Source organism: Variovorax sp. KBS0712 (assembly GCF_006323185.2).
In the GTDB taxonomy this organism is placed as follows: domain Bacteria; phylum Pseudomonadota; class Gammaproteobacteria; order Burkholderiales; family Burkholderiaceae_C; genus Variovorax; species Variovorax boronicumulans.
The window spans coordinates 3,317,752-3,373,470 of the sequence record NZ_VCCD02000001.1 but is presented as its reverse complement, the minus strand read 5'-3'; the positions used below and the strand labels follow the sequence as shown (position 1 = coordinate 3,373,470).

Genomic DNA, 55,719 nt, shown 5'->3' with positions numbered 1-55,719 from the left:
GGGCAGCGCGACCAAGCCCGGCTCGCCCGGCTGGTACAACACCGCCGCCTTCCACCGCGCCGCCACGGCCGAGGGGCGCTACGCCAAGACGATCAACGGCGACGGCTTTTCCGACGCGGTGAAGCAGCAGGCCATCGAGACCATCCGCGCCGACCTCGGCCAGGTCGACCTCGTGGTCTACAGCCTGGCCGCGCCGCGCCGCACGCACCCCAAGACGGGCCAGGTCTTCAACTCCGTGCTCAAGCCCATCGGCAAGGCCGTGACGCTGCGCGGCCTGGACACCGACAGCGGGACCGTGAAGGAATCGGTGCTCGAGCCCGCCACGCAGGAAGAGATCGACAACACCGTCGCCGTCATGGGCGGCGAAGACTGGCAGATGTGGATCGACGCGCTGCAGCAGGCCGGCGTGCTGGCCGACGGCGCCAAGACCACGGCCTTCACCTACCTGGGCGAGCAGATCACGCACGACATCTACTGGAACGGCTCCATCGGCGCCGCCAAGAAGGATCTGGACGAGAAGGTGCTGGACATCCGCGCGCAGCTGGCCGCCAAGGGCGGCGACGCGCGCGTGTCGGTGCTGAAGGCGGTGGTCACGCAGGCCAGCTCGGCCATTCCGATGATGCCGCTGTACCTGTCGCTGCTGTTCAAGGTGATGAAGGCCGAAGGCACGCACGAGGGCTGCATCGAGCAGGTGCACGGCCTGTACGCCGACAGCCTGTACGGCGCCACGCCGCACCTGGACGACGAAGGCCGCCTGCGCGCCGACTACAAGGAACTGGCGCCGCAGGTGCAGGCGCGCGTGCAGGAACTCTGGCCGCAGGTCACCGACGCCAACCTCGATGAGCTGACCGATTTCGCGGGCTACAAGACCGAGTTCCTGCGCCTGTTCGGCTTCGCCGTCGAGGGCGTGGACTACACGGCCGACGTGAGCACCGATGTGGGCATTCCCGATCTGATCCAACTCTAGAGTGCCCCCGAAGGGATACTCGCTTTCATGCAGATTCAAGACAAACCGCCCGCCGGCACGCCCTTCGAGTGGATCGGCGGCGAGCCGAAGGTGGAGGCGCTGGTCGAGCGCTTCTACGACCTGATGGACCTCGAGCCGGCCTACGCGCAACTGCGCGCCGTGCACGGCACCGACCTGGACAACGCGCGCCAGCGCCTCTTCTGGTTCCTGTGCGGCTGGCTCGGCGGGCCCGCCCACTACACCGACCGCTTCGGCCACCCCATGCTGCGCGCGCGGCACCTGCCGCAGGCCATCGGCGGCCACACCATCGGCATCAAGGAGCGCGACCAGTGGCTGGCCTGCATGGACCAGGCGATGGGCGAGACCGGCGTGCCTGAAGACTTGCGCGCACGCCTGCGCGACTCTTTCTTCAAAACCGCCGACTGGATGCGCAACCGCGGCGAGTGACCCGACAACGATTCCCGAAAGACTGTTCTCCATGAATTCCATCGTCATCATCGGCGGCGGCCACGCCGCGGCCCAGCTCTGCGCGGGCCTGGCGGAAGCCGGGCAGGGCGCGCGCGTGCACCTGGTCTGCGAAGAGGCCTGCGAGCCGTACCACCGCCCGCCGCTGTCGAAGGCCTTCCTCAAGAGCGCCGAAGAAACCACGCAGCCGCACAAGGCCGCCGACTGGTACCGCGAAGCGGGCATCACGCTGCACCTGGGCGACGCGGCCGTGGCCATCGACCGCGAGGCGCACACCGTCACGCTGCGCTCGGGCGCGGTGCTGCCATGGGAGCGCCTGGTGCTGGCCACCGGCACGCGCGCGCGCCAGATGCCCGGCCTGCCGCAAGGCCTGGAAAACGTGGCGAGCCTGCGCGCCGCCGACGAAGCACATCGCCTGCGCACGCGGCTGGCGGATGCACAGCAGGTCACGGTGCTGGGCGGCGGCTTCATCGGCCTCGAAGTGGCGGCCACCGCGCAGGCGTTGGGCAAGCGCGTGCAGGTGATCGAGTGCGCGCCGCGCCTGCTGGGCCGCGCCGTGTCTCCCGAGCTGTCGGCACACGTGCTGGCCACGCACCGCGCGGCCGGCATCGACATCGTGCTGGGCGCGCAGACCGGCGCCTTCGAAGTCGTGGGCGACCGGCTCGTGTCGGTCGAGGTCAACGGCGTGAAGCAGCCGATCGACCTGCTGCTGCTGGGCATCGGCGCGGTGCCCGAGACCGCGCTCGCGCAGGCCGCGGGCCTCGAGTGCGCCGACGGCATCGTGGTCGACGGCCACATGCAGACCAGCGCGGCCGACGTGCTCGCGGTGGGCGACTGCACGCGCTTCCCCGACCGCCGCGCGGGCCGCGCGCTGCGGCTCGAATCGGTGCAGAACGCGAACGACCAGGCGCGCACCGCCGTGGCCACGCTGACCGGCGCCGCGCGCGATCACGACGCGGTCGCGTGGTTCTGGTCCGACCAGGGCGGCCTGCGGTTGCAGATGGCGGGCCTGATGCCGGCCGAAGGCACGCCGGGCCTGGTGAGCGTGCGCCGCGCGGGGCCGAAGCCCGAGGCGTTCTCGCTGTTCCACTACGTCGACGGCCAGCTCGTGTGCGTCGAATCGGTGAACGCGCCGGTCGATCACATGATGAGCCGCAAGCTGCTCGAAGCGGGCCGCAGCCCCGCGCCCGAGGCGGTGGCGGACGCGGCGGTACCACTAAAGAATCACCTGACGTAACCGCTGTCGCAACGGCGCTGCACGACAGGCCCGGATTCACCGGTCTGTCACCCGGCTTTCGGAGACTGGCCTTCCTCATATCCGCAGGGAGACCTTTCGATGAACAACGCAGTGGCCGCGTCGCTGGCGCGCCTCGCCCCCATGTCCACCTGTGCCGCCGTCCTGGCCGCCGTGCTCACCGCCTGTGGCGGTGGCAACGGAGGCGGCACCACGTTTCCCCCGATCGTTCCGCCTCCTGCGCCCGCGCCGGCCCCGGCGCCCGTGGCCGCCGGCACGCGCACCACGGTCGCGCTGCTCGAAACGACCGACCTGCACTTCAACGTGCGCAGCTACGACTACTTCAAGCTCGCCGAAGACAAGTCGTACGGCTACGAGCGCACCGCGACGCTCATCAACGCCGCGCGCAAGGAGTTCGCGAACACGATGCTGTTCGACAACGGCGACACCATCCAGGGCACGGCGCTGGCCGACTACGAAGCGCTGGTCAGCCGTATCCCGTGCACGCAGCCGCTGTCGATGTACAAGGTGATGAACGCCACCGGCTACGACGCCGGCACGCTGGGCAACCACGAGTTCAACTACGGCCTGGACTTCCTCAACCAGGTGCTCGGCGGCGGCCTCGATGTCGAGGGCGTGGACGGCAGCAAGAAGTGCGCGGGCCCGAGCTTCCCGATGGTGGTGGCCAACGTGCACAGCCTCAAGAGCGGCAAGCCGCTCGTCGCGCCCTACACCATCGTCACGAAGCAGTTCACGGCCACCGCGCCGGACGGCAAGAGCGTGACGGTGCCGGTGAAGGTCGGCGTGATCGGCTTCACCACGCCCGGCATCATGAACTGGGACAAGCGCTTTCTCGAAGGCAAGCTGCGCACCGAAGGCGCGGTCGAAGCCGCCAAGCGCTATGTGCCCGAGCTGCGCGAGAAGGGCGCCGACATCGTCGTGGCGCTGCAGCACGGCGGCCTCGACGCCTCGCCGTACTCGCCGACGATGGAAAGCCCGGGCCTGTACCTGTCGAAGGTGCCCGGCATCGACGTGCTGATGATGGGCCACCAGCACGGCCTGTTCCCCGACCGTGGCGCCAAGCCGGGCTACACGCAGGCGGGTGTCGACAACGCCGCCGGCACCGTCAACGGCGTGCCGGCCGTGATGCCCAGTTCGTGGGGCAAGGCGCTGGGCCTCGTGAAGCTCGAGCTCGTGTGGGACGGCAAGGCCTGGGGCGTGGACAAGAGCAAGACGCTGGTCGAGGCGCGCTCCACGCAAACCGGCAAGGACGGCGCGGGCAAGGCCGTGTACGTCGACGCCGACCCGAGCGTGGCGCCGCTGGTCGACACCCAGCACCAGGCCGCGATCGACTACGTGAAGACGCCGATCGGCACCACCGACTTCCGCATGAACACCTTCTTTGCCGACGTGGGCGACCCGGGCGCGATCCAGATCGTGAACCAGGCCCAGGCCGACTACGTGAAGACATACATCCAGGCCAGCCTGCCGCAGTACGCGGGCCTGCCGGTGCTGTCGGTGAGCGCACCTTTCAAGTCGGGCTTCGAGGGCGGGCGCGACTACACCGACGTGGCCGTGGGCAACCTCGCGATCTTCAGCGCCGCCGACCTGTATCTGTACCCGAACACGGTGTACGCGGTGAAGGTGACGGGCGCCGAGATCAAGGGCTGGCTCGAGGCCGCGGCCAAGCGCTTCAACAAGATCGACCCGGCGCTCACGACCGACCAGTCGCTGATCAGCACCTTCCCGGGCTACAACTTCGACATGTTCACCACGCCCGACATGCAGTACGAGATCGACGTGACGCAGGCCGTGGGCAGCCGCATCAAGAACCTCATGTACCTGGGCGCGCCCATCGACCCGGCGAAGGAGTTCGTCATTGCGACGAACAACTACCGCGCGACCAGCGGTGCGAGCTTCATCCCGGCGCTGGACGGGCGCGCAACGATCTACGCCTCGCCCGATGCGAACCGCGACGTGCTGATCGCGTACATCAAGGCGAAGAAGACGATCACGCGCGCGGCCGACGGCGCGGCGCGCAGCTGGCGCTTCACGAAGGTGACGACCGCGGGCAACGTGACGATCACGTCGGGCCAGGGGCAATTGAGCGCGGCCACGGACGCGGGGTTGACGAACATCTCGCTGCTGACCGCGGATGACGGCAACGGCAAGGGCCGCTCGGTCTACAAGGTCGATCTGAGCAAGTAAGGGCAGGGCCCGTGCGGCGCTGTGTCAGCGCCGCACGGGCGCCAGCAGCACCACCAGCGCCCCGGCCCCGCCTTCGGCCGGCTTGGCCTGCACGAAGGCGATCACTTCGTTCTTCTGGATCAGCCAGCGCTGCGTCTTGGTCTTGAGCACCGGCTGCTTGCCGGGCGAGCCCAGGCCCTTGCCGTGCACCACGCGCACGCAGCGCAGCCCCTGCTTGTGGGCGTTGCGGATGAAGCCACCCAGCGCCTCGCGCGCCTCGTCGCTGCGCAGGCCGTGCAGGTCGACCTGCCCCTGGATCGCCCAGTCGCCCTTGCGCAGCCGCGCCGTGATGTCGGTGCCGATGCCGGGGCGGCGAAAGCTCATGGCGTCGTCGACGTCGAGCAGCGTGGTCACGTCGAACTCGTCGGACAGCGACTCGCGCAGCACGCGCTGCTCGTCGAGCTGGTGCTGAAACGGAATGGGCGCGGGCGGCTCGGGCGCGAGCGCCACCGCGGCCTTGCGGCGCAGCGGCTCGGTGGCGCCGATGGCGCGCGTGAACAGGTCTTTCTCGGCGGCGCGCTTGCGCTCGGCCGCGGCGCGCGCGGCGGCCTCGGCGGCTTCGCGCTCGCGGGTTTCGGCGAGCACGCGCTGCACCTGCTTGAGGTCGGCCAGGTTCTTCAGGGCCGGGGGACGCGAAGAAGACGACGCCATCAGAGCAGCCCCCGTTCCGCCATCGAGAAGCTCTGGCCCGGGCTCACGATGACGTGGTCGAGCACGCGCACGTCGACCAGCGCCAGCGCGGCGCGCAAGGTTTGCGTGAGCGATTCGTCGGCGCGCGAGGGCTCGATGCTGCCGCTGGGGTGGTTGTGGGCCAGCACCACGGCCGCAGCCTGGTGGTGCAGGGCGCGGGTGACGACCTCGCGCGGGTAGACGCTGGTCTGCGTGAGCGTGCCGCGAAACAGCTCCTCGAGCGTGAGCAGGCGGTGCTGCACGTCGAGAAACAGCACCGCGAACACCTCGTGCGGGCGCGAGCCGATGTGCATCTGCAGGTACTGCTTGACCGCCTCGGGCGAGTCGAACACCGTGCGCTCCTTCAGGCGCTCGCCCATGGCGCGGCGCGCCAGTTCGAGCACGGCCGTGAGTTCGGAGCGCTTGGCGCTGCCGCCCATGCCCTTGACCGCCTTGAGGTCATCGGGCGCGGTGTGCAGCAGCCCCGACAGCCCGCCGAAACGTTCGAGCAGTTGCTGGGCCAGCTGGAGCACGTTCTTGCCGGCCACGCCGGTGCGCAGCAGCAGCGCCAGCAGCTCGGCGTCGGCCAGCGCGGCGGCGCCCCGCGCGATGAGCTTTTCGCGCGGCCGGGCGTCGAGAGGGAGATCCTTGAATGCCATGAAACCCTGCAGAAACCTGGGCCGGGGCGAGATGTTGCCCCGATCCTTAAAATGAGGGCCAGTTTATCGGGACACCTCCCTCGTCTTTGCCCACCTTCGCTGCACCCATGTCCCAAGTTGTGACTTCCGGCTCCTTCCTGACCCTGCACTACCGGCTGGCCGGTCCGGCGGGCGACATCATCAACACCTTCGCCGACAAGCCCGCCACGCTGTCGCTGGGCACCGGCGAGCTCTCGCCGGCCATGGAGCAGCGCCTGATGGGCATGGAAGAGGGCGCGCACGCCACCTTCGAGCTGCCCGCCGGCGAGGCTTTCGGCGAGCGCAACCCCGACATGCAGCAATGGGTGGCGCGCAAGCTGCTGGCCCAGATGGGCGACCCCGACGAGCAGTACGCCGTCGGCGACGTGGTGCAGTTCCCCACGCCCGACGGCTCGGGCAGCTACGCGGGCGCGGTCGTCGAGTCGAACGAGACCGGCGTGCGCTTCGACTTCAACCACCCGCTCGCGGGGCAACCGGTCACCTTCGAAGTGAAGCTGATCGGCGTGCTATGAACCCGAACATCGAAGAAGTCCTCCTGGCCGAGCCGCGCGGCTTCTGCGCCGGCGTGGACCGCGCCATCGAGATCGTCGAGCGCGCCCTCGCCAAGTTCGGCGCGCCGATCTACGTGCGCCACGAGATCGTGCACAACACCTACGTGGTGAACGAGCTCAAGGCCAAGGGCGCGATCTTCATCGAGGAGCTCTCCGACGTGCCGCCCGGCTCCACGCTGGTGTTCAGCGCGCACGGCGTGAGCAAGGCCGTGGAGCAGGAGGCGCGCGACCGCGGCTTCTCGATCTTCGACGCCACCTGCCCGCTCGTGACCAAGGTGCACGTCGAGGTGGCCAAGCTCGCCAAAGAGGGCTACGAATTCATCATGATCGGCCACAAGGGGCACCCCGAGGTCGAAGGCACGATGGGGCAGCTGTCGAGCGGCATCCACCTCGTGGAAGACGTGGCCGACGTGGCCAATGCGTCGCCCCAGCAGACCGAGAAGCTCGCCGTGGTCACGCAGACCACGCTCAGCGTGGACGACGCCGCCGAGATCGCCGCCGCCGTGCGCGCGCGCTTCCCGAACGTGCGCGAGCCCAAGCAGCAGGACATCTGCTACGCCACCCAGAACCGCCAGGACGCGGTGAAGATCATGAGCCCTCAGGTCGACCTCGTGATCGTGGTCGGCAGCCCCACCAGCTCCAACAGCAACCGCCTGCGCGAACTGGCGCAGCGCCTGGGCACCGAGAGCTACATGGTCGATTCGGCCGACGAACTCAAGCCCGAATGGTTCGAGGGCAAGTCGCGCATCGGCCTCACCGCCGGCGCCTCGGCGCCCGAGGTGCTGGTGCACGAGGTGATCGAGCGCGTGCGCGCCTTCGGCGCCGTGTCGGTGCGCAAGATGGACGGCATCGAGGAAACCATCAAGTTCCCGCTTCCCAAGGGCCTCAAGCTCGACGACATCCCGCCCCCTGGGCACATCTCCTGAACATCATGACAAACACCGATTGGCGCTCCGACATCGAGAGCGCCTCCCGCAGGCTGGGCGAACGCGCCGGCCATTTCCTGCGTGAAACGCCGCTGTGGAAGCTGCCGGCCGCCGCCCTGGGCGTGGCCGCGCCGGGTGCCGAAGTCTGGCTCAAGCTGGAGCACATGCAGGTCAGCGGCAGCTTCAAGGCCCGCGGCATGATGAACCGCCTGCTGGCCAACGACATCCCCGCCGCGGGCGTGATCGTCGCCTCGGGCGGCAACGCCGGCATTGCCACGGCGGCCGCCGCCAAGGCGCTGGGCGTGCCCTGCCAGGTGTTCCTGCCGGGCGTGTCGCCCGAAGCCAAGCGCGCGCGCCTGCGGGCGCTGGGCGCCGAAGTGGTCGTGGTCGGCGAGCTGTACCCCGACGCGCTGGCCGCCTGCCTGGCGCGCCAGAAGGAAACGGGTGCCTTGCTCACCCACGCCTACGACCAGCCCGAAGTGGTGGCCGGCGCCGGCACGCTCGGCCGCGAGATCGAGGCGCAGGGCGGCCTGCCCGACGCCGTGCTGGTGAGCGTGGGCGGCGGCGGCCTGATCGGCGGCCTGGCCTGCTGGTTCGAGCAACGCGCCCGCGTGGTGGCGCTCGAGCCCGAAAAGGCCCCGACGCTGTTCCGCGCCCGCGAGGCCGGCGAGCCGGTCGACGTGGACGTCGGCGGCATCGCGGCCGATTCGCTCGGCGCGCGCCGCATCGGCGCCATCGCCTGGGAGATCACGCAGCAGCAGGTGCGCGACGCGCTGCTGCTGTCCGACGACGCCATCCGCGCCGCCCAGCAGTGGTTGTGGAAGGAGCTGAAGCTCGCCGTGGAACCGGCCGCCGCGCTGCCGCTGGCGGCGCTGCAGACCGGCGCCTACGTGCCACGCGAGGGCGAGAAGGTGTGCCTGATCATCTGCGGGGCGAACGTCGATCCGGCCACGGTCGCCTGAGTCGTCGCAGGCGTGCGAGCGGGGAGGGCGGGCGCGGGCCGGGCGCCCACCTAAAATCTCCCCATGCTCGACATCACCCTGCTCCGCAAAGACCTGGCCTCCGCTGTGGCCGGCCTCGAAAAACGCAAGAAGAACCAGCCCTACCTCGACGTCTCGGCGTTCACCGCGCTCGAGGCCGAGCGCAAGACGCTGCAGACCCGCACCGAGGAAATCCAGGCGCGCCGCAACACGCTGAACAAGCAGATCGGACCGCTGAAGGCCAAGGGCGAGTCGGTCGACGCGCTCATGGCCGAGGTCAACGCGCTCAAGGCCGAGCAGGAATCGCAGTCCAAGCGCCTCGAGGAAATCCAGCCCGAACTGCACGCGCTGCTGCTGGCCGTGCCCAACCTGCCGCACGCCAGCGTGCCGCTGGGCGAGGACGAGGCCGGCAACGTCGAGATGCGCCGCTGGGCGCCCCAGGGCGGCGCCGGCGCCAACGCCACGCCGCTGGCCTTCGCGCCCAAGGACCACGTCGACCTCGGCGCCCCGCTGGGGCTCGATTTCGAGATGGGCGCCAAGCTCTCGGGCTCGCGCTTCACCGTCATGAAGGGCCCGATCGCCCGCCTGCACCGCGCGCTGGCGCAGTTCATGGTCGACCTGCAGACCGAACAGCACGGCTACACCGAGTGCTACGTGCCCTACGTGGTCAATGCCGCCACGCTCAGCGGCACCGGCCAGCTGCCCAAGTTCGAAGGCGACCTGTTCGCCGCGAAGAAGGGCGGCCAGGACGGCGAGCCCGCGCCTGACCACTCGGCGCTGTACCTCATCCCGACCAGCGAAGTGCCGCTGACCAACTTCGTGCGCGACGAGGTCGTGCCCGAGGCGCAACTGCCCATCAAGCTCACGGCCCACACGCCGTGCTTCCGTTCCGAGGCCGGCAGCGCCGGGCGCGACACGCGCGGCATGATCCGCCAGCACCAGTTCGACAAGGTCGAGATGGTGCAGATCGTGCACCCCGAGAAGAGCTACGACGCGCTCGAGCAGATGACCGGTCACGCCGAAGCCGTGCTGCAGGCGCTGGAGCTGCCGTACCGCGTGGTGCTGCTGTGCACCGGCGACATGGGTTTCGGTTCCACCAAGACCTACGACCTCGAGGTGTGGCTGCCCGCGCAGAACACTTATCGCGAGATCAGCTCGGTGTCGAACTGCGAAGCCTTCCAGGCGCGCCGCCTGCAGGCCCGTTTCAAGAACGCGCAGGGCAAGAACGAGCTGGTGCACACCCTCAACGGCTCCGGCCTGGCCGTGGGCCGCGCGCTGGTTGCCGTGCTGGAAAACCACCAGAACGAAGACGGCTCGATCCACGTGCCGGCGGCGTTGCGTCCGTACCTCGGCGGTCTCGAAGTTTTGCGCGGTTGAAGCGCGGGGCGTCAAAAGTCAGATTTTTCTGGCTATAATCTGAGGCTCGACAGCACCGGAGAGGTGGCAGAGTGGTCGAATGTACCTGACTCGAAATCAGGCGTACTAGCGATAGTACCGAGGGTTCGAATCCCTCCCTCTCCTCCAGATTCAAGCCCCTGTAGCAGCCCTGCTACAGGGGTTTTTTCTTTGGGCCGTCCCCCCGATCCGGGTCCACGCGTGCACCACGCACCATGCATCCCGTCGTGCGATCGAAGGCATGTCTCGATACCCTCGTGCACATCGCCGTTTCGATTCCCGCATCGATCCGCGCGAGTCCGGTCCTCCCGGGCGAGTGGCCATTCACATGCGCCAGCGTCCTCGTTCCGCCACCGCGCGCGTCGGCTGCGGAGCGTGTCTCGGTGTTTTCCCTTGAGCCTTGATCCGTGTCGCGCGGGCGACCCCGAGCGGTTCGGCGAGGCACGAAAAATCCGCATGCGGGACGCCGATTCCGCATCGATCGACAAGACAAACAAGACAAGAGGGAGACGGACAAATGAACATGAACGGCACCAAGGCCCTGGCCTTCACTGCGATCTGCGTTGCCATGAGCAGCGGCCTCTCGGCCTGCGGCGGTGGAGGCGGAGGTGGCAGCAACGGATTCATCGCACCTGGCATCACACTCGACCCCGCCCCGGCACCCGCGCCTGCGCCGGCGCCCGCACCGGCGCCAGCACCAGCACCAGCACCCGACACGCGCGTACCCATCCAGTCGGTCACCGTCTTCGGTGACAGCCTGAGCGATGTCGGCACCTACAAGGTCGCGACGGGCGACGCGGCCAATCCCGGCAAGTTCACGGTCAACCCCGGCAAGGTCTGGGTCGAGGGCATCGCGGATTTCTACGGTTTCGCCCTGAGCCCGAACCGCTCGCTCACGCTCGACAAGAACGCCAGCGGCGTCGCCACGGCTGGCGTGGGAACCGCCACCGTCCTGGGCGGCAACGGGTATGCGGAAGGGGGCGCACGCGTCGATGCCTTCCCGAGCCAGAGCAGCGTCGGCAACAACCAGCTCGTGGCGCCGGTGACGCAGCAGATCACGCGCTATCTCGCCAGCCATGCGCGGTTCCCGGCCAGCGAACTGGTCGTGATCGATGGCGGCGGCAACGACACCTATGCGCAGTTCAGCTCGGTGTGCTGGGGCACCGACGACAACGGCCCGGGCACGGGCGGCGGCACCGCCACCCTCGCGGGCGCCACCGCGCAGGTCGCGTCGGCCGCGTACGCGCAGGTCGCCAACATCAAGCGCATCCACGACAACGGCGCGCCGGTGGTGTTGGTTGCGGCCGCGCTCGACTGGAGCGGCAATCCCTTCGGCCAGTACTACCTGAGCGACGCCTACCTGAGCGCCGGGTGCTACACCAAGGTGCCGGCGTCCCAAGTGAGCGCGTGGACGATCCAGTTCAACCAGATCCTCCAGAGCGGCATCGCAGGCATGCCGAACGTGGTTTACATGGACGCCGGCCCCGATTTCGCGGATGCCGTGGCCCACCCGGCGAAGTACGGGCTGCTCAACACCACCGCGCCAGCCTGTACGAACACCGCGCCCAACAACAGCGCCGCCTTCTGCACGGCGGCCACCCTTGCGGCACCGGATGCGGCGCAGACCTGGCTGTGGTCCGACGCGTTCCATCCGACACCGCGCGGGCACCAGATCCTCTCGGATGCGGCGCTGCAACTGCTGAAGGCGACGACGAAGAAGGCCCCCTGAAGGCCTCCAGACTCAAGCCCTTGCTGTCTCATGGCGCCCGCTGCGGCTCCCCACACCCCCTGCGCTGCAGCACCGGCAGCAACTGCGGCCCCAGCGACTTCAGCAGCTGGGTCGGCAGCGCGCTCGTGAACCGATAGCGAGCGGCATGGGGTTCGCGCACATACGCCAGGATGGTGCCGAAGTAGCGGTCGCCGATCATGAACACGAAGGTGGCCGAGCGGCTGATCTTGCGCTCCGAGAGCATCCGTCCGCCGCGGCCGGTGTGTCCGTAGCGATGGTCGCCGGTGCCGGTCTTGCCGCCGATCTCGAGGGCGCGGCCGCTCTCGTCCACCAGCGCGCCCTTCAGCCGCCGCGCGGTGCCGTCGTTCACCACCTCGACCAAGGCACGGCGCACCGTGGCGGCCACCTCGGCGGGTAGCACCTGCTGTGCGCTCGCATGGCGCGGCTCCAGCCGTGTCTCGTAGGGCGTGTCGCGCGCGAAGTGCAGGGCGCCGACCCGTTGCGTGGGCAGCCGCACGCCGTCATTCGCGAGGATGCCCATCAGCTCCGCCAGGGCGGCCGGCCGGTCGCCCGACGCGCCGATCGCGCTCGCGTAAGACGGCGTCAGCGATGCGAAGGGGTAACCCACGCGCTGCCATGAGCGATGGATCTGCGCAAAGGCGTCGAGTTCGATCAGCTCGCGCAGGCGCCTGTCCTGCGCGCTCTTGTGGCGCGTCTTGAAGAGCCAGGCGTAGACCTCCTGGCGTTCACGCACGCTGGCGTCCAGCACCTCGGTCAGCGAGGCGCCGGGGTGGCGCCGCAGGTAGCCGACCAGCCAGAGCTCCAGCGGATGCACGCGCGCGACATACCCGCGATCGGCCAGCGACAGGCCGGCGTAGGTGCGGCGCAGCGCCCCCAATGCGCGCGGCGAGCCGGCGCCGCGGCCCAGCCGCTGCACCAGGAGCGCGTCGAGCCGTGTGTCGTCGGCCTCGGGCTCGATGGTGAACAGCACGCTCGCCAGGCGCGGTGCCGATGGCCTCAGGCCGCGCAGCAGCAGCGCTTCGGCGTCCGCGGCCGGCAGGTGCTGGTACTTGCGATGGAAGCGGGTGAGGAAGGCCGAGCCTTCGCGGTCGGCAAAGCGCGCGAGCAGCTCGCGCCGGCCCGGGTCGGCGGGGTCCTTCAGCAGGCGCTCGGCGCCCGACGCACCGCCGAGCATGCGGTGGCGCACCAGGTCGCGCATCAGGCGGATGAACACCAGGTTGACCGAATGCTTGAAGCCTTCGCGCACGGTCATCGAACTGCTGTTGCGCGAGCGCTCGAAGTTCTCGAACTGGTGCAGGCCGCCGCCGGTGAAGAAGGCCTCGCCCGGGTTCGCCGAGTACTTGCGCTCCATCGCCGCCTCGAGCATCGGCGCAAGACGGCGATCCTTGGCGCGCAGGAGGTACTGCCGTGCCCACATGCCCAGCGGGTCGCGCGGGTTCGGCGCCAGCGCCGACAGCTGGGCCGGGCTCAGGTCGACCCAGCCCGCGTGCAGCTCGGCCACGAGCTCCAGGTAGCTCACCAGGGTGCGCAGCTTGGCGGTCGAGCCCAGGTCCAGCCGCGCGCCCTGGTTCACGTCGAACGGCTGGTCGATGTTGTCGGCCTGGATGCGCAGCAGGTTGGTCCCGGCGCTGCGCTCGAACAGCGTGAAGCTGTAGATCAGCGGGCTGGGGTCGGCGCCCGGGTCGAGCATGTGGGAGCCCACCAGCCCCGCCGCCTTCGTCGCGGCGGGCGTGCGCAGGCCGGCCAGCACGCGCGCCACGAGCGCCTGTGCTTCACCGTCTAGGCTGGTCTCGGCCTCGAGGTCGAGGCGCTCCAGGTCGTAAGCCCGTGGCACGTCGAGCAGCGTGCCGATGTGGGTGCGCAGCGCGGTCGCGGCCTTGCGCTGCACGAAGTCGGGCCGGGGCGTCGGCGGCAAAGGTGGCTGCAGGTGCAAGGACAGCGGCAGCGCCGCGTCGCGCAGCGTGGGCGAGATCAGGCCGGCCTCGGCCATCAGCCGCAGGTAGCTGTCGGTCAGGCGCGCCAGGCTGGCGCCGTCGCCGAGCAGGTGCTGCGACGGACGGCGCTGCGCGATCATCAGCGACAGCGCCTGCTTGAAGGCTTCCGCCTGCTGCCGCAGCGCCTCGTCCGTGGGCGCTGCCGCCTCTTCCGCCTGGTCGGCCAGCAGGCGGTTGACCTCGCCGAAGTCGCGCCCGTACCAGGCCCACAGGCCGTCGCCCAGGCCGTGCACCTCGCCCATGCCCGGGCGCGCGGCCAGCGGCACGGTGTCGAGGTAGTCGACGACGATCTGGCGGCGCCGCGCCTGCGTGTCGTCGCCGTCCTGGTAGGCACGCAGCGAGGCTGACGCCATCTGGCGCAGCTTGTCGCCGACCGACCCGGTGCGGCCCTGCGGCGAATGGCGGTACTTCTCGATCTGGGTGGCCAGCGTGCTGCCGCCCGTTGCCGACTGGCCCAGGCCGACCGCGCGCAGCGCCTGCTCGAGCGTCGCCTTGGCGAAGCGTTCCGGATCGATCGCGGGGTTGCGCTGCAGCGGCTGTGCGTCCAGCAGGTGGCGGTCCTCGACGAACAGCAGGGCGCTCACCAGCAGCGGCGGCACCTCCTCGAAGCGCTCATAGGCGCGCTGGGGCACGCGGGTGTGCAGCAGCGCCGTGTCCCGGCAGTCGCGCACGGTCAGACCGGCCTGGTTTTTCTCGCGGTAGGGCGCGAAGAGCCCGTAGTCCTGCAGTTCGAGCAGCCGCGGCGACATGCGGGCCTGGCGGGTGACGACATAGCCCTGCGGCGCCAGGCGGTCGATGTAGCCCGGCAGCTGGTGGTAGCCCAGCCGCTCGTCGTAGGGCCCGGTCCGGGGAAAGTGGATGGCATCGCTGGCACCGTCTTCGACGCTGAAGCGGGCGCCCTCGGCCAGGTCGCGCCACAGGGCCGATTGCAGCCGGGACGTCTTCAATTCGTCCAGCACGAACAGGGCAAGCCCGCCTCCCACGGCGAGTCCCGCGCCGATCCAGACAAGCTTCTTGAACCAAGTCATGCTCTGCCTCGCGAACAGTCCACACCATGGGTTCGTCAGTGACGATGATGCGCTTTTTGAGGCGATTTGGCATGCGTGCGACGACGCAATCGGCCGCAGTCATGCACTTCCGCCGCGCGGCAGAAGAGGTACCTCGACACACATGGCGCATGTCGATCTGCACGGACGTGCGGATCTATCTCAGGGCGAACTGACCTGCTAACCCTTCACGACCCCGGACACCCCACTAGTCGTCGGAGTCCTGCGGGCCCGCCAGCAGCCCGAGCACCAACCCGCCGAGGACAATGGCCAGGGCAAGAATCAGCGATGCCTCTGCGAGTAGTCTCATGGTGTCCTGCAATGAATCTCCCCCTCACGATGTGCCCGCCATTGAACGTGCGTTCACTGACTGGCGGCTGAGTGCGGAAGCAGAAGGGTTTTGTGCGGGGCTTCAGCCTGTCTTCAGGTAAGGCGCGGATACTGGCGGCGACGGTCTTCTGGCGTTGGTAGAGGACGCTTCGGCACCCGCCCTACGGGGTGGTTCCTCGAGGCCGGAGGTCGTCACGGTTTTTTCGTCGCGCGGGCGCATGCTCAGGCCCGCGCGCTTTCGCCGAGCCACACCGGCTCGTTCGAGGTGTCCGGGAAGTCCGCGGTGTCGATCAGCGGCGCCTCGTCGACGTCCGACGCGCACCGCGCGGCCGGCATGTGCCGCAGCTCGTAGCCCCGCCCATACACCGAGACCAGCACGAACTCGCCGCCCTTGTGCAGCGAGAGCTTGCGGCGGATGCTGGCCACACAGCAGTCCAGCGTGCGGCTCGTGCGTTCGATGCGCGCATCCACCCACAGCGAGGCCAGCAGCCAGTTGCGCTCCAGCAGCCGGCCGGCGTTGCGAAACAGCAGCAGCGCCAGTTCGAACTCGCGCGGCTTCAGGCGCACCTCGGTGCCGTGGCACACCACCACGCGGCGCTCGCCCAGGAACTGGTAGTCGCCGAAGCACGCGGCCGTGGCGTGCGGATGCAGCAGCGTGCGGTTGCGCCGCAGCGATTCGCGCACGCGCAGCTCCACCTCGAACTCGTCGACGGGCAGCACCGCGAAGTCGATGCTGGCGCCCTGCGTCTCGCCGCCCGCGGCCGACAGCACGTCGACCAGCAGGTCGCGCTGCGAGGCGCGCGCCACCAGGAAGATGGGAATGCGCAGCGCGCGGCACATCGCCGTGAGGATCGGCCAGGCGCCTTCGTCCTTCAGCACCACCAGCAGCAGGCCGAACTGCAGGCCCTGGGTGATCGCCAGCAGGAAGTCCGTGCTGTCGTCGAAGCACACGGGATCGCAGCCCATCAGGCGCAGGCGGTTGCCCCAGCCGGCCTGCTGCGCCTCGTCGCAGCCCACCATCGCGATGCGGCGCGCGCCCTGCTGCGCGGCCATCACGCGCGGGCTCCCCGGCGTGCGACCTTCTCGTGGCGGGGCGTTGGCGTGGCAGGAGAGGTCTTCATGTCGGTGGCATCCATGCGAAGGTGGTGAAGGGCGTCCCGGGGCGATGGCGTGGGCTCAGGGGCGGGCGGCGGCCGTGCTGCGCGGCAGCTTCCAGCCGATGCCCGCGTTGAAGCCCCAGTCCCGGCCCGTGCTGGACACGCCCATGCCCCAGGCCATGTCGCCGTCGCCCGAGCTGCGCTTGAAGCCCAGCGCCGCGGCCGAATAGCCCCGGTAGCTGCCGAAGGCCAGGCCGATCGACTGTTCGCCCGGCCGGTACGTCGGCACGTAGGCGGCCGACATCGCGATGGCCATGGCCGCGCCCGAGTAGGCGATGCGCGCCGTCTCGCCGACGGCCGCGCGCACCGGGTGCAGCTGGCCCAGGTTGATGGCGTCGTCCGAGCGCACGGCAGGCGCCAGTTCGAAGGCATGGGCGCCGGCGCACGCGAGCCACAGCATCAGCACCCGCAGGATCGCGGTGCGTCGGGGGGCGAAGCGTGCGAACGCGTTCACGGCTGCTGTTCAGCCGGCGGCCAGCCGGGTGCCCGCGCCGGCCTGCGTCTTGCGCACGCCGTCGGGGCCGTAGAAAGGTTGGGCGCGGGCCTGCAGGAAGTGCAGCGCCTGCTGCGTGAAGTCCAGGTGCGCGTACACCAGCGTGCCGTTGTGCAGGTTGCGGTTGCGCGCGTCTTCGGCGAGCGCGAGCAGTTCGTTCCAGGCCTGGCGCGTCGGCGCACCGCCCGCTGCCGCGGCGGCGTCCGCACCCGCGCGGCCGGGCGCGAAGCCCAGCGCCGCCTGCAGCGATTCGCGCTGTTGGTCGAGCTCTGCCATGCGGTCCAGCAGCGCGGTCTTGTGGCCGGCGATGGCGTTCAGCGCGTCGAAGTCGCTGGCGGACATGGCCTGCGCCTCCTGGTCCAACGCGACAAGGAACTCCCCGATGCAGCCCGCTTCTGCACGCAGCTGTGTCAGCAAGGTCGTCATGCCTCGCCCTTCGGTGCGAGCAGCTCGCGCACGCTGGCCAGCAGGCCGTCGGCGATGCGTTCGGGGCGGATCTCGTAGCGGCCGGCGCGGATGTCCTCGCGGATCGCGGCCACGCGGGCCGCGTCGAAATCGCTGCCGCCCACGGCGGCGGGCATCGCATGGACGAGCGCGGAAACGGGCGCCGCTTCCTTCGGGCGCTGCACGGCCTCGGCGGGCGTCGACGGAGCCGGCGCACCCGGTGCGGGCGTGCGGTGCAGGGGCGTGGCCGAAGGGGCGGTGGGATCGATTTTCAAGGTGATTCCTCAGGGGCTGACCCGTATATCGGCAGCCGGTGCAAGAACTTTAGGAAGGGCGTGCATGAAGTGAAGCCTGCGCCAACGCGGCGACCGCTACTGCACCAGCCGGACCTGTCCTTCCTCGTCGGCCACGCCGCGGATCACCCGGCCGTCCAGCGTCTTCGCCTGCACCACCGCGCCCACCGCGGCGCCGCTCAGGGCCTTGGCCTCGGTGCTGACGACAAAACCCGGCCCCTGCGCCACCACCTTCACGGCCTGGCCCTGCTGGATCACGGCGACGCCGCGCAGCAGCTCCTTGCGGATCGGAGCGCCGGGCGCGACGCGGTTGGCGCTCACCACCCCGACCAGTTCGGCCGCGCTGGTGACCACCGAGCGCGGCAGCCGCGTAAGGTCGCCGGTGCGCTCGACCACGTCGCCCGCGCCCAGCGCCCGGCCCGCGTCGATGGCGCGCGCCGCCACCAGGTAGCGGCCTTCCACCGCGACACGCGCCTGCACGAAGCGCGTCCACGGCCGCTCGGCATGGCAACGCACGCCCACCGAGATGCGGCCCCACGGCGTGACGCCTGGCGGCAGGAACACCTCGGGAGCCTCGCACAGGGGCAGGGCGTCGGTGCCGCGTCCTTCGAGGCTGACCGTCACCTTGCCCGGCAGGCCGGCGCTTTGCACCTGGAGGTAGGTCTCGACGGCCTTCGCAGCCGCGTCGCCTGCGATCGCACCGGTCGACATCGCGCACGACAGCCCCACCGCGCAGGCAGTGCGCAGCAGGCGTTGGCGAAGCGGCGAGAGGGTCATCGAAAGCGAAAGAAGAGGGCCAGAAAAATGAGGTCGCCGGTGCAGGAAAGCCGCAACCGGCGCCCCTGGATTCTTATGAATTCACCCCGCCGGCGAAGGTGCGAGCAGCAGGCGAAACCCCCCTTTGTTCGGACGATTGCCAACGCGCCGCATGCATAGACTTGCTTTCCATCGGTCGCTGCGCCCCGTGCACTGGCGACGCCTCAACAGATGGAACAAAGATGATCGACAAGCTGGATGCGGCGTTTCGCTTCCACCGCGAAGCGCTCCATCTCCGGGCCCAGCGCCAGGAGGTGCTCGCGGCCAACATCGCCCATGCCGACACGCCGAACTACAAGGCGCGCGACTTCGACTTCGGCGCGCGCCTGAGCGACGCCGTCGAGCGCGGCCGTGCATCGTCGTCGGTGTCGATGGCCACCACCTCGTCGCGCCACCTCGCGGGCCAGGCGCAGGCCACGGCCGGCGACGACCTGCTGTACCGCGTGCCGCACCAGTCCAGCCTCGACGGCAACACGGTCGAGATGGACGTCGAGCGCGTGGCCTTCGCCGACAACGCGCTGCGCTACGAGTCGAACCTGACCCTCATCAACGCCAAGATCAAGTCGCTCCTGTCGGCGGTACAGCCATGAACATCTTCGACGTGGCGGGCTCCGCCATGACCGCGCAATCGCAGCGCATGAACGTGACCGCGAGCAACCTCGCCAACGCCGAAAGCGTGGCCGGCCCTGACGGCCAGCCCTACCGTGCCAAGCAGGTGGTGTTCGAGGTGGCGGCCTCGGGCCGGCGCGACATCGGCGGCGTCAAGGTGGCCGGTGTCATCGAAGACCCGTCGCCCGCCAAGCTGGTGTTCGACCCGAAGAGCCCGCACGCCAACGCCGAGGGCTACGTGGCGATGCCCAACGTCAACGTGGTCGAAGAGATGACCAACATGATCTCGGCCTCGCGCAGCTACCAGGCCAACGTCGAGGTGTTCAACACCGCCAAGACGCTGATGGTCAAGACGCTGACCATCGGCCAGTAACCCCCGCACGCACACGCGCCTCCCGCAGGAAGAACACCGACCCCATGGCCCTCTCCGACACCTCGTCCATCAGCGGGCTGAACGCGCCCACGGCGGCGAACAGCAACAACAACGTGTCCAGCGCCGACAGCGAGCAGCGCTTTCTCAAGCTGCTCGTCACGCAGCTGAACAACCAGGACCCGCTCAACCCGATGCAGAACGCCGAGCTCACCTCGCAGCTCGCGCAGATGAGCACCGTGAGCGGCATCGAGAAGCTCAACGCCACGCTCTCCGGCCTCGTCAACCAGACCGGCGCCAACCAGCTGCTGCAGGCCACCTCGCTCATCGGCTACAACGTGCTGTCGCCCGGCGACGTGCTCACCACCAAGAAGCCCGAGGACGGCAAGGACCCCGCCACGCAGGCCTTCGCCGTGCAGCTGCCGGGCACCGCCGCCGACGTCGAGATCAAGATCGTCGACAGCACCGGCAAGGTGATCCGCACGCTCGACGCGGGCGCCATGAAGGAAGGCGTCAACGCCGTCACCTGGGACGGCAAGGACGACCTGGGCGTGGCGGTGCCACCGGGCGCCTACCGCTTCACGGTCGATGCCAGCAACAACGGTACGACGGTGAAGGCCACCGCGCTCACCTTCTCGCAGGTGGCCGCCGTGAAGCAGGGCGCCGGCGGCGTCACGCTGGAGCTGGCCTCGGGCGCCAGCATCGGGCTGGGCGACGTGCGCCTGTTCCTCTGAGCTTTCGTCTTCGTCTTCGGCGTGGCCCGTGCGGGCCGCGCCCTTCGCACTCTTCTTCCTCGCACCGAACAAGGACCCCCTCATGAGTTTCTCCCAAGGCATCAGCGGACTCGGCGTGGCCGCGGCCAACCTCGACGTCATCGGCAACAACATCGCCAACTCGGGCACGGTGGGCTACAAGTCGGCCGCCGCCACCTTCCAGGACGTGTACGCCGGCTCGCGCGTGGGCCTGGGCGCCTCGGTGTCGGGCGTGACGCAGAACTTCACGCAAGGCGTGACGCAGTCGAGCACGCGCCCGCTGGACGTGGCCATCCTCAACGGCGACGGCTTCTTTCGCCTGGCCAGCCCCAGCGGCGAGGTCTTCTACTCGCGCAACGGCCAGTTCACGCGCGACAAGGACGGCTACATCGTCAACGCGCAGGGCCTGCAGCTCACCGGCTACGGCGCCAACGCCAGCGGCGGCATCAGCGGCGGCACGCCGGGGCCGATCCAGGTGCAGGGCGGCATGATGCCGCCCAAGCCCACGGCCAACATCGACGCGCAGTTCAACCTCGACGCGCGCAGCACGGTGCCCGCCAAGACGCCGTTCAACCCCACCGACGCCGCCACCTACAACTACCCGAACGCCATCGGGCCCATCTACGACTCGCTGGGCAACCCGCACGACGTGGCCGTGTACTTCGTGAAGACGGCGGCCAACACCTGGAGCGTGTACGGCACCTCCGATGGCGCACCGCTGAACGGTGGCGCCGCGCTGTCCAACGTGACCTTCGACGCCAAGGGCGTCATGACCGCACCGGCCTCGGGCGCGTTCAACATCGGGCCGCTCACCTTCACCAACGGCGCCTCGCCGCTCACCGCCTCGGTCGACCTCACGGGCACCACGCAGTTCGGCAGCGCCAACGGCATGAGCAAGCTGGGCCAGGACGGCTACAAATCGGGCGAGCTCACCGCGTTCTCGATCAACCCCGACGGCACCATCACCGGCAAGTTCTCCAACGAGCAGACGCGCCTGTTGGGCCAGGTCGTGTTGTCGTCGTTCGCCAACCCGAACGGCCTGGAGCCCAAGGGCAACAACGTGTGGGCCGAGACGCAGGCCTCGGGCAATGCGCTCACCGGCACGCCGGGCGAAGGCACCAAGGCCGGCTCGCTGGCCTCGGGTGCGCTGGAGTCGTCCAACGTCGACCTGACCTCCGAGCTGGTGAATCTCATCGTCGCGCAGCGCAACTACCAGGCCAACGCGCAGACCGTGAAGACGCAGGACCAGGTCATGCAGACGCTCATGAACATCCGCTGAGCAGGAGCATTGCGTGGATCGAATGCTGTATGTCGCCATGAGCGGCGCCAAGCAGGCCATGGAGCAGCAGGCCGTGGTCGCCAACAACATGGCGAACGTCTCGACGCCGGGTTTCCGTGCGCAGATCGCGACCTTCCGCGCCGTGCCCGTGGTCGGCGAGGAAGCGCCCACGCGCGCCTTCGTGGCCGCCACCACGCCCGGCGCCGACTTCACCCACGGCCCGCTCACGCAGACCGGCCGCGCGCTCGACGTGGCCGTGGGCGGTGAAGGCTGGCTGGTGGTGCAGGCGGCCGACGGCGGCGAGGCCTACACGCGCGTCGGCAACCTGCAGATCGGCGCCGACGGCCAGCTCACGACGATGGGCGGGCGCCCCGTGGTGGGCGACAACGGCGCGCTCACCGTGCCACCGGGTTCGGCCGTGAGCATTGCATCGAACGGCCTCGTGGGCTCGCGAGACGCGGCTTCGACCGTGCTCACCGGCATCGCCGAGGTGGGGCGTCTCAAGCTGGTCAACCCGCCCGTGACCGACCTCGTGCGCGGCGACGACGGCCTGTTCCGCATGCGCGCCGACCTGCCGCCGGCCGAGGCCGACGAGGCCGTCACGCTCATCTCCGGCGCCATCGAGGGCAGCAACGTGCAGCCGGTCGATGCCATGGTGGCCATGATCGCCAACGCCCGCAGCTTCGAGATGCAGATGAAGTCGCTGCAGACCGCCGACATCAACGCGCAGACCGCCAACAAGCTGCTGGCCTACGGCTGACCCTCTTCCAGGAACTCCTTTCAATGATCCGCTCCCTCTACATCGCCAAGACCGGCCTGGACGCGCAGCAGACCCAGCTCGACGTGGTCTCCAACAACCTGGCCAACGTCGGCACCACCGGCTTCAAGCGCAGCCGCGCCGTGTTCGAAGACCTGGTCTACCAGAACCTGCGCCAGGTCGGCGGCCAGAGCTCCGACCAGACGCGCCTGCCTTCGGGCCTGCAGGTGGGCACCGGCGTGCACGTGGTCGCCACCGAGCGCATCCACTCGCAGGGCAACCTCACCAAGACCGACAAGCCGACCGACGTGGCCATCAGCGGCAGCGGCTTCTTCCAGGTGCTGATGCCCGATGGCACCACCTCGTACACGCGCGACGGCTCGTTCCAGACCGACCGCGACGGCCAGCTGGTCACGGCCAGCGGCTTCCCGGTGCAGCCCGCCATCACCATCCCGGCCAACGCCACCAGCATCACCGTGGGCCGCGACGGCATCGTGTCGGTGGTGCAGGCGGGAGGCACCAACACCGTGCAGGTCGGCCAGCTGCAGCTCGCGACCTTCGTCAACCCGACCGGCCTGCAGAGCCAGGGCGAGAACCTGTATGCCGAGACCGACGCCTCGGGCGCACCCAACCAGGTGAACCCCGGCGTGGACGGCGCGGGCACGCTGAGCCAGGGCTATGTCGAGGCCTCCAACGTCAACGTGGTGGAAGAGCTGGTCAACATGATCGCCACCCAGCGCTCGTACGAGATCAACAGCAAGGCGGTCCAGACCTCGGACCAGATGCTGCAGCGCCTGGCCCAGTTGTGATGCGGGCGGGGGTGCGTCTTCTTCGTCGGGCGGCGGCGCTGCTGCTCGTGGCCGCGCTGGCCGCCGGCTGTGCGCAGGTGCCGCGCGAGCCGCTGGTGCACCAGCCGATGACGGCGCGCGCCGACCAGTACGCGGCGGTGCAGGCGCGCCGCGCGCCGGGCGCGATCTTCCAGGACGGCCCCGGCGCCAACGCGCTGTTCGAAGACCGCCGCCCGCGCAACGTCGGCGACATCCTCACCATCCTCATCAGCGAGAAGGTCAACGCGACCAAGAACTCGGGCGCCAACGCCAGCCGCACGGGCAACACGACCAGCGTGTTCGCGGCCATTCCCAAGCTCATCGGCGGCCTGCTCGACGGACAGGACACCAAGCTGTCGGGCACCAACACGCTCAACGCCAAGGGCGGCGCCAACGCCAACAACACCTTCAACGGCGTGATCACCGTCACCGTGACCGACGTCATGGCCAACGGCAACCTGCTGGTGAGCGGCGAGAAGCAGATGGGCATCAACCAGGGCACCGAGTACATCCGCTTCTCGGGCGTGGTGAACCCGCGCACCGTGTCGGGCAACAACACCGTGCCCTCGACGCTGGTGGCCGATGCGCGCATCGAGTACTCGGCCAAGGGCTACATCGATGAAGCCCAGCACATGGGCTGGATGCAGCGCATCTTCTTGAATGTGATGCCATTCTGATGACACACCTCCAGGCTTCACCTACTTCGAATCGCTGGCGCATCGCGGCGCTGTGCGCGCTCCTGTTCATCGCGCCCGCGCATGCGGAACGCCTGAAGGAACTCGCCAGCATCCAGGGCGTGCGCGACAACCCGCTCATCGGCTACGGCCTCATGGTCGGCCTGGACGGCACGGGCGACCAGACGATGCAGACGCCGTTCACCACGCAGAGCCTGAACAACATGCTGCAGCAGCTGGGCATCACGATCCCGCAGGGCGTGAACATGCAGCTGAAGAACGTGGCGGCCGTCATGGTGACGGCCACGCTGCCGTCGTTCGCGCGGCCGGGCCAGAACATCGACGTCACCGTGTCGTCCATGGGCAATGCCAAGAGCCTGCGCGGCGGCACGCTGCTGATGACGCCGCTCAAGGGCGTGGACGGCGCGACCTACGCGGTGGCGCAGGGCAACATGGTGGTGGGCGGCGCGGGCGCCGCGGCCAACGGCAGCAAGGTGCAGGTCAACCAGCTGAGCTCGGGGCGCATTCCCGCCGGTGCGCTGGTGGAGCGCACGGTCGAGGCGCCGGTGGGCGCGGAGGGCTCCTTCACCATCGAGCTGAACCGCTCCGACTTCGGCACCGCGCAGCGCGCCACGGACGCCATCAACCGCCAGTTCGGCGCCGGCACCGCCGAGGCGATGGACGCGCGCGTGATTCGCGTGCAGGCGCCCGAGCCGCAGCGGCGCGTTGGCTTTCTCGCGCAGTTGCAGGAGCTCGAGGTCACGCCCACGCAGGCGGGCGCGCGCGTGGTGGTGAATGCGCGCACGGGCTCGGTCGTGATGAACCAGGCGGTGCGCGTGAAAGACTGCGCCATTGCGCACGGCAACCTGTCGGTGGTGATCAACACCGAGCCGGTGATCAGCCAGCCGGGCGCGTTCTCGGGCGGCAGCACCGTGGTGGCGCAGACCTCGCAGATTTCCGTCAACCAGGGCGGCGGCGCGATCCAGATGGTGCGCGGCGGCGCCTCGCTGGCCGATGTGGTCAAGGGCCTGAACAGCCTGGGTGCCAACCCGCAGGACCTGGTGTCGATCCTGCAGGCCATGAAGTCGGCCGGCGCTTTGAGCGCCGAGCTCGAGATCATCTGAGGCCGGCGGCATGACCATCTCTGCCCACACCGCGTGGACCGGCACCGACGCGGCCAGCCGCAGCGGCGCGCTCGACCAGCGTTTTGCGCTCGACGTGCAGGGCGTCGATGCGCTGCGGCGCACCGTGCGCACCTCGCCCGAAGAAGGCCTGCAGCAGGTCTCGCGCCAGTTCGAGGCCTTGTTCATGAACATGGTGCTCAAGAGCATGCGCGAGGCGACGCCCTCGAGCGGCCTGCTCGACAGCCAGGACCAGAAGGTCTATTTGTCGATGTTCGACCAGCAGCTCACACAGAACCTCTCGGGGCGCGGCGTGGGGCTGGCCGAGGCGATGCTGGCGCAGCTGCGGCGGCAATTGCCTTCGGCGGCGACCGAAGCCGACGACGGCATCGGCACGCGGGCGATGTCGCTCGAGCCGCCCGCCGGCCTGCCATACGGCCCGCGCGCGGGCATTCCCATCGGCTCTGCGCCTGGTGCGCGCGTGTCGACGGCGGCCGACCTCGGTGTCTATCAAGTCAGGAGCAGCCCCGCACCGGCGGCGAACGCCTCGCTGCAAGGCCAGGTCGATGCGTTCGTGGACCGCATGGGCGCTTCGGCACAGGCGGCCAGCGCCGCCAGCGGCGTGCCCGCGCCGCTGATCCTGGCGCAGGCCGCGCTCGAATCCGGCTGGGGCAAGCGAGAAATTCGCGCCGACGACGGCACGCAAAGCTTCAACCTCTTCGGCATCAAGGCCGACAAGGGCTGGAAGGGCGCGACGGTCGAGACCACCACCACCGAGTACATCGACGGCGAACCGCAGAAGGTGCGCGCGAAGTTCCGCGCCTACGCCTCGTACGAGGAGGCCTTCACCGACTACGCGCGCTTCATCACGCGCAACCCGCGCTACGCGAACGTGCTGGCCACCGCCGACCCGGCGCAGGCCGCGCACGGCCTGCAGCGCGCGGGCTATGCCACCGACCCGCGCTACGGCGAGAAGCTGGTTCGCATCATGCAGAAGTTCGGCTGAGCCGCTCGCACAGCCTGACTGCCCGGACCCGAGAACAACGACACGAGAGGCCCCGAGAGGAGACAAGCGAATGACGATAAAGAACTGGACGATCGGAATGCGGCTGGGCGCCGGCTTTGCGCTGGTGCTGGCGCTGCTGGTGGCCGTGGCGGGCATCGGCGTGCTGCGGCTGCAGGGCGTGGGCGAGGCCACGCAGGACATGGCGTCGCGCACCCTGTCGAAGGAGCGCCTGGCCACGGCCTGGCAGCTGGGCACGGCCACCAACAGCGTGCGCACCTTCTCGCTGCTCAAGAGCGACGACGCGCAGGTGCAGGCCCACCTGCAAAAGCAGATCGCCGCCACCAGCGCCACCATCTCCGAGACGCAGAAGGCGCTCGAGGCGCTGCTCGTGTCGCCGGAAGAGCTGGCGCTGAGCGCCGACATCCAGAAGCGGCGCGGCGAGTACATCGCGCTGCGCCAGCAGATCCTCCAGCTGAAGACCGAAGGCCGCAAGGACGAAGCCGCGACGCGCACCGACACGCAGCTGCTGCCGATGCTCGACGGCTACGACGCGGGCATCCGCGCCATGGTGACGCACCAGCAGAAGCACATCGACAGCACCGCCGCCGCCATCGACGCGCAGTACCGCGCAGGCCTCATCTACATCGTCGCGCTGGCCGCGGCCGCGCTGGCGCTGGGCGCGGTGCTCGCATGGCTGCTCACGCGCAGCATCGCCGATCCGGTGGCCGAGGCGCTGCTGATCGCCGAGACCGTGGCCTCCGGCGACCTGAGCCAGGAGTTCGAGACCGAGCGCGGCGGCGACTTCGGCCGGCTGCTGCGCGGCATGGGCGAGATGGAAGACACGCTCACCGACCTCGTGACGCGCATCAAGGCCTCGACCGATTCGATCGCGGTGGCGTCGCGGCAGATCGCGGCGGGCAACCAGGATCTTTCTTCGCGCACGGAAGAACAGGCCAGCTCGCTGGAGCAGACGGCGGCGTCGATGGAGGAGCTGACTTCGACCGTGAAGCAGAACGCGGACAACGCGCGGCAGGCGAACCAGCTGGCCGTCTCTGCTTCGGAAGTGGCAGTGAAGGGCGGCGCGGTCGTGTCGCAGGTGGTGGACACGATGGGCTCGATCAACGCTTCGTCGAAAAAGATCGTGGACATCATCGGCGTGATCGACGGCATCGCGTTCCAGACAAACATCCTGGCGTTGAATGCGGCCGTTGAAGCCGCACGCGCTGGCGAGCAAGGTCGCGGTTTCGCCGTCGTGGCTTCGGAAGTTCGCAGCTTGGCTCAACGCTCCGCAGCCGCCGCCAAGGAAATCAAGACCCTGATCGGCGACTCGGTAGAAAAGGTCGAAGAAGGCAGCAAGCAGGTCGCCGAAGCCGGCCGCACGATGGAAGAGATCGTGGGCAGCGTCAAGCGCGTGACCGACATCATGGGCGAGATCACGGCGGCGAGCCAGGAGCAGACCTCGGGCATCGAGCAGATCAACCAGGCGATCACGCAGATGGACCAGGTGACGCAGCAGAACGCGGCGCTGGTCGAAGAAGCCTCGGCCGCCGCGCAATCGCTGCAGGAACAGGCGGGCGCTCTGGTCGAGGCCGTGAGCACCTTCAAGCTCGACGCCGACGAAGCCGTTGCGGCCTGAACACCCCGTGTCCACGCATTTCCATCCGAAAGCCCTGCGCCGCGTCGGCATGGGCTTCGCCGCATTGCTCCTGCTGCTGGCCGTGGCGCTCTTCCTCGGCTTCCATGTCGGCACCGGTTGCGCCTGGGCGCTCCATGCCGTGTGGGCACTCGCGGGTGCCGCCTGCCTGACGGGCCTGGGGCTCGCGGGCTTCGCGGCGCATGCGCGGGCCCGTGCAAGTCACCACGACGCCAAGGTGGCCGAGCGGCTGGACCGGGTGTTCCAGCACGTCAACGCCACCGACGCCTGACAGAGAACGCATGCGCCCGCGCCCTGATCCGCACCGATATTCAGAAAAAAGACTCAAGTCTGGCGGCGTGCTGCCGATAACAGGGAGACGGGGTGGCGCAGGCCGCCGTCCCGCCATGCCGTCATGTCATGCCGGTGGCCCGCCGCGCGATGCGGCCACCGTCCCCCGTTATTGAAGGAAGAGAAGCGCAATGAGTTTGAAGGATCTGAAAATCGGCACCCGCCTGGGGCTCGGCTTCGCGGTGCTGCTGCTGCTGATGGCGTTCATTGCGGGCACGGGCGTGCTGCGCCTGACGAACGTGGGCCAGGCCACCGACGAGATGGTGCAGGGCGCGTTGGTCAAGGAGCGGCTGGCGGCCGAATGGCTCAGCCTGCTCAAGTCGAACACCGTCGCCAACTACGCGATGGTCAAGACCACCGACCCCGAGGTGGCGGCCTATTTCGCCAAGCTCCAGGCGGCGGGTTCGGCGCGCATCACGCCGGCGCAGAAGCAGCTGGAAGCCATGCTCGCCACGCCGGAAGAAAAGGCGCTCTATGCCGCGGTGGTCGCGGCGCGCGTCGTCGTGCTCGAGACCGTGGGCACGCTCAACAAGCTCAAGGACGAGAAGAAGATCGACGAAGCCAATGTGCTGGTCGACACTAAGTTCAGCGCGGCGCTCGCCGTCTACGCCGGCGCCGTCGAAAACCTGGCCAACCACCAGCGCGAGAAGATCGACGCCGCCGCCAAGGGCATCGCGGCCGACCACACCGAAGGCCGCACCACGCTGCTCGTGCTGTCGGCCATCGCGCTGGCGCTGGGCGCGCTGTTCGCCTGGCGCCTCACGCTGGGCATCGTGCGCCCGCTGGGCCATGCGCTCGAAGTGGCCGAGACGGTGGCCGCCGGCGACCTGAGCGCGAACATCCGCGTGGACAGCCGCGACGAAGCGGGCCAGCTGATGCAGGCGCTGAAGGACATGAACGCCAACCTGGCGAAGGTGGTGGGCGAAGTGCGCACGGGCACGGAGACCATTGCCACGGCCTCGGGGCAGATCGCTTCGGGCAACCAGGATTTGTCGTCGCGCACGGAAGAGCAGGCCAGCTCGCTGGAGCAGACGGCCGCTTCGATGGAAGAGCTGACCTCGACGGTGAAGCAGAACGCGGACAACGCGCGGCAAGCCAATCAATTGGCGGTTTCTGCTTCGGAAGTTGCAGTGAAGGGTGGGGCGGTCGTGTCGCAGGTCGTGGACACGATGGGCTCGATCAATGCATCTTCCAAGAAGATCGTCGACATCATCGGTGTGATCGACGGCATCGCGTTTCAGACCAACATCCTGGCGCTGAACGCTGCTGTTGAAGCCGCACGCGCTGGCGAGCAAGGTCGTGGCTTTGCCGTGGTCGCCTCCGAAGTCCGCAGCTTGGCCCAACGCTCCGCAGCCGCTGCGAAGGAAATCAAGACCCTGATCGGCGACTCGGTGGAGAAGGTCGAGGAAGGCAGCAAGCAAGTCGCAGAAGCCGGCCGCACGATGGAAGAAATCGTGGGCAGCGTGAAGCGCGTGACGGACATCATGGGCGAGATCACGGCGGCGAGCCAGGAACAGACCTCGGGCATCGAGCAGATCAACCAGGCGATCACGCAGATGGACCAGGTGACGCAGCAGAACGCGGCGCTGGTCGAGGAAGCCTCGGCCGCCGCGCAGTCGCTGCAGGAGCAGGCGGGCAGCCTGTCGCAGGTCGTCGGCGTGTTCCGCCTCGGCGGCAGCAGCAGCAGCCACGGCAACGCGCTGGCCCTGGCCTGAAGGCGACGCACCGGCCATGCGTGTCAACCTGCCCGTCACCGACATCGAATACGAACTCTCGAAGGAAGAGGCCCTGGTGTCCCGCACCGACCTCAAGGGCCGCATCACTTACGTCAACCCGGCCTTCGTCGCAGCCAGCGGCTTCACGGCCGGCGAACTGCTGGGCAAGGCGCACAACATCGTGCGCCACCCCGACGTGCCGCCCGAGGCCTTCGCCGACCTGTGGCGCACGCTCGACCAGGGCCTGCCCTGGACCGGCCTGATCAAGAACCGGCGCAAGAACGGCGACTTCTACTGGGTGCTGGCCAACGTCACGCCGATCCGCCACCAGGGCCGCGTGGAGGGCTACATGTCCGTGCGCAGCCGCCCCGCGCGCGAGGACGTGGCCGCCGCCGATGCCCTCTACCGCCGCATGCGGGAAGGCGAGGCCAAGGGCCTCGAGCTGCTGCAGGGCGAGGTGGTGCGCAGCGGCTGGGCCCATCCGTTGGCGCGGCTGCGGCGCATTCCGGTGCGGCGCCGCGTGTTCGGCGTGACCCTCGCGGCGGCCGCGCTGTCAGCAGGCCTGGGCGCGCTGGGCTGGATGGAAGCGTCCCGTCTGGCCGCTGCGTCCGGCGCGCACAGCTGGCTGCCCACCGCCGTGGCAGCGGGCAGCCTCGGCGCCGCGCTGGCGTGGCTGGGCCTGGGTGCGTTCCTCGGCCGCACGGTGTTCCGTCCGCTCGACGAAGCCATCGAGGTCGCGCGCACCATCGCGGGCGGCGACCTCGTGCGCTTCACGGTGCGGCCCGGCGACGAGGTCTCGGGGCTGCTGCGCGCGTTGAACCAGATGAGCGCCAACCTCTTCGCGATCGTCGCGGACGTGGGCGCGAACGTCGCGGGCGTGATGTCGGCGTCGAGCCAGATCGCTTCGGGCAACGAGGACCTGTCCTCGCGCACCGAGCAGCAGGCCAGCTCGCTCGAGCAGACGGCGGCATCGATGGAAGAGCTGACCTCGACGGTGAAGCAGAACGCGGACAACGCGCTGCAGGCGAACCAGCTGGCCGTTTCCGCCTCCGAAGTGGCGGTGAAGGGCGGCGCGGTGGTCTCGCAGGTCGTGGACACGATGGGCTCGATCAACGCCTCGTCGAAAAAGATCGTCGACATCATCGGCGTGATCGACGGCATCGCGTTCCAGACCAACATCCTGGCGCTGAACGCGGCCGTGGAAGCCGCGCGCGCGGGCGAGCAGGGCAAGGGCTTCGCCGTGGTCGCGTCGGAAGTGCGCAGCCTCGCGCAGCGCTCGGCCGCAGCCGCGAAAGAAATCAAGACCCTCATCGGCGACTCGGTGGAGAAGGTCGAGGCGGGCAGCAAGCAGGTGGCCGAGGCCGGCCGCACCATGCAGGAGATCGTCGGCAGCGTGAAGCGCGTGACCGACATCATGGGCGAGATCACGACCGCGAGCCAGGAGCAGACCTCGGGCATCGAGCAGATCAACCGGGCCATCGCGCAGATGGACCAGGTCACGCAGCAGAACGCCGCATTGGTCGAGGAGGCCTCGGCCACGGCGCAGTCGCTGCAGGAACAGGCGCAGGGCCTGGTCCGGGCCGCAGGGGTATTCAGGACCGGGGCGGGCGAGGGTGCCGGCGCCCGGGATGCGTATTGAACGAGGAGAAGAACACATGTTGAACAACACCAGAGACACATCACCGCGATCGAATGGCGCGGCGCCGTCCGCGTCCACCGTGGCCAACCGCCTGGAGGTCGTGACCTTCAAGCTCGGCGACGAGGAATACGGCATCGACATCCAGAAGGTGCAGGAGCTGCGCGGCTACGACGCCGTGACGCGCATCGCGAACGCGCCGGACTACATCAAGGGCGTGGTCAACCTGCGCGGCATCATCGTGCCGATCATCGACATGCGCATCAAGTTCGAGCTGGGCGCGCCCACCTACGACCAGTTCACGGTGGTGATCGTGCTGAACATCTCGGGCCGCGTGGTGGGCATGGTGGTGGACAGCGTGTCCGACGTGATCACGCTCACGGCCGAGCAGATCAAGCCGGCGCCCGAGATGGGCTCGGTGCTCGACACCGACTACCTGATCGGCCTGGGCACGCTGGACGAACGCATGCTGATCCTGGTGGACATCGACCGGCTGATGTCCAGCGAAGAAATGGGCCTCATCGAAGCCGCCGCCACCGTTTGAGGACCACCCCATGACATTCTTTTCGAACCTTCGCATCGGCACCCGCCTGACCCTTGCCTTCGCCATCGTGCTGGGGCTGACGCTCATCTCCAGCGCGGTGGGGCTGATGTCGGCGCACAAGAACGCCGAAGCCACGCGCATCATGATGCAGAGCCCGCTGGCCAAGGAGCGGCTCATTTCCGACTGGTACGTGCTGACCTACTCGGCCATCGCACGCACCTCGATGATCGCGCGCACCACCGACGAGGCGCTGCCGATGCTCTTCGCCGACGTGATCTCCGAGAGCGTGAAGAAGGGCAGCGAGACCATGGCCAAGGTCGAGGCGCTGCTGGTCACCGATGAAGAAAAGACGACCTACAAGTCCATCGTCGAGCTGCGCGCCAAGTACCAGGCCGCCAAGGACGAGGTGACCCGCGCCAAGGCCAGCGGCAACACGGTCGAGACCGTGCGCGCCTACCAGCTGTCGTTCCAGCCGGCCGCCAAGGCCTATGAGAACCGCGTGCTCGAGCTGCTGGCCATCGAACGCCGCGCCATCGACGACATGAGCCACGCCATCGACGCGGCGAATGCGAAGAGCTTCAACCTGCGGCTGCTGCTGACGGCACTCACGGTGCTGCTGGGCGGCCTGTTCGCCTTCTTCATCTCGCGCAGCATCGTGCGCCCGCTGGCCAAGGCCGTGGGCGTGGCCGAGACGGTGGCGGCGGGCGACCTGAGCGCGAACATTCGCGTGGACAGCCGTGACGAGACGGGCCAGCTGATGCAGGCGCTGAAGGACATGAACGCCAACCTGGCGAAGGTGGTGGGCGAGGTGCGCACGGGCACGGAGACCATTGCCACGGCCTCGGGGCAGATTGCTTCGGGCAACCAGGATCTTTCTTCGCGCACGGAGGAACAGGCGAGTTCGCTGGAGCAGACGGCCGCTTCGATGGAAGAGCTGACCTCGACGGTGAAGCAGAACGCGGACAACGCGCGTCAAGCGAATCAGCTGGCAGTCTCTGCCTCTGAGGTCGCCGTCAAGGGTGGCGCGGTGGTGTCGCAGGTGGTGGACACGATGGGCTCGATCAATGCTTCGTCCAAGAAGATCGTCGACATCATCGGCGTGATCGATGGCATCGCATTCCAGACCAACATCCTGGCGCTGAACGCGGCGGTTGAAGCGGCTCGTGCAGGTGAGCAAGGTCGCGGCTTCGCCGTCGTGGCTTCCGAAGTCCGCAGCCTCGCCCAACGCTCCGCAGCAGCCGCCAAGGAAATCAAGACCCTGATCGGCGACTCGGTAGAGAAGGTCGAAGAAGGCAGCAAGCAGGTCGCCGAAGCCGGCCGCACGATGGAAGAGATCGTGGGCAGCGTCAAGCGCGTGACCGACATCATGGGCGAGATCACGGCGGCGAGCCAGGAACAGACCTCGGGCATCGAGCAGATCAACCAGGCGATCACGCAGATGGACCAGGTGACGCAGCAGAACGCGGCGCTGGTCGAGGAAGCGTCGGCCGCCGCGCAGTCGCTTCAGGAACAGGCCGGCGCCCTGGTGCAGGCCGTGAGCGTCTTCAAGCTCGACGCGAACGCGGTCGCGACGACCCGCGCCAGCTTCACGCGCATCACGCCGATTCCCAAGCCGCCGAAGCCGACGCCCAAGCCGCGTGCCAAGGCGCTGCCCACGCGCCGCGAACCCACCGGGACGCCGCAGCTGGCCATGGCCGGCGATGCCAAGGGCGACTGGTCGGAGTTCTGAGCCAGGCGTAAAGACGACGCGTGCCCTCAACTTCGAGCGCGCGCTGCCGATAACCACGGGGAGGCATCGCGCGATGCCGCTCCCCCACACCCCTTTGACAGGTAAAGCCTTATGTCCGGAAGCATGTTCTACACAGGTCTGAGCGGCCTCGCGGTCGCCCGCACCGCGCTGATGACCACGGCCCACAACACCGCCAACGTGTACACGGCCGGCTACAGCCGCCAGATCGCGCAGATCGCCTCGGCCGGCGGCATTGCCAGCGGCTCGGGCTTCATCGGCTCGGGCGCCAACGTGACGACCGTGTCGCGCAGCTACGACCGCTACCTCACGGCGCAGCTGGCCACCGCGCAGTCGCAGTCGGCCGCGCTCGCCACCAACGGCGTGCAGGTCAACCGCATCGACCAGCTGCTGGCCGACAAGACCTCGGGCATCGCGCCGCTGATGCAGAGCTTCTTCACCAGCGTGCAGGGCGTGGCCAACACGCCGGCCGACCCGGCGGCGCGCCAGCAGATGATCAGCGCGGCGCAGTCGCTGGCCAGCAAGTTCCGCGCGACCGACCAGTACCTGTCGGACCTGAACACCTCGGTCAACGAGCAGATCGTGGGCAGCGTGAGCCAGATCAACACTTACGCCGCCAAGATCGCCAGCCTGAACCAGCAGATCAGCCAGATGAGCGCGGTGGCCGGCGGCCAGGCACCCAACGACCTGCTCGACCAGCGCGACCAGCTCGTGAGCGAGCTGAGCCAGGTGGTCGACGTGCGCGTGCTGCAGCAGGACGACGGCAAGTACAACGTGTTCATCGCCACCGGCCAGTCGCTGGTGGTGGGCGACCATGCCTCGAAGATGGCGGCGGTGACGTCGTCGGCCGACCCCACGCGCCAGGTGGTGGCGCTGTCGGGCTTTGCCGGCAACACCGTCGAGCTCGACGACAGCGCCTTCACCGGCGGCGTGCTCGGCGGCCTCATGGCCTTCCGCAAGGACACGCTGATCCCCACGCAGAACGCCATCGGCCGGCTCGCCATGTCGGTGGCCGACGCGGTGAACGCGCAGCACAAGCTGGGCGTGGACCTGAACGGCGCACTGGGCCAGAACTTCTTCTCGCAGGCCGTGCCGGGCACCATCGCCAATGCTGGCAACGCCGGCAACCTCGAGCTCGGCGCCACGCTGACCGATGCGTCCAAGCTCACCACGAGCGACTACAACGTGAGCGTGACCGACGTGGCGGGCACGCTCACCTACACGGTCACGCGGCTCTCGGACAAGACGCCGATGGGCAGCTTCACCACCTTCCCGATCAGCTTCGACGGCGTGAGCCTCACGGCCGCGAGCGGCACGGCGCAGGCCGGCGATTCGTTCCTGGTGCAGCCCACGCGCACCGGCGCGCGCGACCTCGAGGTGCTGGTGCGCGACCCGGCCAAGGTGGCCGCCGCCTCGCCCGTGATCACCGGCAACACCGCAGGCAACAAGGGCAGCGGCGCACTGGGCGCGGCCACCGTCGACGCCGCCTACCCGGGCTCGCCGCTGGCCGGCAACGTCACGCTGAGCTTCAACGCGGGCACCGGCACGCTGTCGGGCTTTCCGGCCGGCTCGGCCGTGACCGTCACGCGCGCCGACGGCACCGCCACCAGCTACCCGGCCGGCACGCCCGTGCCGTACACGGCCGGCGCGAAGATGAGCTTCGACGGCATCACCGTCGCCATGACGGGCGCGCCCGCGCAGGGCGACACCTTCACCATCGGCAAGAACACCGGCGGCGTCTCCGACGGCGGCAATGCGCTGCTGCTGGGCGCGCTGCAGCGCAAGACCACGATGTCGAACGGCACCGCGACCTTCAACGGCGCCTACTCGCAGCTGGTGAGCGACGTCGGCAACCGCGCCATGTCGATCAAGGTGGCCGCCGTCACGCAGGACAGCGTGACCGGCCAGATCAAGGCCAGCCAGCGCGCGATTTCCGGCGTGGTGCAGGACGAGGAAACCGGCAACCTGCTGATGTTCCAGCAGATGTACCAGGCCAACGCCAAGGTGATCCAGACCGCCTCGGCGATGTTCGACGCCATCCTCGGCATCCGCAGCTGATCGTTCACCCCCCGCACAGATTTCAGGACCCGCGATGCGCATCAGCACCCAATCCTTCTACGAACAGAGCCTGCAGTCGATGGGCCTGCAGCAGCAGAAGCTGTTCAAGGTCCAGCAGCAGCTGGCGACCAACTCCAAGTTCCTGACGGCCGGCGACGACCCGGTGGGCGCGGCGCGCGCGCTCGGCGTGAGCCAGACGCTGGCGGAGGGCGCCCAGTTCACCACCAGCCGCCAACGCGCGGCGCTGGCGCTGTCGACCGAAGAGAACGCACTCGACTCGGTGACGTCGATCCTGCAGCACGTGAAGACGCTGGTCGTGCAGGCCGGCGGCGGCGGCCTGTCGGACGCCGATCGCGGCTCGCTTGCCACGGCCATCCAGAGCAGCCTGGAGCAGCTCGTGGGCGTGGCCAACAGCGACAACGGCAGCGGCCAGTACCTGTTTGCCGGCTACAAGAGCGGCAGCCCGCCCTTCGTGATGGCTGCCGGCGGTGGCGTGCAGTACGTGGGCGACCAGGGCGAGCGGCTGATGCAGATCGACGTGGCGCGCCAGATGTCGACCTCGGACGACGGCCGCAGCATCTTCCAGTCGGTGCAAGGCGGTGCGGGCTACGTGACCTCGGGCTCGCCTGCCAACACCGGCTCGGGCGTGTTCGGCGCGGTGAGCATCACCGACGCCACCGCACCGAACTACGGCCGTGACTTCACCATCCGCTTCACCGGCACCGACTACACGGTGATGACCAAGGACACGCCGCCGGTCGTGGCCGCGAGCGGCCCGTTCACCGCCGGCACCCCGATCTCGTTCGGCGGCGTGCAGCTCGCCATCAGCGGCACCCCGGCCAACGGCGACAGCTTCGACGTGTCGACCGCGCAGAACGCCGGCACCGACATCTTCGCGGCCCTGGGCGAGCTGGTGAGCGCGCTGCGCGCACCGCTCAACGGCGGCGGCGCGGCGGCCCAGGCGCAGCTGCGCAACGCCTTGAGCACTGCCAACGTGAAGGTCACGAACGCGCACGACAACGTGCTCACCGTGCTGTCGTCGGTGGGCTCGCGCCAGGTCGAGCTGCAGGCGCTCGACAGCGCCGGTGCGATGAACAAGCTGCAGGAGGAAAGCTACCTGTCATCGATCGAGGACCTCGATCCGTACACGGCGATTTCCGAGTTCTACCAGCGGCAGTCGTCGCTGCAGGCGACGCAGATGACGTTTGCCAAGCTGAACAGCATCTCGCTTTTCAACTACCTGTAGGCGCGCGGGGCGACCACCTCCGGTCCCGGCGCGCCCGTTGGCGCGTGAGGGCGTCTCCAGCGCCACCGCTTCCCGTGGCCTCCCACAAAAGCGGTATTTCGTTTGCGAATCGGCCGGCTAGATTCAGGCGCCATCCTGGAGGAGAAAAGCATGCCGATCGTTCGCACCCTGGCCCTGAGCGTCTTCCTGCTGGGCACGGCCTTGCCCGCCCTGGCCGCGAACGACGGCACCGACAGCCATTGCGTCATCGGCAAGGACAGCACGCTTTTCAACCAATGCAACTACAGCGTCGACGTCGGCTTCTGCGTCGAGAACCCGCGGCAGACCAAGCACTTCTTCGACAGCTCCGAGGCCTTCCAGTGTCCCAACGGCGGACTCAGCACGCTGGGCCCCGGCAAGAAGGAGGGCAACCTCCTGCACGGCACCGTGCACTGGTGGGCCTGCTCGACCAAGCACCGGGGCACGGGCCGCTGGCGGTACGTGGAGGGGCGAGGCTACCGGGGGTACTGCTTCTCCGAGAAGGAAGCGAAGGCCGGAAACCCGGCGCCTTCCCAGCGAACGCGCGCCTCCTCGGAAGAATGCAAGGCGCTGCAGCAACGCGCCACGCAGGCCTCGGGCCCCGGCGCGGACCGCATCCACAACTACACGATGATCGAGTACCTCGATCGCAGCTGCGGCAACCTGACGCCCGAAGATCGCGCGGCCACGCGCAAGGTCTATCAGCAGGAGTACGTGCGGCTCGTCTCCGAATGCAGGCATTCGGGCGCCAGGAACTGCGACTCGGCCGCCATGCCGAACGAGGCCGCGGCGCCGGAACGTCCGACGGTCCAGGCGGGCAGCGTCCCCGCGGCGAGGGCACCCTCGCGCAGCGAACCCTCCGTGGACATGCTGATGTCGCGCTGCTCGGACGCCCTGCGGACCGCCATCGACACCTTCTATCAATCGGAGGTGGAGGCCGACCGCTACTACCGCCGCACGCACACCGGGTCGCGCGAGCGCGTACAGGGCTGGATGACGGAAAAAGCCAGGGTCGAATATGCCGCAGGCGCGCTGGCCGTTCCGCCCCAGTCGCTGGCCGAGTACCACGCCGGGGCACTGCAGGAGGCGGCGAGCCGGACCCGGCCGATGGGCAATGGCCTGCACGATCCCCATCGCGAACAGGCGCTGCTGCGGGCCTGCTACATGAAGGCGCGCCTCGACAGCCGCTAGAGGCCCGTGCGGGCGCGTCCTGTTCAGGCGCGGATGTGCAAGGGCGCGAACGACTTCACCAGGTCGTCCAACGCCTTCAGCTGCGTGAGGAACGGCTCCAGCTGGTCCAGCGGCAGGGCGCTGGGACCGTCGCACTTGGCCTGCGCCGGGTCGGGGTGCGCTTCGAGAAAGAGGCCCGCCAGGCCCACCGCCAGGCCCGCACGCGCCAGCTCGGCCACCTGCTCGCGCCGCCCGCCCGAGGCGATGGCGGTGGCCTCGCGCTGCTGCAGCGCATGCGTCACGTCGAAGATGACCGGCAGGTCCCCGGTGACCTTCTTCATGGTGCCGAAGCCGAGCATGTCCACCACCAGGTTGTCGTAGCCGAAGCAGGTGCCGCGGTCGCACAGGATGACGGAAGAGTTCCCCGCCTCCTTGAGCTTCTCCACGATGTTGAGCACCTGCGTCGGGCTCAGGAACTGGGGCTTCTTGACGTTGATGACCTTGCCGGTTTGCGCGAGCGCGACGACCAGGTCGGTCTGGCGGGCGAGAAACGCGGGCAGCTGCAGGACGTCCACCACTTCGGCGACGGGTTTCGCCTGCCAGGGCTCGTGCACGTCGGTGATGACGGGCACGCCGAACGCGGCCTTGACGGCCTCGAAGATCTTCAGGCCCTCTTCCAGGCCGGGGCCCCGGTAGGAGTGGATGGACGAGCGATTGGCCTTGTCGAAGCTCGCCTTGAAGACATAGGGAATGCCGAGCTTCTGCGTGACCCGCACGTACTCTTCCGCGGCACGCAGGGCCATGTCTTTCGACTCGAGGACGTTCACGCCGCCGAACAGGACAAAGCCCTTGCTGTTGCTGACGTGGATGGCGGGGGTGATGGCGACGGTGGTCAAGGCGAGCTCCTCTGAAGTGTCTGTTGCCCCGCATTCTCGCGGTTCGGCTTCTGGCCCAGAATGGCCCCCTGGCCACCTACGGCCTGAACCTGCCTGGCCGATAGGGACGGTGCACGACCTCGACACGGGGCCGGCGCGCCGTGATCCGCGTTAGGCTGCAGCGAACGCCATGAAAGTACTTTTCCCCAATCCCTTCGGCCGCGCGCCAGCCTCCGCGCAAGCGGTCGACGCGCTGCAGCGCCGCCTCGGTTTCTCCGACGCCTACGCCACCTTCCTGCGAACTCAGAACGGCTTCTCGCTGTACGAGATGGAACAGGCCGGCGACATCGCGGCCTATGTGCTGCCAGACGGCACGGCGAGCAGCGCGTCGCACGCCAACTTCCGGGTGCTCAACAGCTTCGGCGCCTCGGACCCCCACTGCGACCTGGAGACGCTGCAGGCCGAGAGCCTGCTGGCCGACTGGTTTCTGGACATCGGCAGCGACCCCGCGGGCAACCCGTTCGTGGAGGTGCTGCACGGCCGGCACAAGGGCCGCATCGCCAGCCTCGACCACGACCTCTTTGCAGGCAAGCTGGACACGCAGGAATTTCTGGCCGACATGGAACTGGCCCACCTCTCATCGCTCAGCCTGGACGCGCAGGCCGATGCGCTGTGCGACGAGGCGCAGGGCCTGGTGTGGTTCCACGCCAGCGACATGCAATCCTTCCTGGACCATTGCATCCACTGCGACGACGATTTCTGGGGCTTCGTGGTGGACGAACGCGCGCCCTGACGCGGTTGGATCAGTTTCTCGCCACGCTCCTGAACGCCGCAGACAGGGCGTCCACGGCCTCGCGCGCCCGAGCCTCCCGGACCCTGGAGTGCAGCAGGACCGGCAGGCGCGGCAGATCAGGCAGACCCAGCTTGGGGCCCACGTCGACACAGCCCAAGGGCAGCATGCGCGGCGCCAACGCCGCGACGCCCAGGCCGGCCATCACCGCCGCCGCCACGGCCGCGACGCCGCCCCCCACAAACACCTCGGTCCACGGGATGCCGGCCGTGTGCAAAAGCTGCTCCGCCAGCGCGCGCACGCCGCAGGGCTGCGCCATCGTGGCCAGCGGCAGGGGCTCACCCACGCGGTGCTGCCAGCCTGCGGCAGCGAACCAGCCGAAGCGCTCCTGCGTCAGAAGCTTTCCGTCCGTGCGTCCCGCGTGCAGCCGGACGATGACCGTGTCGAGTTCCCGTCGGTCGTAGCTCTGGAGCAGATCGCCTGACGAGCCGATCCGGATGTCGATCAGCAGCTGCGCGTCTTGCGCGTTCATGCGGGCGATCAGCGCGGGCAACTCCGGGCCTGCCACGTGGTCGCTGATGCCGATGGTCAGTCGCTGGCGGGCGCTCGCAAAGGCCGCCAGCGTGCGATCGTGGACCGCCAGGAGTTCCCGGGCATGTCCCAGGAAGGCGGCACCGCGCGCTGACAGCTCCACGTGCCGCGGTGTGCGCTCCAGAAGCCGGCAGCCCAGCCTGTCTTCGAGGCGTTTCAGTTTCAGGCTGATCCCTGCCTGCGTGGTCTGCATGACTTCCGCGGCGCGCGTGAAGCTGCCCAGCTCGGTGATGCGAACGAAGGCCTGAACGGCGTCGAGATCCAGTGGGCGATCAGTCATGACAAAAGATTGTTATTGAGATAAGTATCAATAGCAAATCCGAATACATAACATCCGCTGTTCCAAGATGACCGGAGTAGCGATGCCCACCATTCACATCTCGATGCGCGCGGGAAAGCCAGAGGCTTACCGGCAGGCGATCTTCGACAGCCTCTATCGCGCTCTGCGCGACACGTTGAACGTGCCGCAAGACGACCAGTTCATGACGATCACCGAGCACGAGGCCGCCAACTTCCGATATGGAGGCGCCTTCGGCGTCGCGCGCAGCGACGATCTCCTGTACATCCAGATCACCGTTTTCAACACGCGCACCGCGCAGCAGAAGAAGGCGCTGTTCCAGCGCATCGCGCAGCTGCTGGCCGAGAGTCCGGGGATACGCCCGGAGGATGTGTTCGTGACCCTTGCCGATGCACCCAGGGAGAACTGGTCCGTCGGGCACGGGCTGGCGCAATTCGCCTGAGGAACGGCGGCCGTCGGGCGGGCGAGAAATTGCCGGCCAGCCCCGGTGCTACCGGGACAAGGCCAGGGACGTCGGGCCGATCCCCCCGGTCGCCACCGCCGGCACGGCCATGGGCGCCAGGGCCCCTGTGTCGGCATCGATGGTGTAGGCCGACACGTCCTTGGAGACGTAGTTCGTGACGTAGGCAAAGCGACCCGTGGGGTCTAGGGCGATGGCGGTGGGGGACGTGCGTGTGGCCACCGTCGGCAAGGCCATGGGCGTCAACGCGCCGGTGCCGGCATCGATGCGGTAGGCCGACACGGTGTTGCCGGCCATGTTCACCACGTAGGCAAAACGGCCTGTGGCGTCCACGGCGATGGCGCGGGGGGATCGCCCTGTGGCAACGGTCGGCATCGGCGTCAGCACGCCGGAGCTTGCATCGATGGCATAGGTCGACACTGTGTCGTCGACCATGTTCACGACGTACGCAAACCGGCCCAGGGGATCCAGGGTCATGGCGGACGCGCCGACCCCCGCGGGCACCGTCGGCACGGCCAGCGGGCTCAACGCACCGGAGCTTGCATCGATGGCAAAGGCCGACACGGCCTCGGCGCCCAGATTCGTCACGTAGGCAAAGCGGCCTGTGGGGTCCACGGTGATGGTGTGGGGGGACGACCCCGCGGCCACCACTGGCACGGCCATCGGACGCCATGCGCCGGTGGCGGCATCGATGGTGTAGGCCGACACCGTGCTGGCGCCCGCGTTCGCCACGTAGGCAAAGCGGCCCGTCGGGTCCACGGCCATGGACATGGGCATCGCGCCCGTGGCCACGGTGGCGAACGGCGTCAGCACGCCGGTGCCTGCACCGATGGCGTAGGCGGACACGGTGCTGTCGCCTGAATTCGCCACGTAGGCAAAGCGGCCCGTGGGGTCCACGGTGATGGCGAGAGGGTTGGGACCTGTCCCCAGCATCGGCGCGGCCATCGATCCCAACGCGCCGGTGCTGGCGTCGACGGTGTAGGGAAACAGGTTGTCGGACCCTGAATTCGTCGCATAGGCGAAGCGCGCCGCAGGCGCGGCACAGACCACGGCCACGTCGGCAATGGCCGCATCCGTGACCGTGCCGGTGCCATGGCTGACGGTACAGACCCGGGTCAGGATGCGGGACTGGCTCTTGACCGTGACCGCGTAACCCGCGCCACTGGCGACTTCGGTGGCGAAGCTGAAGCTGCCGTCGGCCGCGATGCGCAGGTCGTCAACGGCGTTGTTCTGCAGCACCAGGCCCGTGCCCAGCAGACCCTTGACCGTGCCGCTGACCTTGTAGGTCGGCGCGGGGGCTGCGGGTGCGGGTGCTTCCGGCGATGCGGGAGGTGCCGGGGCCGGGGCTGGGGTTGCCGCCCAGAAGGCGGGGAGCGAGCTGCCGCCATTGCCGCCCCCACCGCAGGCGGCCACGCCGACGACCATCAGGGCGCTCAGCGCGACTTGGCCCAGTCGGGCGGACCCGCAACGCCAGGTGGACGGCTCGCGATTCGCATGAGGCGCATGCCGATGCGCAGGGAAGGAACGAGGGGACAGGACAGGGGCCAACATGGGTGAGATTTGCTTGGATGTCATGCGTTGCACGCAGCGTTTCCAAGTGTGTCGAGCCTGCATGCATCGCGCTATCCCAGAAAACTGGTAGACGGAATTCGAAGGAGGGCGACTTCCTCTTCTCGACAGGACGCCTTCTCGCAACGCCGCAGACCCAAGGTCCCGGTTCGGTCGCTCACCGCGCGCCTACTTCGCCAGGAGCGACGCAATCGCCGGCCCGGCCAGGCCGATGGTGGCACCCAGTGCATCGGCGTGGCCATTGGGACTGTTCATCTCGACATACTCTGCCGGCGTGCCTTGCGCCTTGAGGATCTCCACGGCGCGTTTGGACAGGAGCGGCGGAAAGATCTGGTCCGAGCTGATGCCCACGAACAGCGACCTGGCCTTGATGCGCTCTGGCTTGGCGCTGGGCAACTGCAAGGCCTTCAGCGTGTACAGCCAGCTGTTGGCGTCCATGCCCTTGGCACGCGCTTCGCCGATCTTCTCGAGGGTGGCATCGACCGCAAACTGGTTCGCGGCCGCTTCGCCGGGGTTCTTGCCCGGGTCGGCCCACCTCTGGCCGAAGGCCTTGTCGGCCCAGGCGAAGCTGAGCGCGTCGAGCGTGACCAGCCGCATGGCCTGCGTCATGCCTGCCAGCGGCTCGGCTTTGCCGTGGTAGTCGCCGTTAGCCCAGTTCGGGTCCAGCCGCACGGCCGCGCCCCACGAGCTCATCTTGGCGATGGCGTAGGCCGGGCTGTCGACGCCAGGACCCACGATGGACACCAGGCGTTGCACGCGCTCCGGGTAGGCCGAGGCCCATTCCACCGACATCCAGGCGCCGGCCGACGCGCCCGCCACGGCGTAAATGGTTCGAATGCCCAACGCATCGAGCAGGGCCTTCTGCACCTCCACCGTGTCCCGCGCAGCCAGCACCGGGAAGCGCGGGCCATACGGTTTGCCGGTGGCGGCGTCGATGCTGGCCGGGCCGGTGCTGACGACGGTGGCCGATGCGCGATTGGGGTTGGCCAGCGCGTCGGTCGCGATGACGAAGAACCGATCGGTGTCGATCGGCAGGCCGGCGCCGATGATCGTGTCCCAGTAACCCGGCGCGGCGTCGCTCGCCGCATACCGGCCGGCGGCGTGCGAGGTGCCGGTGATGAAGTGATTGATGAGGATCACGTTGTCTCGCGCCGCATTCAGACGGCCATAGGTTTCATAGCCGATGCGCACGCCCTTGATGACCTGGCCGTTCACGGTCGTGTAGGTGGGCAGGTTGAACACCTGCTTTTCCACGATGCCGTCGAAGGCCTGTGCGTTCGTCGTGACGAGGGCGGCACAGACGGCGGCCGCGGCGCAAAGCAGCGTGTTCGAAAGAGAAGAAGATCGTTGCATGGGGACTCCCGGGTGGTGAGGTCCGCACTGTCGACGGCCGCTGCCAGGCGCGCATCCGGTTTGGCGCCCAAACGCCCAACCGAGGGCGTCAACGGTCGTGAGGCGGTATCGAGCGGTCGCCGTTCGGTCCCCTCAAACGACGGCTCGAGGACAAACTCGCCCCCACGGGCCCTCGATCGGTGGCGGCATGGCGTGCCAACCTCTACAGTGGCGCGATGCATGCTGCCGACGGCCACCCGTGATCCGCGTTGATTCACCGATTCCCGCCCGCTGGCTGGGCGCAGCGCGGCTGACAGCCAGTTCGTTCCTGCTGTGCGCGATCGCGGCCGGGCTGCTCTTCTGGGCCGCTCCTGCACTCGAAACGCCGGCGCGTTTGTTCGTCTTCGTCGAATGTGTCGGCATGGTGTTCATCGCGTGCGTCGCGGTGCTGGGCCGCTTTGGACGGCTGCGGCGAATGCAGGCGCTGCCCCGTTGGCTTCTGACCGGCGCGATCGCCATCCCGACGGGGTACTTCGGCGGTCACCTGGTCGCGCTTCTGATCCTGGACGAACCGATCGGCCGCGTCGTGGGTCATGACAGCGACTACATGGTGGCGTTCGCCTTCGGCCTGGTGCTGGCCATGTTCGTCCTCTACGTCGCTGCGACGCGTGACCAGCTTGCCAAGGAGGCGGTCGCCCGATCCGACGCCCAGCGCCTGGCCACCGAATCGGAACTGCGGCTGCTGCGTGCGCAACTCGAGCCTCACATGCTGTTCAACACGTTGGCGACGCTGCGCTCGCTCGTCGACGAAGACCCGCGACAGGCCGAGCGCATGATCGACCAGCTGATCGTCTACCTGCGCAGCACGCATGCAGCGTCACGCGACGAGGTGACGACGCTGCAGTCGGAGTTCGCCCAGCTGAGGGCGTACCTCGAGATCATGTCCTTGCGCATGGGGCCCAGGCTGGCCTATCGGCTCGACTTGCCCGCCGAGCTGGAGCGGATCGCCATCCCGCCGATGCTGTTGCAGCCGCTGGTCGAGAACGCCATCAGGCACGGCCTGGAGCCGAAGTTGGGCGCAGGGGGCGTCGAAGTGCTGGCACGTTCGATCGAGGGCGGCATCGAGGTCGCTGTGGACGATTCCGGTCTGGGCTTGTCGCCGCACCTGCCCGCTTTTGGGGGCAACGAGGTCTGCGGGGCCGGACTGAAAAATGTGCGTGATCGCCTCCAGACCCGCTATGGCTTGCGTGCGTCCCTGTCTCTGCAAGCCCGATCGCCGTGCGGCGTCCGCGCGGTCGTGAGGATTCCATCGTGAGCGCGTGGCGCGGCGTGATTGCCGAAGACGAGCCGGTGCTGTCGCGAACGCTGCAGCGCTTGTTGCACGAAGCCTGGCCCGAGCTGGAGATCGTGGGCGTTGCCGACGATGGCCTGAAGGCGATCGAACTGGCACAGACCCTGGCGCCCGATGTGATGTTCCTGGACATCAAGATGCCGGGCAAGACCGGCCTGGAAGTCGCCGAGGCCGTCGCCGACGAGTGGCCCGACGACCAGGCCGAACCGCTCTTCGTCTTCATCACCGCGTACGACAACTTCGCGATCTCGGCGTTCGAGCATGCGGCGATGGACTACATGCTCAAGCCGGCGACGCTCGAACGCCTGCAGGTCTGCGTGCAACGTCTGAAGCAAAGGTTGCACGAGCGCGCCCGGACACCGGCTGCCGGTGGCATGGCGGCCCTGATGGAGCGCGTGCAGTCGATCACCGATCCGGCCGATGTGCCTGAAAAGATCAGGGTCATCCGCGCCGGCGTCGGCAACACCGTGCGGATGATTCCGGTCTCGGAGGTGATCTGCCTGGAAGCCGCCGAGAAGTACGTCAATGTCGTCACGGCCCAGGGCGAGGCGCTGGTGCGCATGAGCCTGCGCGATCTGGTGTCGCGGATCGACGCCACCGACTTCACGCAGGTGCATCGCGGCGTGCTCGTCAACACCCATTGCGTCGTGAGCGCCACCCGCGACGAGAACGGGCGCTACAGCCTGTCGGTGCGGGGCCTGGCGCGATCGCTCAAGGTCAGCCGGGCGTTCGGGCACCTGTTTCGCGCGATGTAGCGGGAGCAGGCTTGTTGATGGCCAGGGCCGGGGTCATCGTCTTGGGGCGCGCAGCCTCGCAATGCCGAAACCCAATGCCACGGCGACGCACAAGAATGCCAGCACGGCCAGCCAGGTGGATTGGGTGAAGTAGTAGGTGCCCAAGGCCGCACCCGCCGCCACGAAGGCGCCCAGCCATTCCAGGGCGGGGTCGAGCCAGCTCTTGGCAGCGTGCGCCTTGGGTTCCGCGAACGCGCGATCGTGTTCGTCGATCTGCTGTGTTGTTGTCGGCGATCTGCGGGCCTTCCGTTGTCGCGGGTCGGGGAAGTGCTCTCGCAACGCCGGCGTGGGCCAGGCGCCATCGCTGGATGACGCGAGGCCGCTCAATGTCCAGACCGGGTCCGCATCGTGCCTCGCAAGATCCGACATCAGGCTTTCGAGCGCCTTGCCGTCGTGGAGACCGTCGATGTCCCCAAGATCGGCGCGCAGCCATGGCTCGGCGTCGGCCGCATCTGGCAAGCCGGAGGTGCGCAGCAGGAGGTAGTCCCCGAAGTGCTGCGCAATCAGTGCTTCAAAGGACGCGTAGATCGGGCGGTAGCGTTCTCCGACGGCGCCGAGGATCGCTTCACGCCGTGTCGCCAGCCGCGCAACCGCTGCGGCCTTGTCAATGACGAGGTAGGGGTAAGTCGCGTCGGCGCCGAAATCCTCGATGCATTCCTCGCGGTCGACGGCCGAGGCTTCGTCGTCGATGTCGTATTCGTCGATGAAGCGCGCGTACCGGATGTCGCTGGTGCTGAAGAGTGCCCGCCAGAACAGCGGGAAGAACGCGTTGGCCTCCAGCTCCGCGCCATGGCCGAAGAAACTGCGCCATTCGTTGCGGCTGCCTTCCGGCATCCGGGGCAGGGAGGAGCTGGACAGATAAATGGGGTGTGACATGCGCGATCTTCCGTGTTGCGGCCGGAATCATCTTAGTGGGAGTGGCGCGTCATCCAGCGGCCCTGCTGCCCTTCAAACCAGCGGACTGGCCGCAAGCACAGGTCCAACCCTCAAGGCCGCAACCCCTGCGTGAACCGCAGCATGTTCGAGAGCGACTCCGCAAACCGCGGCTCCAGGAACGCCACCAGGTGCGGCATCAGCAGCTGCAGCATCACCAGCCCCGCCAGCAGCGTGAGCGGAAAACCCACCGCGAAGATGCTGAACTGCGGCGAGGCGCGGTTCAGGATGCCCATGGCGAGGTTGAGCGTGAGCAGCGCGGTGATCAGCGGCAGCGCCAGCAGCAGGCCGCTCGCGAAGATGTCGCCGGCCGCGAGCACCAGGAACATCCAGCCGCCGGCCGCCAGCGGCGCATCGGCGATGGGCAGCGTGTGAAAGCTCGCGGCCAGCGCCTCCAGCATGAGCAGGTGGCCGTCCAGCGCCATGAAGATCAGCATCGCCAGCATGTTCAGCAACCGCGACACCACCATCGTGCTGCCGTGGCTCATGGGATCGAAGAAGGACGCGAACGACAAACCCATCTGCAGGCCGATGTACTCGCCCGCGGCCAGCACGGCGGTGAACACGAGCCGCATCGAGAAGCCCATGGCGGCGCCGATCAGCACCTGCTGCACGATGATCCAGAGGCCGCCTGCCGACACCACGGGCACTGCGGGCAGCGGCCCGATCGTGGGCGAGATCACCAGCGTCAGCACGGCGGCGATGCCGACCTTCACCTGCCGCGTCGCCCAGGGCTCGCCGAACACCGGCGCCGTGGAGACCATGGCCAGCATGCGAACGAAGGGCCAGAGAAAGGCCACCAGCCAGGCCTCGAGCTGGCCCGAGGTGACGGAAAAGACCGAGGGCGTCACGCCAGCATCTGCGGGATGCTGGCGAACAGGGCGCGCATGTAGTCGAGCATGCGGTCGAGCATCCACGGCCCGGCGATGACCAGCGTCGCGAACACCGCGAGCAGCTTGGGAATGAAGGACAGCGTGGCCTCGTTGATCTGCGTGGCCGCCTGGAAGATGCTGACCACCAGGCCGATCACCAGCGCCACCAGCAGCAGCGGGGCGCCCAGCAGCAGCGAGATTTCCATGGCCCGGTGGCCCATGGTCATGACGGATTCGGGCGTCATAAATAGAAGCTCTGCGAGAGCGCGCCGATCAGCAGCTGCCAGCCGTCGGCCAGCACGAACAGCATGAGCTTGAAGGGCAGCGCGATGGACGCGGGCGGCACCATCATCATGCCCATCGACATCAGCACGCTCGCCACCACGAGGTCGATGATGAGAAAGGGAATGAAGATGGTGAAGCCGATCTGGAAGGCCGTCTTCAGCTCGCTGATGACGAAGGCCGGCAGCAGGATGCGCAGCGGCACGTCTTCGGGCCCCTGCATCTCGGGCGCCTTGGCGAGCCGTGCGAACAGCGCCAGGTCGGTCTCGCGCGTCTGCTTGAGCATGAAGGTCTTGAAGGGCGCGATGCCGCGCTCCAGCGCCTTCTCGGCGCTGAGCTTGCTTTCGGAGAAGGGCACGTAGGCCTCGGTGTAGGCCTTGTCGAACACCGGCGACATCACGAAGAAGGTGAGGAACAGCGACAGCCCCACCAGGATCTGGTTGGGCGGCGAGGTCTGCGTGCCGATGGCGGTGCGCAGCAGGCCCAGCACGATGAGGATGCGCGTGAAGCTGGTCATCGACAGCAGCAACGCGGGCAGGAAGGTGAGCGAGGTCAGCAGCACCAGCGTCTGCACGCTCAGCGACCAGGTCTGGCTGCCGCCGGGGCCCGGCGTGCTGGTGAGGCCGGGCAGGCCTTGGGTCCACGCGGCGGCGGGCAGCGTGGCGGCGAGCAGCAGCAAGGCGGTGCGCAGGCCGCGGTGCAGGGCAGGGCGCGTCATGGCGCAGTACGCGCTTTGCCCGCGAGCGAATCGCGTAGCTTCTGGGCGAACAGGCCCACCGGGTTCTGTGGCGACGTGGGTGTGACTGCCGCAGGCGTTGCCTGGGCCGGCAGCGTGTGCAGCGTGCGGACCTGGCTGCTGGTGACGCCCAGCACCAGCCACTGGCCGGCCACGTTCACCACGACCACGCGCTCGCGCGGGCCGACCATGGCGGTGGACACCACCTTCACCACCTGGCCGCCGCCCAGCCGCTGCAGGCCGAAGCGCCGCGCCAGCCACGCGCACAGGAAGATCAGGCCGACGACCGCCGCCATGCCGAAGCCCGCCTGCAGCAGGCCCGCGCCACCGACCGCAGCGGGCGGCGCGGCTTCGCGCACCGGTGTGGGCACGGTGGGCAGCGCGGCATGGACCGCATGCGCCGCATGCAGGCCCAGCGCCAACAGCGAAGACACCCGCGCCAGGTTCATGCGCGCGCGAGCTTCTGCATGCGCTCGGAGGGCGTGACGATGTCGGTCAGGCGGATGCCGTACTTCTCGTTCACCACCACCACCTCGCCCTGCGCAATGAGGTAGCCGTTGATCAGCACGTCCAGCGGCTGGCCGGCCAGGCCGTCGAGCTCGACCACCGAGCCCTGCGACAGCTGCAGCAGGTTCTTGATGGTGATGCGCGTGCGGCCGATCTCGGCGGTGAGCTGCACCGGCACGTCGAGCACGCGCGCGATGTCCACGGGCGTGGCGGACGATGCAGCCGGTGCATCCTGGATCTGCTGGAAGACCTGCGCGGTGGCCGGCGCCACGGCCGGGTCGGGCGCGGGCGCGCTGGCCGCGGTCTGCTCGGCCAGTGCGCTGGCCCAGTCGTCCGCGTCGCTGGCGGCAGAGGTGTTGTCAGTCATGGTCGTTCTTCGAATCGCTGTCTTGGTGGGAGATCATGTGTTGCACGCGCAGGGCGTAGCGCTCGTTGGAGGTGCCGTAGCCGCAGGCCATCACGGGCACGCCGCCGACCTTGGCGACCACCGTCGCCGGCAGCTCGATGGGAATCACGTCGCCCACGCGCAGCTTCATCACCTCGCCCAGCGTCGAGGGCATGGTCACGAAGTCGGCGGTGAGCTCGACGTCGGCGGCCTGCATCTGGCGCGACATCTGCGTGACCCAGCGCTTGTCGACCTCGACCTCGTCCTGGATCGGGTTCGAGAGCAGGTCGCGGATCGGCTCGATCATCGAGTAGGGCAGGCACACATGCAGGAAGCCGCCGATGGGGCCGAACTCGATCTGCAGCGTGGTGTTGATCACCACCTCGTTGGGCGCCACGATGTTGGCGAGCTTACCGTGCATCTCGGCGCGCACGTAGTCGAAGGCCAGCGGAAACACCGGCTGCCACGCGTCGCCATAGCACTGCAGCGACAGGTCGAGCAGGCGCTTGATGATGCGCTGCTCGGTGCGCGTGAAGTCGCGCCCTTCCACGCGCACGTGGTAGCGCCCGTCGCTGCCGAACAGGTTGTCCACCACGAGGAACACCAGCTTCGGGTCGAACACGAAGAGGGCGGTGCCGCGCAGCGGCTTCATGTGGACCATGTTGATGTTCGCGGGCACCGGCAGGTGCCGCACGAACTCGCCGAACTGCTGGATCTGCACCGGCCCGACCGAGATGTCGGGGCTGCGGCGCATGAAGTTCAGCAGCGCGCTGCGCAGGCCGCGCGCAAAGCGGTCGTTGATGACCTCCAGCGTGTGCATGCGGTTGCGCACCACGCGGTCGGGCGCGCCGAGGTCGTAGGCCGGCAGGCCGTCGGGCGGCGGCGCGGGCGCGGCGGCCTGGTCGAGGTCGCCGCCGGTGACGCCCTGCAGCAGCGCATCGACCTCGTCCTGGGAGAGCACCTGTTCATACGCCATGGATCGCGGGTCCGCAAACGGGCATCGTCGTCACTGCACGACGAAGGAGTTGAAGGACACGCTCGCGATGCCCAGCTCGGGCAGGCCCTCGGCCAGCGGTGCGTTCAGCACGCCGTGGATCTCCGTGGCCAGCCGGGCCTTGTCTTCCGAGGTGACCAGCGATTCGGGCGGGCGGTTCGACAGCAGCACCAGCAGGCGGCTGCGCAGCTCGGGCATGAACTCCACGATCTGCGCCTTGGCCTGCTCGTCGCGCACTTTCAGCGCCATGCCGATCTGCAAAAAGCGCGAGCGGCCTTCGGATTGCAGGTTGACGGTCAGCGGTTCCAGCAGAAGGAAGATGGGCTTCTCGGGCACCGGCGCCTTGGCCGTCTCGGCGGCGGCGTGCTCGGTGAAGCGGGGCAGCACGAAGACGTAAGCCGCCGCGCCGGCCGCGGCCAGGCCGAGGACGGCCACGAGCCCGATCAGCAGTTTCGAGGTGCGGCGCGAGGCCGGCGGGTCGGTCGCGACCGACGCAGCCGCGGTGGCGGCGGGAGAAGAGGTAGCCATGGTGAAACGGTGGACGGGTCCGATCTATTCTTTGCGAAGTCGCCCACCGGCGAACGGCCGAACAAGCGCACAAAGGCGCTTCACATCCGTTCATTGGGGGAGGCGGGCGGGGCGGTTTCAGGCGAAGGTGTCGACGCCCGGGCCCGTGCGTGGGGTGGCAACGGGGCGGGGTGCTGCCGTTGCCGTGCGGGCGATGTCGGTGGCAGCGGAAGTGCCCTGTGGTCGCCATGCGCCCTGTCGCTGGTGTTGCTGCTGCTGTTGCTGCGCGAACGCCGCGTCCTGCCCGAACGGCGCGCGCGTGTCCGCGCCCACCGAGGTCTGGCCCAGCGTGATGCCCTGCTCCGACAGGCTGGTGCGCAGCTGCGGCAGCGCGGCCTCGACGGCCTTGCGCACGCTCTCGTGCGCCGACACGAACGCGGCCTGCGCCTGGTGCTCGCCGACCGACAGCGTGACCTTCAGCGGGCCGAGGCCGGCGGGGTCGAGGTTCAGCTCGGCCGTGTGCGTGCCGGTGAGGCTCATGCGCGCGAGCTGCTGACCGAGTGCGGGGGCCCATTTCTCGCTGCCGACTTCGGGCGCGAGCGTGTGCATGGCGGGGCGTGCGACGGGGCTTTCGGTCGTGCGTTCTGTGGGAGTGGCGGCGGGTTGTTGAAGTGCAAAAGAAGCTGCTGGGGTTGCCGCGTCGTCGCTTGAAGCGGTGGCGGGCACTGCGGCGACAGGTGCGGCTTCTGCCGTCACGGGCTTCGCATCGGCAGCGGGCTGGGCTTGCGCTGCGGCTGCGAGCTGTTCGGTGGTCGTGGTGCTCACGGTGCGCGGTGCGCTGGCGCGGCCTGATGCGGCGGTGCCGACGGGTGGGCCGGCAGGTGCGGCCACCGGCTTCTTGCCATCGACAGCCATCGGCTGCGCGGCCACGGCGGCGCGCACGATCTCGTACAGCGAAGGCGGTGCCGCGTTGTCGGCTTCGGGCGCTGCGCTTTGTGCGGTGGCGGTTGCGGTGGGGGCGGAAGCGTCTTTGGTCGCGATGGCGGGCGCGGGTGTGGGGGCGGCGTCGCTGCTCACGCGGACCGTGCCTGCAGGCAGGCCGGCCTGTGCGTCGGGCGTGACCGGCGCCAGTGAAGTTTCTGGCGCACTGCTGCCCTGCGTGGCCTCACCTCCCGCAAGCACCAATGCCTGTTGCGGCGTGACGGCGGCAGCAAGAAAAGCGAGGTCCGGCTCTGCAGGCTGCGCGTCCCGGATCTCTTCCGCAAGGTCCGTCTTGCGCAGCGGCTTGGCATCCGCCACCACGGTGTCGGCATCCGACGCCTTCTCGGCCTGGCTCGCACGCGAACGTTCGAGCGCGGCACCGAACGCGCGGCCCTGCGTTTCGTCGGCACTGCGGCCACGTGCGCCGCCCTGCGCCACCGGCGAAGTGGCGGCAGGCGTGACAGTCGGCGGGATCATGGGAGGCATGTCGGTTCCTGGAGGAGATTCAGTGGGTGGGGTGCGAGGCGCGGTCGAAGAACTGGCGGGCGGCGCGTTCGTCGCTGTCGCGCTGTTCGCGCTTGGCCTGCGCCATCAGTTCCTGTGCGCGCACGCGATCGGCCAGCGTGTCGAAGGAGCTGAGGCGGCGCTTCTCGCGCTGCCAGTCGGTGCGGCCCCGGTCGAGCTGGTGCCCGGCCCGCTCGGCGATGGCGCGCTGCTGCGCGATCGCGTGGTCGAGCGTGCCGAGGAAGTTGCGGTAGTTGCGCCACTGCGACGACGGCAGGCCGCCGCGCATCAGCGTGTCCAGCTGCGCGTGGTAGTCCTGGCGGTACTGCAGCAGCAACTCGAGCTTCTGCTGCGCGCTCAGGTGCGCGCTCTGCAAGGCGCCCAGGCGGCGCGCGGCGTCGTCGGTCTGGCTCTGCGCCAGGTCGATGAGCATGCCGAGGGGGAGCTTGCTGCTGCTCATGGGCGTCCTGGGGAAGGTGTGTTCGTGAACAGGCTGTCCATGTGGGCGATGGCCTCCTCGTAGCCGGTGCGCTCGTGCATCGACTGCTGCAAAAAGGCCTCGATGCGCGGGTACATCGCGATCGCCTGGTCCAGCTGCAGGTCGTGCCCCGGCGCGTAGGCGCCGACGCTGATCAGGTCGCGGTTGCGCTGGTAGCGCGACAGCATCTGCTTGAAGCGGCGCACGGTGTCGAACTGCGCGGGCGCGATCAACGACGTCATCGCGCGGCTGATCGAGGCCTCGATGTCGATGGCCGGGTAGTGCCCGGCCTCGGCCAGCGTGCGCGAGAGCACGACGTGGCCGTCCAGGATCGCGCGCGCCGAATCGGCGATCGGGTCCTGCTGGTCGTCGCCTTCCGAGAGCACGGTGTAGAAGGCGGTGATCGAGCCGCCGCGCCCCTGCGCGTCGCGCGCGCCGTTGCCGGCGCGTTCCACCAAGGCGGGCAGCCGCGCGAACACCGAGGGCGGGTAGCCCTTGGTGGCGGGCGGCTCGCCCACGGCCAGCGCGATCTCGCGCTGCGCCATTGCATAGCGCGTGAGCGAATCCATGATGAGCAGCACGTCCTTGCCCTGGTCGCGAAAGTACTCGGCCAGGCAGGTGGCGTAGGCCGCGCCCTGCAAACGCAGCAGCGGCGAGTTGTCGGCCGGCGCGGCCACCACCACGGCGCGGGCCAGGCCTTCCTCGCCCAGCGTGTTCTCGATGAAGTCCTTCACCTCGCGACCGCGTTCGCCAATGAGGCCGACCACGATCACCTCCGCGCTGGTGTAGCGCGCCATCATGCCCAGCAGCACACTCTTGCCCACGCCCGAGCCGGCAAACAGGCCCATGCGCTGGCCGCGGCCGACGGTGAGCATCGCGTTGATGGCGCGCACGCCCACGTCGAGCACCGAGTCGATGGCCGCGCGCGACAGCGGGTTGATCGGCGGCGCCGCCAGCGGCACCTGGCGCGCCACGTCGAGCGGGCCGAGCCCGTCGAGCGGTCGGCCGGCCGCATCGACCACGCGCCCGAGCATGCCTTCGCCCACGGGCAGGCGCTTGGTGTGCGCGTCGCCGGTCGCACCGGGCTCGCGCAGGCCGGGTCGCGCGAAGACGCGCGCGCCGGGCAGCAGGCCCGCCACTTCGGTCTGCGACATGAGGAAGAGGCGGTCGCCGGCGAAGCCCACCACTTCGGCCTCGGCATGGCGCTGCGGATGGCCGGGCGGCAGCTCGATGAGGCAGTCGCTGCCCACGGGCAGTTGCAGGCCCACGGCTTCGAGCACCAGGCCGACGGCGCGCGTGAGGCGGCCCGAAGCGGTGGTGGTCGTGCTGCGGGCGACGTCGGCCCGCGCCTGTTCCAGCACGGCGCGCACGCTGTTCAGATGAGGGTTGGTGGGCGCGGTCTGCATCGGCTCAGGAAGCGTCGCCACGCAGCGCCGCACCCACGCGCTCCCAGCGCGTGGCCAGGCTGGCGTCCAGCTCGCCGGTGGCCGACTGCACGCGGCAGCCGCCGCGCGCCAGGCTGTCGTCGGCGCGCAGCTGCCAGCCGGCCGCCTCGATCTCGTTGCCCAGGCTGTTCTTCACCAGCGCGATGTCGTCGGGGTGCAGCAGCAAGCGCGGTTCGCCGCGCAGCGCGGGTTCGGCGTGCAGCAGGTCGCGCACCAGCGGCAGCACCCATTCGGGCTCGGCCTGGTAGGTGCGGTGCACCACCTGGCGCGCCACGTCGAGCGCGAGCGCGAGCACGGCTTCGGCCAGTTCGGCCTCGGCGCCGCACAAGGCTTCGGGCAGCGAGCGGGCGAGCGCGCGCAGGCGTTCGGCGTGCACGCTGGCGGCGGCGAGGCCGGTGGCCAGGCCTTCGGTGTGGCCGACCTGGCGGCCTTCGGCCAGCCCGGCGGCGCGGCCTTCGGCTTCGCCCGCGGCGCGCGCTTCCTTGCGGATGCGGGCCAGCTCGGCGAGGTCGACCTTGGGTGCGGGAGGCGCAGGCGGTGGAGAAGGGCGCTGCGCCGTGTGACGCGAGAGGGCCGCGCCCGACGGCGCCTTGCCATCGAGCGTGCCCATCTCCCAGCGCTCCCACGCCGACAGCGCGGGCGTGCCGGCGCCGGCCTGGCGCGCGGCCGCGTGGATGGCGGCGAGGCGCTCGCGTGAGCCTCCGAAGGCGCCGGGGTCAGACGAAGTCATCGGTGCCAGGCGCCGCGATCACGATCTCGCCGGCGTCCGCCAGACGGCGGGCGACCTGCAGGATGGCCTTCTGTTCGGTCTCGACCTGCGACACGCGCACGGGACCGCGCAGCTCCATGTCCTCGCGCAGCGTCTCGGCGGCGCGCTGCGACATGTTGCTGAGGAACTTGTCGCGCAGCTCCAGCGGCGCGCCCTTGAGCGCGATGATGAGCGAGTCGCTCTCGATGTCCTTGAGCAGGCGCTGGATGCTGCGGTCTTCCAGGCCCAGCAGGTTCTCGAACACGAACATCTCGTCGACGATGCGCTGGGCCAGCGCCTCGTCCTGCTCGCGCACATG

The 55,719-nt window shown here is 68.9% G+C and carries 56 protein-coding genes and 1 tRNA gene (2 of these 57 cut by a window edge); 32 read left to right on the top strand and 25 right to left on the bottom strand.

Annotated features, from left to right (window positions below; all coding sequences use genetic code 11):
- The 4 genes from fabV to FFI97_RS15620 all read left to right on the top strand — a co-directional run.
- A protein-coding gene (fabV, locus tag FFI97_RS15635) for an enoyl-ACP reductase FabV (protein ID WP_139700279.1) crosses the window boundary here: on the top strand, positions 1–967 show its 3' portion. Its footprint begins 230 nt before the window's first position; only the last 967 of its 1,197 coding nucleotides appear in the window; its start codon lies beyond the left edge, outside the window; the stop codon is at positions 965–967.
- A gap of 27 nt (positions 968–994) precedes the next feature.
- Entirely contained in the window at positions 995–1,414 is a 420-nt protein-coding gene (locus FFI97_RS15630) for a group II truncated hemoglobin (RefSeq protein WP_056578450.1), read from the top strand.
- Between the two features lie 31 nt (positions 1,415–1,445).
- A complete protein-coding gene (locus tag FFI97_RS15625) occupies positions 1,446–2,669 on the top strand; it encodes an NAD(P)/FAD-dependent oxidoreductase (protein ID WP_139700281.1) in 1,224 nt (407 codons plus the stop codon).
- A gap of 99 nt (positions 2,670–2,768) precedes the next feature.
- Positions 2,769–4,874, top strand: coding sequence for a bifunctional 2',3'-cyclic-nucleotide 2'-phosphodiesterase/3'-nucleotidase (locus tag FFI97_RS15620; RefSeq protein ID WP_260685008.1), 2,106 nt, complete (start codon positions 2,769–2,771; stop codon positions 4,872–4,874).
- A 24-nt stretch (positions 4,875–4,898) separates the two neighbouring features.
- On the opposite strand, the gene FFI97_RS15615 is transcribed toward FFI97_RS15620, so the two are convergent.
- Both FFI97_RS15615 and radC read right to left on the bottom strand, forming a co-directional pair.
- On the bottom strand, positions 4,899–5,564 hold the full coding sequence (locus FFI97_RS15615; protein WP_070061513.1) for a Smr/MutS family protein: 666 nt from the start codon (positions 5,562–5,564) through the stop codon (positions 4,899–4,901).
- A complete protein-coding gene (gene radC, locus FFI97_RS15610; protein ID WP_062469128.1) occupies positions 5,564–6,241 on the bottom strand; it encodes a RadC family protein in 678 nt (225 codons plus the stop codon). Before radC ends, FFI97_RS15615 begins: the two co-directional genes overlap by 1 nt.
- Before the next feature lie 107 nt (positions 6,242–6,348).
- On the opposite strand from radC, the gene FFI97_RS15605 reads away from it, so the two are divergent.
- From FFI97_RS15605 to FFI97_RS15580, 6 genes are all read left to right on the top strand, one after another.
- Complete coding sequence (locus FFI97_RS15605; protein ID WP_062469447.1) at positions 6,349–6,792, top strand: peptidylprolyl isomerase; 444 nt, start codon at positions 6,349–6,351, stop codon at positions 6,790–6,792.
- Positions 6,789–7,757, top strand: a complete 969-nt coding sequence (gene ispH, locus FFI97_RS15600; protein WP_139700283.1) for a 4-hydroxy-3-methylbut-2-enyl diphosphate reductase — start codon at positions 6,789–6,791, stop codon at positions 7,755–7,757. The genes FFI97_RS15605 and ispH overlap by 4 nt, the downstream gene beginning before the upstream one ends.
- 5 nt (positions 7,758–7,762) lie before the next feature.
- Positions 7,763–8,719 carry a threonine/serine dehydratase gene (locus FFI97_RS15595; RefSeq protein ID WP_139700284.1) on the top strand — a complete coding sequence of 319 codons (957 nt, stop codon included), beginning with the start codon at positions 7,763–7,765 and terminating at the stop codon, positions 8,717–8,719.
- Positions 8,720–8,782: 63 nt separating this feature from the next.
- A complete protein-coding gene (gene serS / locus FFI97_RS15590; RefSeq protein WP_139700286.1) occupies positions 8,783–10,114 on the top strand; it encodes a serine--tRNA ligase in 1,332 nt (443 codons plus the stop codon).
- A 57-nt stretch (positions 10,115–10,171) separates the two neighbouring features.
- Positions 10,172–10,261 (top strand) — tRNA-Ser (locus FFI97_RS15585).
- A 394-nt stretch (positions 10,262–10,655) separates the two neighbouring features.
- Positions 10,656–11,861, top strand: a complete 1,206-nt coding sequence (locus FFI97_RS15580; protein WP_185993619.1) for an SGNH/GDSL hydrolase family protein — start codon at positions 10,656–10,658, stop codon at positions 11,859–11,861.
- Between the two features lie 28 nt (positions 11,862–11,889).
- Here FFI97_RS15580 and FFI97_RS15575 read toward each other — a convergent pair whose 3' ends face one another.
- From FFI97_RS15575 to flgA, 6 genes are all read right to left on the bottom strand, one after another.
- The gene (locus FFI97_RS15575; protein WP_139700291.1) at positions 11,890–14,904 is read right to left on the bottom strand and encodes a transglycosylase domain-containing protein; all 3,015 of its coding nucleotides are present in this window, start codon (positions 14,902–14,904) and stop codon (positions 11,890–11,892) included.
- A gap of 570 nt (positions 14,905–15,474) precedes the next feature.
- Entirely contained in the window at positions 15,475–16,305 is an 831-nt protein-coding gene (locus FFI97_RS15570; protein WP_139700294.1) for a response regulator transcription factor, read from the bottom strand.
- Positions 16,306–16,428: 123 nt separating this feature from the next.
- On the bottom strand, positions 16,429–16,863 hold the full coding sequence (locus FFI97_RS15565; RefSeq protein ID WP_139700295.1) for a YadA-like family protein: 435 nt from the start codon (positions 16,861–16,863) through the stop codon (positions 16,429–16,431).
- 9 nt (positions 16,864–16,872) lie between these two features.
- The gene (locus tag FFI97_RS15560; RefSeq protein ID WP_260685007.1) at positions 16,873–17,328 is read right to left on the bottom strand and encodes a flagella synthesis protein FlgN; all 456 of its coding nucleotides are present in this window, start codon (positions 17,326–17,328) and stop codon (positions 16,873–16,875) included.
- Positions 17,325–17,621, bottom strand: coding sequence for a flagellar biosynthesis anti-sigma factor FlgM (gene flgM / locus FFI97_RS15555; RefSeq protein ID WP_070061524.1), 297 nt, complete (start codon positions 17,619–17,621; stop codon positions 17,325–17,327). The genes FFI97_RS15560 and flgM overlap by 4 nt, the downstream gene beginning before the upstream one ends.
- A 96-nt stretch (positions 17,622–17,717) precedes the next feature.
- A complete protein-coding gene (flgA, locus tag FFI97_RS15550) occupies positions 17,718–18,416 on the bottom strand; it encodes a flagellar basal body P-ring formation chaperone FlgA (protein WP_139700297.1) in 699 nt (232 codons plus the stop codon).
- A gap of 221 nt (positions 18,417–18,637) precedes the next feature.
- On the opposite strand from flgA, the gene flgB reads away from it, so the two are divergent.
- From flgB to FFI97_RS15460, 18 genes are all read left to right on the top strand, one after another.
- Positions 18,638–19,045 (top strand): flagellar basal body rod protein FlgB, encoded by a 408-nt coding sequence (gene flgB, locus FFI97_RS15545; RefSeq protein ID WP_139700298.1) that lies wholly within the window; start codon positions 18,638–18,640, stop codon positions 19,043–19,045.
- On the top strand, positions 19,042–19,437 hold the full coding sequence (flgC, locus tag FFI97_RS15540) for a flagellar basal body rod protein FlgC (RefSeq protein ID WP_139700300.1): 396 nt from the start codon (positions 19,042–19,044) through the stop codon (positions 19,435–19,437). The genes flgB and flgC overlap by 4 nt, the downstream gene beginning before the upstream one ends.
- A 44-nt stretch (positions 19,438–19,481) precedes the next feature.
- A complete protein-coding gene (locus FFI97_RS15535) occupies positions 19,482–20,168 on the top strand; it encodes a flagellar hook assembly protein FlgD (RefSeq protein ID WP_070061527.1) in 687 nt (228 codons plus the stop codon).
- An 82-nt stretch (positions 20,169–20,250) separates the two neighbouring features.
- Entirely contained in the window at positions 20,251–21,465 is a 1,215-nt protein-coding gene (gene flgE / locus FFI97_RS15530) for a flagellar hook protein FlgE (RefSeq protein ID WP_095946600.1), read from the top strand.
- 13 nt (positions 21,466–21,478) lie between these two features.
- Positions 21,479–22,225 (top strand): flagellar basal body rod protein FlgF, encoded by a 747-nt coding sequence (locus tag FFI97_RS15525; RefSeq protein WP_139700302.1) that lies wholly within the window; start codon positions 21,479–21,481, stop codon positions 22,223–22,225.
- A gap of 23 nt (positions 22,226–22,248) precedes the next feature.
- A complete protein-coding gene (gene flgG, locus FFI97_RS15520) occupies positions 22,249–23,031 on the top strand; it encodes a flagellar basal-body rod protein FlgG (RefSeq protein ID WP_062469245.1) in 783 nt (260 codons plus the stop codon).
- Complete coding sequence (locus tag FFI97_RS15515; RefSeq protein WP_139700304.1) at positions 23,031–23,726, top strand: flagellar basal body L-ring protein FlgH; 696 nt, start codon at positions 23,031–23,033, stop codon at positions 23,724–23,726. The genes flgG and FFI97_RS15515 overlap by 1 nt, the downstream gene beginning before the upstream one ends.
- A complete protein-coding gene (locus FFI97_RS15510; RefSeq protein WP_139700306.1) occupies positions 23,726–24,847 on the top strand; it encodes a flagellar basal body P-ring protein FlgI in 1,122 nt (373 codons plus the stop codon). Before FFI97_RS15515 ends, FFI97_RS15510 begins: the two co-directional genes overlap by 1 nt.
- Positions 24,848–24,857: 10 nt before the next feature.
- The gene (flgJ, locus tag FFI97_RS15505; RefSeq protein ID WP_139700308.1) at positions 24,858–25,850 is read left to right on the top strand and encodes a flagellar assembly peptidoglycan hydrolase FlgJ; all 993 of its coding nucleotides are present in this window, start codon (positions 24,858–24,860) and stop codon (positions 25,848–25,850) included.
- A 70-nt stretch (positions 25,851–25,920) separates the two neighbouring features.
- The gene (locus FFI97_RS15500; RefSeq protein WP_139700310.1) at positions 25,921–27,486 is read left to right on the top strand and encodes a methyl-accepting chemotaxis protein; all 1,566 of its coding nucleotides are present in this window, start codon (positions 25,921–25,923) and stop codon (positions 27,484–27,486) included.
- Positions 27,487–27,493: 7 nt separating this feature from the next.
- Complete coding sequence (locus tag FFI97_RS15495; protein ID WP_062469256.1) at positions 27,494–27,775, top strand: hypothetical protein; 282 nt, start codon at positions 27,494–27,496, stop codon at positions 27,773–27,775.
- 190 nt (positions 27,776–27,965) lie between these two features.
- Positions 27,966–29,549, top strand: a complete 1,584-nt coding sequence (locus tag FFI97_RS15490) for a methyl-accepting chemotaxis protein (protein ID WP_062469258.1) — start codon at positions 27,966–27,968, stop codon at positions 29,547–29,549.
- A 16-nt stretch (positions 29,550–29,565) separates the two neighbouring features.
- A complete protein-coding gene (locus FFI97_RS15485; RefSeq protein ID WP_139700312.1) occupies positions 29,566–31,188 on the top strand; it encodes a methyl-accepting chemotaxis protein in 1,623 nt (540 codons plus the stop codon).
- Between the two features lie 16 nt (positions 31,189–31,204).
- Positions 31,205–31,729 carry a chemotaxis protein CheW gene (locus FFI97_RS15480; RefSeq protein WP_070061536.1) on the top strand — a complete coding sequence of 175 codons (525 nt, stop codon included), beginning with the start codon at positions 31,205–31,207 and terminating at the stop codon, positions 31,727–31,729.
- Positions 31,730–31,739: 10 nt separating this feature from the next.
- Positions 31,740–33,458, top strand: a complete 1,719-nt coding sequence (locus FFI97_RS15475) for a methyl-accepting chemotaxis protein (RefSeq protein WP_139700314.1) — start codon at positions 31,740–31,742, stop codon at positions 33,456–33,458.
- 111 nt (positions 33,459–33,569) lie between these two features.
- The gene (gene flgK / locus FFI97_RS15470; RefSeq protein WP_139700316.1) at positions 33,570–35,534 is read left to right on the top strand and encodes a flagellar hook-associated protein FlgK; all 1,965 of its coding nucleotides are present in this window, start codon (positions 33,570–33,572) and stop codon (positions 35,532–35,534) included.
- A gap of 34 nt (positions 35,535–35,568) precedes the next feature.
- On the top strand, positions 35,569–36,780 hold the full coding sequence (flgL, locus tag FFI97_RS15465; protein ID WP_139700318.1) for a flagellar hook-associated protein FlgL: 1,212 nt from the start codon (positions 35,569–35,571) through the stop codon (positions 36,778–36,780).
- Between the two features lie 150 nt (positions 36,781–36,930).
- A complete protein-coding gene (locus FFI97_RS15460; RefSeq protein WP_139700320.1) occupies positions 36,931–37,989 on the top strand; it encodes a hypothetical protein in 1,059 nt (352 codons plus the stop codon).
- Between the two features lie 23 nt (positions 37,990–38,012).
- On the opposite strand, the gene kdsA is transcribed toward FFI97_RS15460, so the two are convergent.
- On the bottom strand, positions 38,013–38,864 hold the full coding sequence (kdsA, locus tag FFI97_RS15455; protein ID WP_139700322.1) for a 3-deoxy-8-phosphooctulonate synthase: 852 nt from the start codon (positions 38,862–38,864) through the stop codon (positions 38,013–38,015).
- 169 nt (positions 38,865–39,033) lie between these two features.
- Between kdsA and FFI97_RS15450 the strand changes: the two genes are divergently transcribed.
- The gene (locus tag FFI97_RS15450) at positions 39,034–39,636 is read left to right on the top strand and encodes an SMI1/KNR4 family protein (protein ID WP_139700324.1); all 603 of its coding nucleotides are present in this window, start codon (positions 39,034–39,036) and stop codon (positions 39,634–39,636) included.
- Positions 39,637–39,646: 10 nt separating this feature from the next.
- Here FFI97_RS15450 and FFI97_RS15445 read toward each other — a convergent pair whose 3' ends face one another.
- Complete coding sequence (locus FFI97_RS15445) at positions 39,647–40,504, bottom strand: LysR family transcriptional regulator (protein WP_139700326.1); 858 nt, start codon at positions 40,502–40,504, stop codon at positions 39,647–39,649.
- 82 nt (positions 40,505–40,586) lie between these two features.
- Here FFI97_RS15445 and FFI97_RS15440 point away from each other — a divergent pair, with 82 nt between their 5' ends.
- Positions 40,587–40,964, top strand: coding sequence for a tautomerase family protein (locus FFI97_RS15440; RefSeq protein WP_062469294.1), 378 nt, complete (start codon positions 40,587–40,589; stop codon positions 40,962–40,964).
- Between the two features lie 48 nt (positions 40,965–41,012).
- Here the strand turns inward: FFI97_RS15440 and FFI97_RS15435 are convergent, their stop codons facing one another.
- Together FFI97_RS15435 and FFI97_RS15430 are read right to left on the bottom strand one after the other, a co-directional pair.
- Entirely contained in the window at positions 41,013–42,407 is a 1,395-nt protein-coding gene (locus tag FFI97_RS15435) for a lactonase family protein (protein ID WP_185993617.1), read from the bottom strand.
- 312 nt (positions 42,408–42,719) lie between these two features.
- Positions 42,720–43,904 (bottom strand): homoserine O-acetyltransferase, encoded by a 1,185-nt coding sequence (locus tag FFI97_RS15430; RefSeq protein WP_139700330.1) that lies wholly within the window; start codon positions 43,902–43,904, stop codon positions 42,720–42,722.
- Positions 43,905–44,142: 238 nt separating this feature from the next.
- Between FFI97_RS15430 and FFI97_RS15425 the strand changes: the two genes are divergently transcribed.
- Together FFI97_RS15425 and FFI97_RS15420 are read left to right on the top strand one after the other, a co-directional pair.
- The gene (locus FFI97_RS15425) at positions 44,143–45,198 is read left to right on the top strand and encodes a sensor histidine kinase (protein WP_185993616.1); all 1,056 of its coding nucleotides are present in this window, start codon (positions 44,143–44,145) and stop codon (positions 45,196–45,198) included.
- Positions 45,195–45,989, top strand: coding sequence for a LytR/AlgR family response regulator transcription factor (locus tag FFI97_RS15420; protein WP_139700334.1), 795 nt, complete (start codon positions 45,195–45,197; stop codon positions 45,987–45,989). The genes FFI97_RS15425 and FFI97_RS15420 overlap by 4 nt, the downstream gene beginning before the upstream one ends.
- A 33-nt stretch (positions 45,990–46,022) precedes the next feature.
- On the opposite strand, the gene FFI97_RS15415 is transcribed toward FFI97_RS15420, so the two are convergent.
- The 13 genes from FFI97_RS15415 to fliG all read right to left on the bottom strand — a co-directional run.
- Entirely contained in the window at positions 46,023–46,904 is an 882-nt protein-coding gene (locus FFI97_RS15415; protein ID WP_139700336.1) for a hypothetical protein, read from the bottom strand.
- Positions 46,905–47,014: 110 nt separating this feature from the next.
- Positions 47,015–47,812 carry a flagellar biosynthetic protein FliR gene (gene fliR, locus FFI97_RS15410; protein WP_139700338.1) on the bottom strand — a complete coding sequence of 266 codons (798 nt, stop codon included), beginning with the start codon at positions 47,810–47,812 and terminating at the stop codon, positions 47,015–47,017.
- The gene (fliQ, locus tag FFI97_RS15405; RefSeq protein WP_062469313.1) at positions 47,809–48,078 is read right to left on the bottom strand and encodes a flagellar biosynthesis protein FliQ; all 270 of its coding nucleotides are present in this window, start codon (positions 48,076–48,078) and stop codon (positions 47,809–47,811) included. Before fliQ ends, fliR begins: the two co-directional genes overlap by 4 nt.
- Positions 48,075–48,806 carry a flagellar type III secretion system pore protein FliP gene (gene fliP / locus FFI97_RS15400; protein WP_370680129.1) on the bottom strand — a complete coding sequence of 244 codons (732 nt, stop codon included), beginning with the start codon at positions 48,804–48,806 and terminating at the stop codon, positions 48,075–48,077. The genes fliQ and fliP overlap by 4 nt, the downstream gene beginning before the upstream one ends.
- Positions 48,807–48,829: 23 nt before the next feature.
- Positions 48,830–49,300, bottom strand: a complete 471-nt coding sequence (fliO, locus tag FFI97_RS15395) for a flagellar biosynthetic protein FliO (protein ID WP_139700340.1) — start codon at positions 49,298–49,300, stop codon at positions 48,830–48,832.
- Positions 49,297–49,725, bottom strand: a complete 429-nt coding sequence (gene fliN, locus FFI97_RS15390; RefSeq protein WP_062469325.1) for a flagellar motor switch protein FliN — start codon at positions 49,723–49,725, stop codon at positions 49,297–49,299. Before fliN ends, fliO begins: the two co-directional genes overlap by 4 nt.
- A complete protein-coding gene (fliM, locus tag FFI97_RS15385; RefSeq protein WP_062469328.1) occupies positions 49,718–50,719 on the bottom strand; it encodes a flagellar motor switch protein FliM in 1,002 nt (333 codons plus the stop codon). Before fliM ends, fliN begins: the two co-directional genes overlap by 8 nt.
- Before the next feature lie 30 nt (positions 50,720–50,749).
- A complete protein-coding gene (gene fliL, locus FFI97_RS15380) occupies positions 50,750–51,265 on the bottom strand; it encodes a flagellar basal body-associated protein FliL (RefSeq protein WP_139700342.1) in 516 nt (171 codons plus the stop codon).
- A 117-nt stretch (positions 51,266–51,382) separates the two neighbouring features.
- Positions 51,383–52,711, bottom strand: a complete 1,329-nt coding sequence (locus tag FFI97_RS15375) for a flagellar hook-length control protein FliK (RefSeq protein WP_139700343.1) — start codon at positions 52,709–52,711, stop codon at positions 51,383–51,385.
- A 19-nt stretch (positions 52,712–52,730) separates the two neighbouring features.
- On the bottom strand, positions 52,731–53,189 hold the full coding sequence (gene fliJ / locus FFI97_RS15370; protein WP_062469337.1) for a flagellar export protein FliJ: 459 nt from the start codon (positions 53,187–53,189) through the stop codon (positions 52,731–52,733).
- Positions 53,186–54,613 (bottom strand): flagellar protein export ATPase FliI, encoded by a 1,428-nt coding sequence (gene fliI, locus FFI97_RS15365; protein WP_062469466.1) that lies wholly within the window; start codon positions 54,611–54,613, stop codon positions 53,186–53,188. The genes fliJ and fliI overlap by 4 nt, the downstream gene beginning before the upstream one ends.
- Before the next feature lie 4 nt (positions 54,614–54,617).
- The gene (fliH, locus tag FFI97_RS15360) at positions 54,618–55,382 is read right to left on the bottom strand and encodes a flagellar assembly protein FliH (RefSeq protein ID WP_139700345.1); all 765 of its coding nucleotides are present in this window, start codon (positions 55,380–55,382) and stop codon (positions 54,618–54,620) included.
- On the bottom strand, positions 55,369–55,719 hold the 3' portion of the coding sequence (gene fliG, locus FFI97_RS15355) for a flagellar motor switch protein FliG (RefSeq protein ID WP_062469343.1). The gene runs 651 nt beyond the window's last position; 351 of the gene's 1,002 nt are visible here — the last part of the coding sequence; its start codon lies off the right edge, out of view — the gene reads right to left on this strand; it ends in the stop codon at positions 55,369–55,371. The genes fliH and fliG overlap by 14 nt, the downstream gene beginning before the upstream one ends.

Coding starts and splice junctions, on each gene's coding strand:
- fliJ (WP_062469337.1), bottom strand. CDS start 53,189: ATGAGCAGCAGCAAGCTCCCCCTCGGCATGCTCATCGACCTGGCGCAG.
- FFI97_RS15445 (WP_139700326.1), bottom strand. CDS start 40,504: ATGACTGATCGCCCACTGGATCTCGACGCCGTTCAGGCCTTCGTTCGC.
- fliN (WP_062469325.1), bottom strand. CDS start 49,725: ATGACTGACAACACCTCTGCCGCCAGCGACGCGGACGACTGGGCCAGC.
- FFI97_RS15430 (WP_139700330.1), bottom strand. CDS start 43,904: ATGCAACGATCTTCTTCTCTTTCGAACACGCTGCTTTGCGCCGCGGCC.
- FFI97_RS15510 (WP_139700306.1), top strand. CDS start 23,726: ATGACACACCTCCAGGCTTCACCTACTTCGAATCGCTGGCGCATCGCG.
- fliQ (WP_062469313.1), bottom strand. CDS start 48,078: ATGACGCCCGAATCCGTCATGACCATGGGCCACCGGGCCATGGAAATC.
- FFI97_RS15605 (WP_062469447.1), top strand. CDS start 6,349: ATGTCCCAAGTTGTGACTTCCGGCTCCTTCCTGACCCTGCACTACCGG.
- fliL (WP_139700342.1), bottom strand. CDS start 51,265: ATGGCTACCTCTTCTCCCGCCGCCACCGCGGCTGCGTCGGTCGCGACC.
- flgB (WP_139700298.1), top strand. CDS start 18,638: ATGATCGACAAGCTGGATGCGGCGTTTCGCTTCCACCGCGAAGCGCTC.
- flgJ (WP_139700308.1), top strand. CDS start 24,858: ATGACCATCTCTGCCCACACCGCGTGGACCGGCACCGACGCGGCCAGC.
- FFI97_RS15435 (WP_185993617.1), bottom strand. CDS start 42,407: ATGGTCGTCGGCGTGGCCGCCTGCGGTGGGGGCGGCAATGGCGGCAGC.
- FFI97_RS15615 (WP_070061513.1), bottom strand. CDS start 5,564: ATGGCGTCGTCTTCTTCGCGTCCCCCGGCCCTGAAGAACCTGGCCGAC.
- FFI97_RS15375 (WP_139700343.1), bottom strand. CDS start 52,711: ATGCCTCCCATGATCCCGCCGACTGTCACGCCTGCCGCCACTTCGCCG.
- FFI97_RS15500 (WP_139700310.1), top strand. CDS start 25,921: ATGACGATAAAGAACTGGACGATCGGAATGCGGCTGGGCGCCGGCTTT.
- FFI97_RS15535 (WP_070061527.1), top strand. CDS start 19,482: ATGGCCCTCTCCGACACCTCGTCCATCAGCGGGCTGAACGCGCCCACG.
- FFI97_RS15580 (WP_185993619.1), top strand. CDS start 10,656: ATGAACGGCACCAAGGCCCTGGCCTTCACTGCGATCTGCGTTGCCATG.
- flgE (WP_095946600.1), top strand. CDS start 20,251: ATGAGTTTCTCCCAAGGCATCAGCGGACTCGGCGTGGCCGCGGCCAAC.
- ispH (WP_139700283.1), top strand. CDS start 6,789: ATGAACCCGAACATCGAAGAAGTCCTCCTGGCCGAGCCGCGCGGCTTC.
- flgA (WP_139700297.1), bottom strand. CDS start 18,416: ATGACCCTCTCGCCGCTTCGCCAACGCCTGCTGCGCACTGCCTGCGCG.
- FFI97_RS15450 (WP_139700324.1), top strand. CDS start 39,034: ATGAAAGTACTTTTCCCCAATCCCTTCGGCCGCGCGCCAGCCTCCGCG.
- fliM (WP_062469328.1), bottom strand. CDS start 50,719: ATGGCGTATGAACAGGTGCTCTCCCAGGACGAGGTCGATGCGCTGCTG.
- flgK (WP_139700316.1), top strand. CDS start 33,570: ATGTCCGGAAGCATGTTCTACACAGGTCTGAGCGGCCTCGCGGTCGCC.
- flgL (WP_139700318.1), top strand. CDS start 35,569: ATGCGCATCAGCACCCAATCCTTCTACGAACAGAGCCTGCAGTCGATG.
- FFI97_RS15595 (WP_139700284.1), top strand. CDS start 7,763: ATGACAAACACCGATTGGCGCTCCGACATCGAGAGCGCCTCCCGCAGG.
- FFI97_RS15475 (WP_139700314.1), top strand. CDS start 31,740: ATGACATTCTTTTCGAACCTTCGCATCGGCACCCGCCTGACCCTTGCC.
- serS (WP_139700286.1), top strand. CDS start 8,783: ATGCTCGACATCACCCTGCTCCGCAAAGACCTGGCCTCCGCTGTGGCC.
- FFI97_RS15490 (WP_062469258.1), top strand. CDS start 27,966: ATGAGTTTGAAGGATCTGAAAATCGGCACCCGCCTGGGGCTCGGCTTC.
- FFI97_RS15480 (WP_070061536.1), top strand. CDS start 31,205: ATGTTGAACAACACCAGAGACACATCACCGCGATCGAATGGCGCGGCG.
- fliH (WP_139700345.1), bottom strand. CDS start 55,382: ATGACTTCGTCTGACCCCGGCGCCTTCGGAGGCTCACGCGAGCGCCTC.
- FFI97_RS15560 (WP_260685007.1), bottom strand. CDS start 17,328: ATGACGACCTTGCTGACACAGCTGCGTGCAGAAGCGGGCTGCATCGGG.
- flgG (WP_062469245.1), top strand. CDS start 22,249: ATGATCCGCTCCCTCTACATCGCCAAGACCGGCCTGGACGCGCAGCAG.
- FFI97_RS15630 (WP_056578450.1), top strand. CDS start 995: ATGCAGATTCAAGACAAACCGCCCGCCGGCACGCCCTTCGAGTGGATC.
- radC (WP_062469128.1), bottom strand. CDS start 6,241: ATGGCATTCAAGGATCTCCCTCTCGACGCCCGGCCGCGCGAAAAGCTC.
- FFI97_RS15415 (WP_139700336.1), bottom strand. CDS start 46,904: ATGTCACACCCCATTTATCTGTCCAGCTCCTCCCTGCCCCGGATGCCG.
- FFI97_RS15485 (WP_139700312.1), top strand. CDS start 29,566: ATGCGTGTCAACCTGCCCGTCACCGACATCGAATACGAACTCTCGAAG.
- flgC (WP_139700300.1), top strand. CDS start 19,042: ATGAACATCTTCGACGTGGCGGGCTCCGCCATGACCGCGCAATCGCAG.
- FFI97_RS15460 (WP_139700320.1), top strand. CDS start 36,931: ATGCCGATCGTTCGCACCCTGGCCCTGAGCGTCTTCCTGCTGGGCACG.
- fliI (WP_062469466.1), bottom strand. CDS start 54,613: ATGCAGACCGCGCCCACCAACCCTCATCTGAACAGCGTGCGCGCCGTG.
- FFI97_RS15440 (WP_062469294.1), top strand. CDS start 40,587: ATGCCCACCATTCACATCTCGATGCGCGCGGGAAAGCCAGAGGCTTAC.
- FFI97_RS15625 (WP_139700281.1), top strand. CDS start 1,446: ATGAATTCCATCGTCATCATCGGCGGCGGCCACGCCGCGGCCCAGCTC.
- FFI97_RS15575 (WP_139700291.1), bottom strand. CDS start 14,904: ATGACTTGGTTCAAGAAGCTTGTCTGGATCGGCGCGGGACTCGCCGTG.
- FFI97_RS15570 (WP_139700294.1), bottom strand. CDS start 16,305: ATGGCCGCGCAGCAGGGCGCGCGCCGCATCGCGATGGTGGGCTGCGAC.
- FFI97_RS15515 (WP_139700304.1), top strand. CDS start 23,031: ATGCGGGCGGGGGTGCGTCTTCTTCGTCGGGCGGCGGCGCTGCTGCTC.
- fliO (WP_139700340.1), bottom strand. CDS start 49,300: ATGAACCTGGCGCGGGTGTCTTCGCTGTTGGCGCTGGGCCTGCATGCG.
- FFI97_RS15620 (WP_260685008.1), top strand. CDS start 2,769: ATGAACAACGCAGTGGCCGCGTCGCTGGCGCGCCTCGCCCCCATGTCC.